The organism is Streptomyces sp. NPDC057010, assembly GCF_042673805.1.
GTDB lineage: Bacteria > Actinomycetota > Actinomycetes > Streptomycetales > Streptomycetaceae > Streptomyces.
The window spans coordinates 1-56,291 of sequence record NZ_JBHUSC010000036.1; the positions used below are offsets into that span (position 1 = coordinate 1).

Below are 56,291 nucleotides of genomic sequence, written 5' to 3' on the forward strand. Positions count from 1 at the left end.
ATCGCGAAGCGACGCGACGAAGGAGCGCCCTTGACAGGCCGGGCCGGCGCGGAAGGACGATGAGACTGGCGGGAAACCCCCAAACCTTCTCTGGTGCCGGTTACTTGGGCCCCGACCATTCCGAAGCCGCCGGCCCGCTCCTCGCTTCCGCCCCCGCCCCCCTTGCCTCGGCCCGCCGCTCCCGCTTTAATGAACGAACAGTCATTTATTAACTGGGAGGTGGGGAACCGTGGCCGGACGGCCCCGCAGCATCGATGATGCCGTGATCCTTCAGGCCGCCGTGCGCGTCATGGGGCGGACCGGGCCGGCTCGGCTGACGCTTGCGGCCGTTGCCGGGGAGGTGGGGCTGGTGGCCGGGACGCTCGTGCAGCGGTTCGGGTCCAAGCGGGGGATGCTGGTCGCGCTCGCCGAGCGCAGTGCGCAGGAGGCCGGGGAGCAGCGCGTACGGGTGCGGGCCGAGCACGCCTCGCCGCTCGCCGCGCTCGCGGCGCTGACCGGCGGGGCCTGGAGTGGCGTGGCGAGCGCGGAGGAGTTCGCGAATCACCTGGCGTTCCTGTGTGCCGACCTCGCGGACCCCGAGCTGCACCGCCTGGCCCTCGCCGCCCAGCAGGCCGAAGAGGCCGCCGTACGCGCCCTGCTGGAGGAGGCGGTGGCCGCCGGGGAGCTGCTTCCGGGGACCGATACCGCGCTGCTGGCCCGGTCGGTCCAGGCGGCCACGACCGGAGCCGGTGTGTTGTGGGCCGTGGACCGGGAGGGGACCCTCGCCGGGCGTCGGCTCCTCGCGCTCGATACCGCCCTGAGGCCACATCTGCATTCGCACCCCCATCCCCATCCCCATCCCCATCCCCATCCCCATCTGCACCCCGACGACGAAGAGGTAACACCGTGAGCGAGCTCAGCTTCCGCACCGCCACCACCATCGGCGTCAGCCTCGACGGGTTCATCGCCCGCCCCGACGGCGACATCGAGTGGCTGACCGGGTACAGCGCGGAGGAGGTCGGGGACACCGGCTACCAGGACTTCATCGCCGGGATCGACACCCTCGCCATGGGCCGCAACACGTACGAGAAGGTGCTGACCTTCGGGTTCTGGCCATACGAGGGCAAGCGCGTGGCCGTCCTGAGCACCACGCTGGACACCGACGACGAGCGGATCACCGTCTACCGCTCCCTCGACGAGCTGCTGGCCGGGCTGGCCGACGCCGGGGCGAAGAGCGTGTACGTGGACGGCGGGCAGATGGTGCAGGCCTTCCTGCGGGAAGGTCTGCTGGACGAGCTGACGGTCACCACCGCGCCCGTGCTCATCGGGACCGGCATCCGGCTCTTCGGCGAGCTCGGCGGCAGGGACGTCAGGCTCACCCTCCAGTCGGCCAAGGCGCTCGGCGCCGGGTTCACGCAGGCCACGTACACCACCCTCTGATCCGTCCCGCCGGCCGGCGGCCCCGCCCCCAAGGTGACGAGCGCAACACCACCCCGCGGCCCCGAACCCGTACTCACCCATTCCGCAGGTGGCGGCCGCGGCCCGCCCCCGTTTCCAAGGGCATAGCGTGCCGCCACCCTCCCATCGCGCGAAACGGGACATATCGCTCCCGCGTCGCGCGTAGGAATACCTCGGCGGGCGGGCGCCCGGGCCCGTAAGCTCCCGTCATGCAGGTGATCCAGTCAACGAAACTCGCCAATGTCTGCTACGAGATCCGCGGCCCCGTCCTCGAAGAGGCGATGCGGCTCGAAGCAGCAGGTCATCGCATCCTCAAGCTCAACACCGGCAACCCCGCGGCCTTCGGCTTCGAGTGCCCGCCGGAGATCCTTGAGGACATGCTCCGCAACCTGGGCACGGCCCACGGGTACGGGGACGCGAAGGGGCTGCTCTCCGCGCGCCGCGCGGTCATGCAGCACTACCAGACCAAGGGCATCGACCTGGACGTCGAGGACATCTACCTCGGCAACGGCGTCTCCGAGCTGATCCAGATGTCGATGCAGGCGCTGCTCGACGACGGCGACGAGGTGCTGGTTCCGGCGCCGGACTACCCGCTGTGGACCGCCTCCGTGTCGCTCGCCGGCGGTACCGCCGTGCACTACCGGTGCGACGAGCAGTCCGACTGGATGCCGGACCTCGCCGACATCGAGCGCAAGATCACCGACCGCACCCGCGCGATCGTGATCATCAACCCGAACAACCCGACCGGCGCCGTCTACGACGACGAGATGCTGCGCGGCCTGACGGACATCGCCCGGCGGCACAACCTGGTCGTCTGCTCGGACGAGATCTACGACCGGATCCTCTACGACGGCGCCACGCACACGAACACCGCCGCCATCGCGCCGGACCTGCTCACCCTCACCTTCAACGGGCTGTCGAAGAACTACCGCGTCGCCGGGTACCGGGCGGGCTGGATGGCCGTCTGCGGGCCCAAGAAGAACGCCTCGTCGTACATCGAGGGCCTGACGATCCTGGCCAACATGCGGCTGTGCGCCAACGTGCCCTCGCAGCACGCGATCGCCACCGCGCTCGGCGGCCGCCAGTCGATCACCGACCTCGTGCTTCCGGGCGGGCGGCTGCTGGAGCAGCGCGACACGGCGTACGAGCTGCTGACGCAGATCCCCGGCATCACCTGCGTGAAGCCGAAGGGTGCGCTGTACCTGTTCCCGAAGCTCGACCCTTCGGTCTACAAGATCAAGGACGACCGGCAGATGGTCCTCGACCTGCTGCGCGCCGAGAAGATCATGGTCGTGCACGGTACGGGCTTCAACTGGCCCGAGCCGGATCACTTCCGGATCGTGACGCTGCCGAACGCGAAGGATCTGGGCGATGCGGTGACGCGGATCGGGAACTTCCTGGACGGGTACAGCCAGCCGTGACCGTTTGGTGAGACACATCCCTCGCCGATCAGGATCGAATTCAACTTTAGAACGGATCCAATGTAGGATGGTCTCCTGACCACGCAGGAGGCCACCTCATGTACGAGCCGATCCGCCCCAAGTCGGTCGTCCACCGCATGGGTGGCAGCCCGACCGAGCCCGACTATCCGCACCGCAGCCGCGGCGAGGCGCTGGACATCCAGCTCGCCGGACACCTGACGGCCCTGCTCGCCGTGACCGACGAGCTCGGGCTGGTCGGGCTCGGGTTCGAGGAGGGCGCCACCGAGATCGCCGCGCAGGTCGCGCGGCTTCGGGGGGCCCAGCCCGGCCGGGTGCCGCAGCAGGACCCCGCGCCGACCGGGGACAGTGCCGCTGCCCTGCACCGGCGGGCGCATGACCTTGCCGCGCGTGCGCTGCTCGTTGCCGCGTCGCGGGCCGATACCACCGTTGCGATCCTTGCCGCTGAGCGGATGGATGCGCATGCCGCTGCGCTGGCGTCCCTGGATGCCTCGCGGGACCTGGCGGGCGCCCACTGACGGCCCCGGTCCGGGGCCGCGGAGGCTCCGGACCGGGTGCCATGCCCCTGCGGGGGGCTTGGCGGTGCCTCTCGGGGGTGCCGCCCGTTCCCGTCTGCGGCGCCGCTGCCGGGGCTCCGCCCCGGACCCCGCGCCTCATAAACGCCGGCGGGGCTGAATCGGCCCGCCTGAGTGCGCACGCGCGGCTACAAGATCGGGGCTCCGCCCCGGGCCCCGCGCCTCAAACGCCGGCGGGGCTGGATTTGGCCCGCCTGAGTGCCCACGCGCGGGTACAGCCCCCGCCTCAAACGCCGGCGGGGCTGGATCCAGGCCGGGCTACGGCGTGCGGGTGAAGGTTGCCGCCGCGATTCCGCACCAGGGGGGTGTGGACGGGGGCCAGACCGGGCCGATGGCTTCGGCGGATTCCATGGCGGCCGGGGCCACGCCCGGGATCTTCAGCAGGGACTGGGCCGTGCGGGAGCCCGGGTCCGGTGGGGGTGCGTCGCGGAATTCCACCGTCACGACGTACTCGCCCGTGCCCTCGGCGCGGCCCGTCGCCTCCACCGGCGCCACCACCCGCCGGCTCGCCGGATCGATTCGGCACCCGGTGACCCGTACGTACTCCAGCGCCGCCCGCTGCTCCGCAGCGACGGGGCCGCCGCCGCTGGCCCATACGTACAGGCCCAGCGGGGCGAACACCAGCAGCCCGGCCAGTGTCACCAGGCCCACCGCCCAGCCCTGCCATTTCAACGCGCTCGTGCTCACGTTCACGCTCACGACCATGGCACGATCCTCCTCGGGCGCCGCCCCGGCCACCAGCACCGGCGGGCTCACACAGCATTTCGAAGTGGGACCGGCTCGACACCCGACGTTCATTCAACTCACCGCGGAATGTGGGTTTCCGCGAGCACGCTGCACCCGTGAGACGCAACCTAGGAATCGTCCTGGGCCTCCTCCTGATCGGCGGCGCCGTCTTCGTCGCCTTCTTCAAGGGGCAGGAAAACCCGGGAACGCCGGCAACGAAGACCGTGCGTGGCGTCATCGGCTCGGAGAAGTCCGAATTCTTCCGCGACCCCGATGTCGTCAAGGCTCTTGCCGCCAAGGGCTACACCGTGAAGACGGAGACCTCAGGCTCCTGGGCGATGGATCAACTCGCCCTGAAGGACTACGACTTCGCCTTCCCCAGCAGCAGTGAACCCGCCAAGGAGGTGGAAGCAGCCGCCGGGATCAAGGGGGCCCAGGAAACCAAGCCGTTCTTCTCCCCGCTCGTCGTCATCGCCCGCTCCAACGCCGCCGGGGTCCTCGCAGGCAACGGCCTCGTGAAGATGGGCGGGAAGAACTCCGGGACCCTGCTCATGGGCCCCTTCCTCAAGGCCGCCGCCGAGGACCGGACCTGGCAGCAGCTGCCCGGCTCCGCCGCGCACGCCGAGCTGACCGGCACCGTGTTCATCAAGACCACCGACCCGGCCACCTCCAACTCCGGCGCGCTGTTCCTCGCCGCCACCTCCAACGTCGCCAACGGCAACAGCGTCGTCGCCGACGACGCCGGGATCGCACGCACCGCGCCCCTGCTGCGCAAGCTGATCTCCGTCCAGGGCGCCCTGGAGCCCAGCACCGACGACCCCTTCCGGGCCTTCATCAGCGGCAGCGGCGAACCGCTGATCCTGGTGTACGAATCGCAGGTCGCCTCCCTGCTGCTCCAGAAGCAGGGAGCGGGGAACATCGACGACATGGTGGTGCTCTACCCGGACACCACCGTCAACACGGCGCACACCTTCGTCCCGCTCGGCGACAAGGCCAAGGATCTCGGCACCCTCCTCGCCACCGACCCGAAGCTGCGCGAGCTGGCCCTGCGCCACGGGTTCCGCCCGCAGGACGGCGTGCCCGAGTTCACCGCCGCGACCGCCCCGCACGCCGCGTACCTCAACCCCGCGCTGACCGGCATCCGCCAGGTCGGCACACCCACCGTCAAGATCCTGATGGCGCTCGCCGCACGCGCCAAGGGCCAGGGGGACACACCGTGACACTCACACCTCCCGAGGACACACCGCTCGTCCTCACCGCTCCCGAGCCCGTCGCCCCCGTACGCCGGGAGCAGGCGGCGGGACTCGTTCCGCTCGAGGACGGCGTACGGGAAGAAATGGCCCGGCGGGCCGGTGAGTACGTCGGCTCGCTCGCCGGGATCGACAGCCGATCCCCCGAGTTCGCCACCCGCATCGGGGAGATCGCCGGGCTCGGCTCGGCCGACATCCGCTCCGCCGCCCAGCAGTCCAACCGGATGCTGGAGCGGGCCGTACGGTCCCTCGGCACGGACGGCGGGGGCGACGCCCAGGCGCGGGTGGGCGGCTCGCTCGTCGAACTGCGGCGGACCGTGGAGGATCTCGATCCGCGGGAATCCGCCGTGAAGGGGTTCGGCAAGCTGCTCTCGAAGCTGCCGGGCGGCAACAGGTTCCGCGACCACGTGGCGAAGTACGCCTCCTCCCAGGCGACGTTGAACCGGATCGTCGGCGCGCTGCGCAGCGGGCAGGACGAGCTGCGCCGCGACAACGCCGCCCTGCACACCGAGCGGGCCCGCCTGTGGGAGACCATGGGCAAGCTCCAGGAGTACGCGGTCCTCACCGAGGCTCTGGACGCCGCCGTCGAGCAGCGGATAGCCGAGGCGCAGTACGCGGATCCGCAGGCCGCCGATGCGATGCGGGCCGACGTGCTGTTCCCGGTGCGGCAGAAGCATCAGGATCTGCTGACGCAGCTGGCCGTCTGTGCGCAGGGGTACCTGGCCATGGACGTGGTCCGCAGGAACAACGACGAGCTGATCAAGGGGGTCGACCGGGCGGCCACGACGACCGTGTCGGCGCTGCGGATCGCCGTGATGCTGGCCGCGGCGCTGGACAACCAGCGGAAGGTGGTCGAGCAGGTCAACGCGCTGCGGGGGACGACGGAGGAGCTGATCCGGGGGAACGCGGCGATGCTGTCCACGCAGAGCGGGGAGATCCAGCGGATCGCGGCCGATCCGGCGGTGGGGACGGAGACCCTGCGGGTGGCGTTCGGGCAGATCTACGAGACGCTGGACGCGATCGACACGTTCAAGGTGCAGGCCACGGAGAGCATGGCGGCGACGGTGGAGTCCCTGACGGGGGAGTTGCAGACGGCCTCGGCGTATCTGGCGCGGACGCGGACTTCCGGGGCGCTTGAGGGGGGTGGCCGGTGAGCGGTGCCCAGCAGGGCCGGCGGCGTTGGCGGCCGCTGCGCGGGGCCCTTCCCCACCCCGCCCCTTCCCGAAACTGGGGCTCTGCCCCACACCCCGCGCCTCAAACGCCGGCGAGGCTGAGAGGGGCCGGCGCGCTCTTGGCCTTTGCCGTGCTCGTCACCGTGACCGCGTGCACCTCCTCCGACAAGCCCGTCGATCCGAAGCCGACCGCGTACGAGGAGGGGACGCTGCGGGTGTTGGCCTCCAGTGAGCTCGCCGATGTGCAGCCGGTGCTGGAGGAGGCGAGGAAGGCCACCGGGGTCAGTGTGCGCCTCACCTGGTCGGGGACCCTCGACGCCGTAGAGCAGGTCGCGTCCGGGAAGGCCGACGGGAAGTACGACGCGATCTGGCTGTCCTCCAACGACTACCTGCGGCTGCGCCCCGAGGCCGCCGGGAAGATCGCCAACGAGACGCCGGTGATGTCCTCGCCCGTGGCTCTCGGCGTCAAGCCGGAGGCGCTGGCCCGGCTCGGGTGGAAGCCCGAGGAGGTGACCTGGTCGGCGGTGCACCAGGCCGTCGCCGCCGGGAAGCTGACGTACGGGATGACCGATCCGGTGCGGTCCAACTCCGGGTTCTCCGCGCTCGTATCGGTGGCCTCCGGGCTGTCGGGGGCGCAGGCCGCGCTGACCGATGCCGATGTGCAGGCCGCCGCACCCCGGCTCAAGGAGTTCTTCGCCGGGCAGAAGCTGACCTCCGGGTCCTCCGGCTGGCTGGCGGCCGCGTACGGCAAGCGCGGGGACGTGGACGCGCTGGTCAACTACGAGTCCGTACTGCTGGCCATGAACCGGGACGCGAAGGCGGGGCTGACGGTGATCCGGCCGAAGGACGGCGTGGTCACCGCCCACTATCCGCTGACCCTGCTGACCTCGTCCCCGGCCGGGGCCCGCGAGTCGGGGCGGGCGCTGACGGAGTACCTGCGCGGCGCCGGGGCGCAGAAGGCGATCACCGAGCGGACGCTGCGCCGGCCGGTGGCCGCCGGGGTGGCGCCGGCCGCCGGACTGGACGGGGAGAAGCGGCGCGAGCTGCCGTTCCCCGGCTCGCGGTCGGTGGCCGACGGGCTGCTGGCCTCGTACGAGAACGAGCTGCGCCGGCCCTCGCGGACGGTGTACGTCCTCGACACCTCGGGGTCGATGGGCGACGAGGGCCGCATCGGGCGGCTGAAGACGGCGCTCACCGAGCTGACGGGCACCGGGAGTTCGGGGACGGGGCAGCGGTTCCGGGACCGCGAGGAGGTGACGCTGCTGCCCTTCGGCGACAAGGTGAAGAAGGTCATGACGCACGTCGTGGAGCCGGGCAATCCGGGGCCGGCCCTGGACGCGGTCCGCGGTGACGTGAAGTCGCTGGAGCCGGCGGGCGGTACGGCCGTCTACGGCAGCCTGGAGGCGGCGTACCAGCACCTGGGGCAGGGCAACGCGGACGCGTTCACCTCGATCGTGCTGATGACGGACGGCCAGAACACGGAGGGGCCGGGCGCCGGGCACTTCGACTCCTTCTACGCGGCGCTGCCCGAGGCGCAGAAGCACACGCCGGTCTTCGCGGTGCTGTTCGGCGACTCGGACCGCAAGGAGCTCACCCACATCACCGAACTGACCGGCGGGCGGCTCTTCGACGCCACCGACGGGAACGGTTCGCTCGACGGGGCCTTCGAGGAGATCCGTGGCTACCAGTAGGGCCGGCCGGGCCGCCGGTGCGGGCCGGGTGCGCGGGTACCTGGAGTCGAAGAAGAACCTCGCCGGGTCCGCCTGCGGCGTGGCCGGCCTGGGTCTGAGCGTCGCCGGGGTGGCCGGCTCGTACTGGCCGGTGGTGGTCGCCGGGCTGTACGGGGCGGGGGCGCTGATCGCCCCGCCGGAGGTGCCGGTGAAGCCCGAGCCGCCGGACCTGCGCGAGGAACTCGGCGTCCTGCGCGAGGACTTCGGGCGGTTGCGGGAGTACCTCGACGAGGTGGAGCTTCCGCCGGCGGCGGGCGGCAGGCTGAGCGAGCTGCTGGCGCTGTACGGTGCGCTGCTCGATCCGGGGTGGGTGGCGGAGGTGCTGGCGGGCGACGCGGAGTCGGTGCACGTGCTGTCGCGGGCGATCCGGCAGGACCTGCCGGACTGCGTGGACGCCTACAACCGGGCCCGGTGGTGGAACCGGCTGACGCCGGGGTCGGAATCGCCCGAGCGGCACCTGGAGCGTCAGCTGGTGGTGCTGTACGACGAGGCGGAGCGGCTGACGGCGGCCCTGCGCGATGCGGACGGCGCCCGCCAGCAGACGCAGACGACGTACCTGGAGGACCGGGGCCGCTCCTGACCCGCGTCGCCCGCACACGAGGACGCGTCCGCACATGAGGACGCGCCCGGCGGAAGGCCCCGCCGGGCGCGTCCTACGTGTACCGGCCCGGGTGTTCGTGCACCCGGGCCGGAGGTTCCCCGACCCGGGTGTTCGTGCACCCGGGTCGGGAAGTTCACATCAGCCCAGGCGCTCGACGAGCGCGTGGTACTGGTCCCACAGCTCCTTGGGAGTGTGGTCGCCGTAGGTGTTCAGGTGCTCGGGGACCAGGGCGGCCTCCTCGCGCCAGACCTCCTTGTCGACGGTGAGGAGGAAGTCGAGGTCGGCGGCCGGCAGGTCCAGGCCGTCGAGGTCGAGGGAGTCCTTGGTCGGCAGGATGCCGATGGGGGTCTCGACGCCCTCGGCGGTGCCGTCGAGGCGGCCGACGATCCACTTCAGGACGCGGCTGTTCTCGCCGAAGCCGGGCCAGACGAACTTGCCCGCGTCGTTCTTGCGGAACCAGTTCACGTAGTAGATCTTCGGGAGCTTCGACTGGTCCTTGTCGGCGGCGACCTTGACCCAGTGGGCCATGTAGTCGCCCATGTTGTAGCCGCAGAACGGCAGCATGGCGAAGGGGTCGCGGCGCAGCTCGCCGACCTTGCCCTCGGCGGCGGCGGTCTTCTCGGAGGCGATGTTCGAGCCGATGAAGACGCCGTGGTTCCAGTCGAAGGACTCGGTGACCAGCGGCACGGCGGAGGCGCGGCGGCCGCCGAAGAGGATCGCGGAGATCGGGACGCCCTTGGGGTCCTCCCACTCGGGGGCGATCGTCGGGCACTGGGAGGCCGGGACGGCGAAGCGGGCGTTGGGGTGGGCGGCCGGGGTCTCCGAGTCCGGAGTCCAGTCGTTGCCCTTCCAGTCGATGAGGTGCCCCGGCGCCTCTTCGGTCATGCCCTCCCACCACACGTCGCCGTCGTCGGTGAGCGCGACGTTGGTGAAGACGGTGTTCGCGTACATCGTCTTCATGGCGTTGGCGTTGGTGTGCTCGCCGGTGCCGGGGGCGACGCCGAAGAAGCCGGCCTCGGGGTTGATCGCGTAGAGGCGGCCGTCCTCGCCGAAGCGCATCCAGGCGATGTCGTCGCCGATGGTCTCGACCTGCCAGCCGGGGATCGTGGGCTCCAGCATGGCGAGGTTGGTCTTGCCGCAGGCGGACGGGAACGCGGCCGCGACGTACTTCGTCTCGCCCTCGCCGGCCGGCGGCGTGAGCTTGAGGATCAGCATGTGCTCGGCGAGCCAGCCCTCGTCGCGGGCCATGACGGAGGCGATGCGCAGGGCGTAGCACTTCTTGCCGAGCAGGGCGTTGCCGCCGTAGCCGGAGCCGAAGGACCAGATCTCGCGGGTCTCGGGGAAGTGCGAGATGTACTTGGTGGTGTTGCAGGGCCACGGGACGTCGGCCTGGCCCTCGGCGAGCGGAGCGCCGAGGGTGTGGACGGCCTTGACGAAGAAGCCGTCGGTGCCGAGCTCGTCGAGGACGGGCTTGCCCATGCGGGTCATGGTGCGCATGGCGACCGCGACGTAGGCGGAGTCGGTGATCTCGACGCCGATCGCGGAGAGCTCGGAGCCGAGGGGGCCCATGCAGAAGGGGACGACGTACATCGTGCGGCCCTTCATGGAGCCGCGGAAGATCCCCTTCTCGCCGGCGAAGATGTCCTTCATCTCCGCGGGGGCCTTCCAGTGGTTCGTGGGGCCCGCGTCCTCTTCCTTCTCGGAGCAGATGAAGGTCCGGTCCTCGACGCGCGCGACGTCGGACGGGTCGGAGGCGGCGTAGTACGAGTTCGGGCGCTTGGTCTCGTCGAGCTTCTTGAACGTGCCCTTGGCGACGAGCTCCTCGCACAGGCGCTCGTACTCGGCCTCGGAGCCGTCGCACCAGACGATGCGGTCGGGCTGGGTGAGGGCAGCGATCTCGTCCACCCAGGAGATCAGCTCTGCGTGGTCGGTGGGGCTTGTCGGACCGGAAGAGGTGGGAGCCGCGTTGTCGCGCGCCACGATTGCTCCTTGTTGAGGGGTTTGTTTGGTGTGTGCCCCGTGGGGGCTGCGACCCGGACGCTTCGCGCTCCGCTCATCCGGTGTCGACCGCACTCATCTGATCATCCGGTGCGTGTGCGCATATGTCCAGAGGGCCTCTCACGTGAGCATCGCCACGTCCGTCAATCTTCCGTAAAGAGGACTAACCGAAACCTACGGACCCGTAGGTAGCATGTGGACCATGACTTCTGACCCCGCCGCCGCGCCGGCCGAGCCGGAGGCCAAGCCGCTGATGCGCGGCTGGCTGCACACCGGGATGTTCCCCGCCGTGGTGATCGCGGGTCTGGTGTTGATGGCCCTGACCGACTCGGCCCGGGCGCGCGCGGCCTGCGGGGTCTACATCCTCACGGCCTGCCTGCTCTTCGGGGTCAGCGCGGTCTACCACCGCGGCACCTGGGGCCCGCGCGGCGAGGCCATCCTGCGCCGCCTCGACCACGCCAACATCTTCCTGATCATCGCGGGCACCTACACCCCGCTGACGGTCCTGCTGCTCCCGCCCTCGACCGGGCGGACCCTGCTGTGGGCGGTGTGGCTCGCGGCCGCCGCCGGCATCGCCTTCCGCGTCTTCTGGGTCGGCGCACCGCGCTGGCTCTACACCCCCTGCTACATAGCCATGGGCTGGGCGGCGGTCTTCTTCCTGCCCGACTTCATGCGCACCGGCGGCATCGCCGTCCTGGTCCTGGTGATCGTCGGCGGTCTCCTCTACAGCGTGGGAGGGGTCATCTACGGGATGAAGCGGCCCAACCCCTCACCGCGGTTCTTCGGGTTCCACGAGGTCTTCCACTCGCTGACCCTCGCGGCGTTCGTCGCGCACTACGTCGGCATCTCGCTGGCCGCCTACGCGCACTGAGCGCGCGGCCGGCCCGGTCAGCGCAGCCGGTCCCGGGCGAGGGCGGTCAGCACGGCCCGGGTCTTGGTCTCCCCGGACTGCGGCGGGGTCAGGCCGCGCTCCCGCAGCGCCTCTGCGAGCAGGTCCTGGACCGGGGCCGCCTCCGCGAGGTCCGCGCGCACCGAGACCTCCAGGAACCGCAGTTCGCCGGCGGTGGTCCACTCCTCGATCGCCACGGATCCGGGCACTTCGTCCCAGTCGTCCTGCTTCCACCTGACGGCGTGCACCGGGCCGAGCGCCACCAGCCCGTCGAGGTCGTCGACCCCCGCGCCGGCGGCCTCCAGCAGGTCCAGCTGCGGCTCGATCAGCAGGCCGTCGAGCGCGCCGCGTTCGGCGTCGAGCGCGGCCCCGAACTTCCGCTCGGCCTCCAGCGAGGCCGCCAGCACGGGGGTGAACGAGGGCCCGGCCCTGTCCTCCTCGATCCTGAACTCCCAGTCCTCCTCCTCGCGCTCGCGCTGCCAGCGCGGTGGAACCATGGGGCACGGCCGCAGTTTGACGGTCAGGTCCGCCTTCCGTTTGGACCCGGGCGCCTCCCGGTCGCGGCGCAGGCGCAGGATGAGCCCCTCCTCCAGCAGGGGCAGCAGGATCCCGGCGCCGGCCGACTTCCTCGGCCTGTCCCAGAAGTGGATGACGCGGGAGCGCCCCTCCTCACGGTCGAGCTCCAGGGCGTCGAACGCCGCCCCGGCCTCCGCACCGGCAAAGCTGATCTTGATTTCCGCGGCCGTGGCCCTCGGGGACTGCGTCATGATCCCGTTATCGCACGGCGGGCCGGGGCCCGCATTCGCCCTGCTGGGCCGAACGGCCCAGCAGGTGCCCCGCCGCCGGCCGCGGCGGGGCACCTGCCCGGTGCCGGCCGGCTAGCAGGCGTAGCCGTCCCGGTCGGGGTCCAGGCGCAGCGGGTCGCTGCCGTTGACCTTCATGCGTTTCGGGTACTGGTGGGCGGCCAGCCAGTCGCAGCGGGCCTTCGTCGTCTCCTTCACCTCCGCCGGGAAGCGGGTCGGCACGCACAGGTTGACCTTGCCGTAGTGGCGGTCGCAGCCCGCGACGGCGGGCGCGACCGGGACCGAGTCCCGCGGGGCGGGGTTCGCCTTGGCGGGGCCGAGCCTGTCCGCGAAGGCGTGCTCGTGCGCCGAGGGCTGCTCCCCGGCGGCGGCGGCCAGGGCCGGGGCGCCGCCCAGGTGCACCCACTGCGCGACCGAGGGGATGCCGTTCGCGTCGACCGCGAAGAGCATGTACCAGCCGGGCGGCGCCAGGTTCGGGTTGCTGGTGACGTTGAGGTCGACGGTGGTGCCGTTGACGACCGTCATCGGCAGGTCCACGAACCGCTGGTTCGGGTCCGAGGAGTGGGTGACCGCCGCCGGACGGATCAGCTCCGCCTTGGCCACCGGCCGGTTGACGGTGATCCGCTGCGTGTCCCCGTACACCCACTGCGCGTCGATCACCGAGGTGATCTGCGGGCGCGCGCCCTTGAAGAGGTAGGGCGGGGTGTAGATCGACACGTTGTGGTTGTAGGTGCCGTTGCCCGGGTTGTCGCCGACCGACATGACGCGGCCGTCGGGCATCAGGAACGACGCCGAGTGGTACGTGCGCGGGATCGGGTCGGCGGCCAGGCCCGCCTGGTAGGTGTTGGTCGCCGGGTCGAAGAACGAGGCCTCGTAGACCGGGTCGGCCCGGTCGTGCAGCCCGCCGCCCGTCTCCAGCACCTTCCCGTCGGGCAGCAGCACGGCCGACACGTACATCTTGCCCTCGGCGCCGGTCTGCGGCCGCTTGCCCGTGCCGGTGTCGACCAGGCCCTGCGGGAGGTCCGGGCCGGCCGTGTAGGCGGGGCTCGGCTTCTTCAGGTCGATGATGTCGGTGATCCGGTTCGCGGCCGGGTTGGTCTCGTTGTTGCCGCCGCCGATCGTCAGCACCCGCTGGTCCTGCGCCGGGGGCAGCAGCACGCTCGCCGACTCGTCGCGCTCGTCCTTCTTCCGCAGGCCGGGCACGTCCGTGATGGTGTTGGCGCCGTAGTCGTAGACCGAGGAGCCGGAGCCGGCGGTGTTGTTGCCGAAGGTGTGGCTGCCCGAGTAGAAGAGCCGCCCGTCCTGCATGAGGATCATCGACGGGTACAGGCCCCAGTAGGACCAGGTCTGGTTGACCTCGTTCATCGGCAGCCACTTGTTCTGCGCCGCCGAGAACTTCTCCGCGGTGACGTTGCCCGTGGAGTCCTCCTTCAGACCGCCGAAGGAGATCACGTCACCGTTGCCGAGGATCGTCGCCGACGGGTACCAGTGCCCGCCGTTCATGTCGTTGGTCTTCGTGTACTGCTCGGTCGCCGGGTCGAAGACGTAACTGTCCTTCAGCCCCTGGTAGCCGATCTTGCCGTCGGCGGACGGATAGCCCTTGTTGCCGCTCATCACCAGCACCCGGCCGTCCGCCAGCTGCACGTGGCCCGAGCAGAACATGTCCACGGGCGTGGGGACCGTCTTGAAGGAGCCGTTCGCCGGGTCGTAGACGGCCGAGGTGAAGGTGCCCGCGTTGAACTGGGCGATGTCGTTGCCCGAACCCGCGATCAGCAGCACCTTGCCGTTCTTCAGGACCACGGCGTGCATCGAACGCACCGGGTTCTTGGCGGGGATCACCTCCCACTTGCCCTTGGCGCACTCCTCGGCCGTGCCCGAGCAGGTGGGCTGCGGCGGGAGCGCCCCCACCTCCTCCAGCGCGTAGTCGTCGGTGGTCAGCGTGCCCACCCCGTACACCGAGAGCCCCCACGCGATCTTGTCGGTGTTGGGCGGGACGGCCGGCGTACGGACGGCCGTGCGCGCCCAGCCGGCGCTGACCGGCGGATTCTGCAGGTCGGTCCAGTACTGCCAGGTCCCGGTCGAGGCCTCACGGCGGAACACCGTCACCGAGACGTCCGGGGTGTTCGACTTGTACCAGGCGGACAGGTCGTACTGCCTGCCCGGCGTGACGGTCGGGGCGCAGGCGCTGTTCTCGGTGACCAGCGCCTTGCGGTCACCGTCCACGCGGCGGGTCAGCGAGACCTTCACCGCCTTGGTGCCGCTGTGCGCGTCGGAGACGGTCGCGAAGGTGAAGTCGTTGTCGCCCCAGCCCGATTTGGACCAGCAGGACGGCATGTCGGCGCCGGGCGCACCGGCCGTCTCGAAACCGGGATTGGTGAGCAGATTGGGCGCTCCGGCCGTGGCCTGCTGCGGTGCGGTGAGCAGCAGGCCCGCGGTCATCGCCCCGACGGCCAGCAGGGCGGCCCGCCGCCCGGCCCTCCGCCGGATCTTCAGTCGCATCGAAAGGTTCCCTTCTGTGCGGCTCAACTCTTCGTGTGGCGCCCGGCGTCGTGCACCTCGCGCCCCTTGCTCCCCTTGCGTGGCAGGTAGACGAGCGCCTCGGTGGCCGCGAACCGCAGGACGAAGGTGGTGACCAGCGCCAGCGCGGTGGCGGGCAGCACCGCCATCCCGAACCGGGCGACGAACAGCGCGATCAGCGGGATCCGCAGCAGCAGATCGGCATTGACGAGCAGCGCGAACCGCCCGACCCGGTCCGCCCAGTGCCGGTGCCGGCGCCGGTCGCGGAACAGCAGCGTCTCGATGAGGAGGAAGTTCCACAGCACCCCGGCCTGGTTCGCGACGATCTCCGCCGGGAGGTAGTGCATCCCGGCGTGCGTCAGCAGCCACAGCGCGGCCAGGTTCGGCACGAAACCGGAGAGCCCGATCAGCCCGAAGCCGATCATCCGGGCCAGCGGGGCCGCGGAGCGCAGCGCGGCCAGGTGGGCCAGGAAGCGCATGCCCTCGCGGGCGGTGGACTTGGACTCGCCCGAGTAGCGGTCCTGGAAGACGAACGGGACCTCGGCGACCTTGCCCGGGCGGCAGCGCACCGCCAGCTCCAGCAGGATCTTGTAGCCGAGGGGCCTGAGGGCCTGCGAGGTGACGGCCGAGCGGCGCATGGCGAAGAAGCCGCTCATCGGGTCGCTGATCCCGCGCAGGGCGCGGGGGAAGAGCCCCTTGGTCAGCCAGGTCGCGCCGCGCGAGACGGCGATCCGGTAGCTCCCGGCGAGCCCGGCCCGGCTGCCGCCGCTGATGTAGCGGGAGGCGACGACGAGGTCGGCGCCGGTGCGCTCGCCCTCGCCGACGAGCTCGGGCACCAGGTGGGGCGGGTGCTGGAGGTCGGCGTCCATGACGACGATCCAGTCGGTGTCCGCCCGCCTGATGCCCTCGACGACCGCGCCGCCGAGGCCGCCCTCGGCGACCTCCCGGTGCAGGACCGCCACCGGAAAGGGGTACTCGCCGGCCGCCTTCTCGATGACGGCCGGGGTGTCGTCCGTGGAGTCGTCGACGAACAGCACCGCGCAGGGCAGGTGTTCGGGTTCGGGGAGGGCGTCACCGAGCCTGCGCAACAACTCGCCGATGTTGCCCGCCTCGTTGAAGGTCGGGACGATGAGGGTGACGCTGCCGGTCACCGACTGCGGAGCGGCCAGTTCCGTATCGATCGGGGCAGGAAGGGACCACAGGTCCTCGCTCATGGCGGCTCAGCTCCCACTCTCGCGGTCGGTCCGGCGTATCTCGATGCGGTCCTCGCCCGAGCCGAAGACGGCGACCGCCGTCGAATGCTCCAGTGCGGCCTTCACGTTCGGCAGGTCCACCGCGTCGCGGCGCACGGTGGGCGAGGACACCACGTAGTCGATGTCCCGCCAGCCGCCCGGCAGGGTCTTGGTCACGGCGGGGTCGAGATCGGCCTTGTAGAACCAGATGGCGCCGAGCCCGGGCTCGAAGCCGCGGTGGACGGCGTCCAGCCACAGCGCGTCGTCGAGCAGGACGCGGGTCTTCGCCGGCTCGGCGACCTCGCTGCCGAGCCAGGCCGCGGCCTGCCGGTACGGGGCGTTCGCGTCGGCCGTGAGCGCGGTGCGGTTGCCCTCGTACCAGCGCGGCAGCACGTACAGCGCGGCGGACGCGGCCAGTACGCAGACCAGGACCCGGCGCGCCCACACCACCGGCCGGCGCTCCCCGGGCGAACGGCGGCGGCGCAGCACCGCGTGCGTGATGCTGGCCGCGCCGCCCGCGAGGACCAGCGCCAGGAACGGCAGCGCCTGGATCACGTACATCGCCGGAAGGTAGCCGGAGGGCCGCATCGCGACGAGGCCCAGGATCACGGCGGCCAGCGCCGGCCCGGCGAGCGCCCGGGCGGTGACCGACCACCGCAGGGTCAGCAGCAGCAGGACGGCACCGGCCAGCCCGCCCAGGGGCAGGACGGTGTCGTAGTACAGCCAGGACCGGAAGACCCCGTTCGAGCCGGAGCCGGGGGTGAGGATGAAGCCGGAGCCCGGGCGGCTCATCTGGTAGGTGATGCCGTCGACGAGCGAGACGTGGCCGGCGCCGGGCAGCAGCTCGCTGTTGAGCAGCGCGAACAGCGGGTACGACAGCCCGATCAGCGCGCAGGCGGTGATGGCTCCGGTGACGGCGAACTTGCGGGTGTCGCGGTGGCTGTGGCGCCACATGGTCACCAGCAGCGCCGGGAGCACCACCAGCATCGTCTCCTTGGTCAGGACGGCGGTGGCGGCCGCCAGTCCCGAGCCGAAGTGGTGCCACAAGTGGCGGCTGGGCGACGCGGCGAGGCAGAACGCCAGCAGCATCCACACCACGGCGAGGTTGTCGAGGAAGATCTCCCGCTGGAGCACGACGGAGAGCGGCGACAGCCCGAAGAGGGCCATCGCGAGCCCGGCCGCCCAGCGCGGCAGCCACAGCCGGCGCGCGAGGACGTAGATCAGGACCGAGCCGGCGGCGGAGACCGCCAGCATCGAGAACCGCATCGACGCGACGGTCATCGAGTCGGGCACGAAGAGGGACGGCAGGTAGGTCAGGCCCGCGATCTGGATCCAGCCGAGGGGCGGGTGGTCGTACCAGTACGTGTAGTGGGCCAGGCCGTCGCCCTGCTGGACCGCCCACGCCTGGGCGAGGTAGGTGCCCTCGTCGTCGCTGAGGGTGGGGAAATCGGTGATGTTCCAGCCCTGGACGAAGACGATGACCAGCAGCAGGGCGCCGCAGAGCAGCAGGTCGGGGCGGGAGCTGCGGAACCGGACCAGCGGCCTGGCGGGCGCGGGCGGGCGGACACCGAGTCCGCCGGAGCCTTCGCCCGGCAGGCGCCGGACGGGCAGGCGCTGCGCGTCGGTGGCGGTCGCCGTGGCGGTGGCCGTGGCGGTCGCGGACTGGGGATCAGTGGCCGTGGGCAGGGTGGCGGTCACTGGTGGCTGTCCTCTCGGATCGCGGAGGCGGAGGAGGCGGCGGAAGCAGAGGAGGCGGCGGAGGTGGCGGCCGTCGCGGCGGGGACGGGGGCCGTGGTGGTGGCCGTCGTCAGGTGGGCGCCCGTGTGGCTCGTCAGCTCCCACTCGTTGCGGCCGCGCTGCTCGCGCCAGACCGCGCGGATCGCGGCGCCGGCGAGCATGACCTGGTAGAAGGGGCCGCCGACCACTAGCTTGACGTAGTGCACGAAGCGCACGCGCAGCCCGTACTGGCGGCCGAAGTCGTGCAGGCCGACGATCTCGAAGACGAAGGTCACCATCGCCGTGATCATGGGCAGGAAGGTGATGATCGCGATGCCGACCGGGACGTCGACGAAGACCGCGACGGCGAAGTTGAGCGGGATGATCACCCCGGAGGCGGCCTGCATGAACGGGGTCATCAGGGTGTAGCGGGCCAGCCAGCGCTGCCCGCGGCCGGGCAGCTGCCGCCAGTCCTTCTTCCGGTACACCTGGAGGAAGCCCTGGTTCCAGCGGGTCCGCTGCTTGAGCAGGCTCATCAGCGAGCCCGGCGTCTCCTCGCGCGTGACCATGTCGGAGTCGTAGGCGACGACCACCTTCTTGCCGACCGACGACAGCCGCACCCCCAGGTCGCAGTCCTCGGCGAGGCAGTTCTGGTCCCAGCCCCCCGCCTCGCGCAGCACCTCGGTGCGCACGAAGACGGTGTTGCCGCCGAGCGGGATGAAGCCCTTCTCGGCGTGCAGGTGCAGCCGGGAGCGGAACCAGAAGAAGTACTCCAGGCAGTTGCGCAGGCTGTACCAGCTGGAGTGGAAGTTGATGAGCTGGACCCCGCCCTGGACCACGTCGGCGCCGGTGGACCGGAAGGCGTGGTCGACGTGGGCGAGGAGCTCCGGGTGGACCTGGTCCTCGGCGTCGAAGACCCCGACGATGTCCCCCCGGCAGTGCGGCAGGGCGGTGTTGAGGGCCTTCGGCTTGTTCTTGGTCTCGTGGTGGTCGACGACGACGCGTACGAGGCCGGGCGCCCGTTCGGCGGCCCGCGCGGCCGCGCGCTCGGCGACGGCGGCGGTCTCCGGGTCGTCGTGCCCGACGATCACGATGATCTCGTAGTCGTGGTGGCTCGATTCCAGCAGCCGGTCGATCGTGTGCTCCAGCACCGCCTGTTCGTGGCGGGCCGGCAACAACAGGGAAAAGGCCAGCCGGCCGCCCCCGTCGGGGCGGTCGAACCGGGTCGACGCGAGCGTCTCCGGCGTCCGCCACGCGTGCATCTGCCACCAGAGCGTGAACGCGGCGATCCCGAACAGCGCAAGCGAAATTATGGAAATGAACACAGAGGTGTACAAACCGTCCCCCCACAGACTGCCGCAACCCCAGGCGGCGAACCGTGAAACCCCCCGGAGGCACGCGGCGGGCCCCCCGGCCCGCCGCCCTCCGCTTCCCCCCTCGCGCACCCCCCAGCGCGCTGTGTCGATGTCGATGTGTCGATGTGTCGATGTGTCGATGCGTCGATGCGTCGATGCGTCTCGAACGACACGAGACTAGGCAGCGGAAATGAAAGTCAGGAGCCGTCCGGATGAAAACCCTGTTACTGAACAAGCGTACGGACAACCGGAATTGACGGTACTCCGGTCGGTTCAGGGACGAACCGTACCCAACTGCTCCGCCAGCTCGACCGGATCTGTCGTAGGCCGCGCGCAGACGAAATGTCGACACACATACGCCGTCGGAAGGTCGTGCACGAGTGTGCGCTCGGCCAAAAGGGGGAACTCCCCTCCACTCCCGTCCGCCGCACGCGGCATCCCCGTGGCCACGACAGCCCCGGGAGCCGTCCCCAGCAACGCCGTCCGGTGCAGCAGCGCCCGGGCCGGATCCTCCGGATGACCGACCACCGCGACCTCGCGCGGACCGTCCAGGAGCGCCTCCGCGACCGCCAGCCCGTGCCCGATGAAGCGCGGCGCACGCGGCCCGAGGGCCTCCACCACCCCGAGCGCCCGCTCGGCCGCCGTACGGTGCACCTCCGATCCGGTGTGCGCGGCGTACGAGAGCAGCGCGCCGGCGGCGGCGGTCCAGCCCGAGGGGGCGGCGGTGTCGGTGGGGTCCTGGGGCCGCCTGATCAGCTTCTCGGCATCGTGCGCGGTGTCGTAGAGGGACCCGTCCTCGGCGGTGAACCGGTCCAGCACGAGATCGACCAGGAACCCGGCGAACTCCAGCCACACCCCCTCCCCGGTGACGGAGGCGAGAACGAGGAACCCCTCGGCCACGTCCCCGTAGTCCTCCAGCACACCGGCGTTCACGCCCACATGGCCGTCCTTGCTGGTCCGCGCGAGCCGGGCCCGCCCGTCCATGTGCACCCGGACGAGCAGATCGGCGGCCTCGGTGGCCCGCTCGACGAGATCCGGCCGCTCGAAGAAGGCCCCGCACTCGGCGAGGGCCGCGATGGCCAGCCCGTTCCACGCGGCGACCACCTTGTCGTCCCGCCCGGGCGCGGGCCGCTCCTCCCGCGCGGCGAGCAGCCGCCACCGGATCGACGCGAGCCGCCCGGCGTCCGCCGCCGGCCCGTCCTGGGGCAGCTGGAGCACGGACGTGCCGTGCTCGAAGGTCCCCTCCTCGGTCACCCCGAAGTACGCGACGGCCAGCTCGGCATCGTCCTCCCCCAGCACCTCCCGCAACTGGGCCGGGGTCCACGCGTAGTACGCCCCCTCGACATGCTCGCCGGTCAGCGGATCCTCACTGTCGGCATCGAGCGCGGAGGCGAAACCGCCCTGCTCGGTCCGCAGCTCCCGCACCATGAAGTCGGCGGTCTCCAGCGCGACGCGCCGGGCCAGGTCTGACCCGGTGGTCCGCCACAGGTGCGCGTACACCCGGCACAGCAGCGCGTTGTCGTACAGCATCTTCTCGAAGTGCGGCACGACCCACTCCCGGTCCACGGAGTACCGCGCGAACCCGCCGCCGAGCTGGTCGTAGATACCGCCCCGCGCCATGGCCTCGCACGTATCGGCGGCCATCTGCAACGCCCCCTCGGAACCGGTCCGGGCGTGGTGCCGCAGCAGGAACTCCAGCACCATGGACGGCGGGAACTTCGGCGCCCCGCCGAACCCGCCCCGCGCGGCGTCGTACTCCCGCGTCAGCCCCAGCAGCGCCTGCGCCAGCTCCTCGGGCCCGGGCGTGCCGGCCTTCCCGTAGTCCAACTGCCGCCCGGCCAGGTCCCGTACGATCCGCTGCGCCACCTCGGCGACCTCCTCGGGCCGCCCCACCCACGCCATGCGCACCCCTTCGAGCACCTGCATGAAGGAGGGCATCCCGTGCCGCGGCTCGGGCGGGAAGTAGGTCCCGAAGTAGAACGGCTCGGCATCGGCCGTCAGGAAGACGGTCATCGGCCACCCACCCTGCCCGGTGGCGGCCTGCACGGCCTCCATGTAGACGGCGTCGACGTCGGGGCGCTCCTCGCGGTCCACCTTGATGTTGACGAAGTGTTCGTTCATGTACGCGGCGGACAGCTCGTCCTCGAAGGATTCGTTGGCCATGACATGACACCAATGGCAAGAGCTATAGCCAACGCTTAGCAGAACGGGTACGCCGCGCTCCCGCGCCTCCGCGAAGGCCTCCGGGGACCAGGGCCACCAGTCGACGGGGTTGTCGGCGTGCTGGAGGAGGTAGGGGGAGGTCTCGTTCGCGAGGTGGTTCGGCATGGGGCCATCCTGCCGCACGAGATCGGATCAGCGCCGAAGGAGTGGGGACAGGTCGCGGGTGTGGGCGGAGGGCGGGGTCACGCTCGGGTGCACACGTGGGTGGTGGTGCTGCCGGTCGGCTCTGTGTGGCGGATGCGGAGGGTGTTCTTGGCGTACTCGACGGACAGCTTCTGGCCGTCGTTCGTGTTCGCGTGGCCCGGGGGCTTCCAGGGGAGGGTGAGGGGGGTGGTCTCGTCGACGGTGGCGGGGACGGTGAGCGCCTCGCCGCCGGTGAGGCGGTTGACGCCCTTGGGGGCGTCGTAGACGTCGAGGCGCAGGTGGCCGCCGCGCAGCAGGAAGCCGCCGTTCCAGGTGCCGCCGCCGTCCGCCCACTCGATGGACCAGCCGCCGTTGCCGCCGCCGTCCGCGTTGACCTGGGCCTTGCCCCGTGCCGTGTGTCCGCCGGGCGTGGTCGATTCGATGGTCCAGGCGCCCCTGATGAAGGCGTCGAAGGCTCGGCCCGCCACGGTGGGGGGTGCGGAGGTGGCCGGTGCGGGGGTGCTCGGTGTCGCCGGGGCGGGGTCCGCCGGCTTGGTCGTGCCCTTGCCCGTGCAGGCCGCGAGCATCGACGCTCCGACGCCGATGGCCAGGTAGCGCAGCGCGTTGCGCCGGCCGATCAGTCGTGCGGCCGTGCGTATCTCTCGTACCGGTGTCACCGGTTCCCCGTTCGTGGTCGTGGTTCAGCGCATCATGACCGTATGGTCGCCAACTCCCTCTGAACTAGCTCAGATTCTCTCGCGCTCGCGGGCGTCCCGACGGACACTTGTGGCTCGTTGCCGGAGCTCTCTGAGGGGGATTGCCGATGCGGGACAGCCATCGCAGTGAGGCCGAGCGGCTGTTGGGGCGGGCCGTCGAGGAGGAGGCCCGGCGGGCGGCGGCGGGGGTGCCGGCCGACAAGGCGGTGCTGCTGGCGCGGGCCAGGGAGGCTCTGGATTCGCTCGCGGCGAGTGCCGCTCCGGAGTACGAGGCGTACGTACGGGCCCTGGACGAGGCGGCGGCCGGGGAGCAGTCGCTGGGTGAGGCCTTCCAGCGGGGGAATTCCTCGACCGCCTTACTGGTGGCTGCGGTTGCGGCGGCTGCGGCCGTCGGGGCGGATCTGGCGCTCGGTGTGGCGGCCGGTACGGCACTGACCGCGGGGGCGGTGGCGGGCGTCGCGGGGGCGGTGGCGACCGTGGCGAAGGTGACGGCCCTGCACCTGCCGGCGGCGAACCGGCGGGCCGGGGAGCGGGGCCGGCCGGGCGGGCCGGAGCAGTTGAGGCTGCAGTGGCTGTCGGCGCTGGAGGTGCGCGGCATACGGCCGTTCCTGGAGCAGCAGCGTGCGGTGGCCGCGGCGGCGCGGGCGCCGCGGATCGCGGCCCGGACCGCGCCGCCGCTGCGCGGGGCGGACCGCAGTGCGGAGGCCCGGCGGCGCAGCGTGCTGGAGCAGTCGTTCGGCCAGCTCCCGGATCCGGCGGGCCCGTTCGCGGGCCGGAAGGCGGAGCTGACCCGGATCGCGCAGTGGGTGCAGGCGGCGCGGGCCAGCACGGAGACGCGCCCGGTGGTCGTGGTGCTGCACGGTGAGCCGGGGGTGGGCCGTACGGCGCTGGCGCTGCGGGCGGCGCACGGGCTGCGGGACCAGTTCCGGGGCGCGTGCGTGGTGGATCTGCGGGGCGGGGACCTGGGGGGTGCGCCGCTGTCGACGCGGGAGGCGCTGCTGCACCTGCTGAACCGGTTGGGCGCGCCGCGCGAGCAGTTGCTGTTCCGCGAGGGGTCGTCGGCGGAGCAGCAGGTGCGGCGGCTCGGCGAGCTGTACCACCAGCACCTGCAGGGGCTGCCGGTGACGGTGGTCCTGGATGACGCGGTGGCTGCGGCGCAGGTGCGGATGCTGGTGCCAGAGCGTTCCGAGAGCCTGGTGCTGGTGACGGCGCGGGAGCCGCTGGAGCTGCCGGCGGATCTGGCGGCGTGGGTGTACCAGCTGCCGGTGGAGCGGTTGGCGGAGGCGGAGGCGACGGAGCTGGTCCGCGCGGCGGCCGCGGCGGAGCCGGGCGATGCCGAAGGCGCCTCCGCGGCCGCCGTATCGGCGGCCGTGGAGTCGGGTGGCGGGCTGCCCCTCGCGCTGCGGATGCTGGCTCCGCCGGCGCGTGAGGGCCGGGTGCCCGCCGCCGGGGAGGGGCATCCGGTGGAGCGGGCCCTGCGGGCCGCCGATGCGCGGCTGTCCGCGCCGGCCCGTCGGCTGTTGCTGCGGTTGCCCCTGGCCGGGCGGGCCTCCCTCGGCGGTGCGGCGGCGGCCGCGCTGGCCGACGTACCGGAGCAGGCGGCGCTGCGCGCGCTGGAGGAGCTGTGGGAGGCCGGGCTGATCGAGCGGGTGCGCGGGCAGCGGTTCCGCATGCACGACGCGGTGCGCGCGTACGCCGCGGCACGGCTGGCGGCGATGGAGGACCGGGCGGAGGCGGTCGCGGCGCACGAGCGGCTGATCCGGAACTACGCGCAGCTCGCGGACTCGGTGATCCGGATGGTCGACGGGAAGATGTCGACGCGGGCGAACCAGTTCGGGGGGCACGGTTTCACCTCGCTGGACGCGGCGCTGCGCTGGCTGGACGACGAGTCGAGCTTCATCACGGCGGCGCTGCGGCATTCGGAGGGGGTGGACCAGCAGGCGGTGCTCGACCTGCTGGGGGCGCTGTGCGACTTCTGCCTGCTGCGCGGGGACCTGTACCGGCTCGGTGAGATCGACGAGCTGACGCAGGCCGTGGCGGCGGGCCGGCAGGGCGAGCAGGGCCGGCTGGTGCGGTCGGTGCAGTGGCGTACGGGTATCGCGGCGCGGCAGCTGGGCGAGCTGGACAAGGCCCGCACCACGCTGACCTCGGTGGTGGACCAGTACATGGAGGCCCGGCAGGAGGCGGGGGCGGCGATGGCGCTGGTGTCGCTCGGCATCACCCTGCACCACCAGGGCAGCCTGCCGGAGGCGGCGGCCCGCATCCGCGAGGCGCTGGTGCTGCAGGAGCCGGCGGAGCTGGCGGGCGACCGGGCGTGGGGTCTGCACGCGCTGGCCGCGGTGGAGCGGGACCTGGCGCACCTGGCGGAGGCGATCCGGCTGCTGGAGCTGTCGCTGGCCCTGCACCGGGAGAGCGAGAGCGTGCACGGCGAGGCGTGGGCGCACTTCCAGCTGGGCCAGGTGTACCTGCGGGTCGGTGACGTGCCGCGGGCGGAGGCGGAGCTGCGCCTGGCCCTGGACCTGTACGGGCGCACGCGCGACGACCGCGGTGAGGCGTGGGCGCTGACGCAGCTGGGCCGGGCCAGGGTGGTGGACGGGGATCCGGGGCCTGCGCTGGAGCGGCTGCGGGAGGCCCTGGCCCGGCACCGGGAGGCGGAGGACGCGCGCGGTGAGGCGTGGACGCTGTACTACCTGGGGCAGGCGCTGGAGGAGGGCGGCGAGCGCGATCAGGCGGTGCGGGAGCTGGAGCGGGCGCGCACGATGTTCTCGCGGATGCGGGACGTGTACGGGCTGGCGCACGCCCGGCACCATTCGGGGCGGGTGACGCGGGACCAGCGGGCGGCGCAGACGGGGAACCTGAAGAACTCCGGGTTCGCGCGGCAGCTGCTGGTGGACGCGCGGGCGGACTTCCGGCGGATCGGGCTGGCGCACGGTGAGGCGTGGACGTGCCTGGAGCTGGCGGTGGTGGACGCGGGCAACGGCCGGGTCGCGCAGGCGCTGGGGCTGTGCGAGGAGGCGGTGCGGCTGTTCATCTCGTACGGGGACCGGCGCGGGGAGGACTGGGCGCGGTTCCTGCGGTGCACGATGCTGCCGTACGCCGTGCCGGGCGCGCCGGAGGAGGCGCGGGCGGAGCTGGCGCGGCTGGCGCAGGCGCCGCATCCGGCGCGGGACGGGCGGCTGGAGGACGGCCTGGAGACGTACGGGGTGGTGCTGGGCCGGGGTGTGGATCCGGCGGAGGGCTGGCAGGCGTGGCGGCTGGGCCTGGTGCCGAACCTGCACTCGCGGGAGATCATGGGCGTGCCCTTGCCTCCGGCCGACCCGGCGTAGCTCCCGGGACCCGGGGCTCCGCCCCGTACCCCGCGCCTCAATCGCCGGCGGGGCTTGATTTGCCTCCGGCGGCGCCTCAAACGCCGGCGAGGCTGGATTGTGGCTGCTGCCGCCCGCCAGGCGCGGGCTGGAGTGTGACTGCTGCCGCCCGCCAGGCGCGGGCTGGAGTGTGGCTGCTGCCGCCCGCCAGGCGCGGGCTGGATGGTGGCTGCTGCCGCCCGCCAGGCGCGGCTGGATTTGGGCTGGTGCCGCCCGCCAGGCGCGGCTGGATTGTCCGCAGGGCACATTCAGCCCCGCCGGCGTTTGAGGCGCCGCCGGAGGCAGATCCAGCCCCGCCGGCGTTTGAGGCGCCGCCGGAGGCAGATCCAGCCTCGCCGGCGTTTGAGGCGCGGGGTCTGGGGCGGAGCCCCAGGAGTGGGGCCGCGCCGCAAGGGCGGCGCGGGTCTACGGGGCCCGGGTGGCTTCCGCGGCGGCGGAGCCCGGCTCGGGGGCCTCCTCGAAGTCGACGCGGCCCATGTGGCGGCTCATGGACTTCATCAGGCCCCACACCCCGAGGGCGAGGGCGGCGAAGACGATGAAGCCGAGGATTCCGGGGGTCACCTTGTTCTTGTCGAAGGTGTCTCCGGCCAGCGGGAGGAGCTGGGCGATTGCTGCCTGCGTAGCGCTCATAGCTACGCATTCTCCCGGATGCCCGCGAAGAGGTCGGACTCGGGGAGGGAAGTGTCGACGAGCGACTTGGCGAGCTCGTACTCCTCGGTGGGCCAGACCTCCTTCTGGATCTCCATCGGGACGCGGAACCAGCCGCCGTCGGGGTCGATCTGCGTGGCGTGCGCGATGAGCGCCTTGTCGCGGATCTCGAAGAAGTCCGAGCAGGGGACGTGGGTGGTCAGGGTCCGCTCCTTGCGCTCGAACTCCTTCCACCGCTCCAGCCACTCGCCGTAGGGGGATTCCATGCCGCGCTCCAGCAGCGCCTCGTGGAGGGCGATGGTGCGCGGCTTGTTGAAGCCCTGGTTGTAGTAGAGCTTCTGCGGCTGGTAGGCGGGGCCGTATTCGGCCTCCGGGAACTTGTCGGTGTCGGCCGCGCCGTCGAAGGCCACCATCGAGATCTTGTGGGTCATGATGTGGTCGGGGTGCGGGTAGCCGCCGTTCTCGTCGTAGGTGGTGATGACCTGCGGCTTGAAGGCGCGGATCTTCTTCACCAGCTCGCCGGCGGCCTCCTCGACGTCCGCGAGGGCGAAGCAGCCGTCGGGGAGCGGGGGCAGCGGGTCGCCCTCCGGCAGGCCGGAGTCGACGTATCCGAGCCACTCCTGCTCGATGCCGAGGATCTGGCGGGCTTCGTCCATCTCCTTGGCGCGGACCTCGTGGATGTTGTCCTCGATGTACTTGTCGCCCTGGAGCTTGGGGTTCAGGACCGAGCCGCGCTCGCCGCCGGTGCAGGTCACGACCAGCACGGGGACCCCTTCGGAGACGTACTTGGCCATGGTGGCCGCGCCCTTGCTGGACTCGTCGTCGGGGTGGGCGTGGACGGCCATCAGTCGAAGCTGCTCGGTCAAGACGGGATCCTCTGCGTTTCGGCGTGACGGTCGACCTCTATATTGACCGAATCGGGGGACGGAAAATTCCGGGGGCGGGTCGTACGGATCCGGCCCCGCCCTCTCGGAAGGAACGATCGATGAGCGCGGTACGCGAGGGCCTGCCCGAGGGCCGTTACGGCCGGTCGGCGGACGAGCGCGCGGACCGGAAGCTCAAGGTCATCGGGTCGGTGCTCGGGGTCGTGCTGCTCGGTGTGGTCGGCTGGATCGGCTGGGACTACGTCGCCGGGCAGAGCGTCAGCGCCGAGGTGATCAAGTTCCAGGTGGTCTCGGACAACGAGGTGAAGGTGCACCTGGAGGTCCGCAAGGAGTCCTCGGTCACCGGGGTGTGCACGTTGAGCTCGCAGGACAAGGAGCACAACGAGGTGGGCCGGGCCGACTACACCTTCGCGCAGTCCGAGAGCCGGGTGGACGAGATGGTCTCGCTCAGGACGACCGGCCGGGCCACGATGATCGAGCTGGTGGGCTGCCAGCCGTCGTCCCGCTGAGGGTCACGGAGAGTAACGAGCCGGGTCCTCGTGACCCGTGATGACACACTTCATACAGATGACGTCCTCCCCCTTTTCCTGCCGAATTGTTAGGCTCGTGGTTTCGCCCGCCGCTGGCGGCTTGTAGTCCCCTGTACCGACGAGGAGCACCCGTGACCCAGACGAGCGAAAGCGTCACCTGGCTGACCCAGGCGGCGTACGACCAGCTGAAGGCAGAGCTGGACTACCTCTCTGGTCCCGCACGCACGGAGATCGCCACGAAGATCGCAGCCGCCCGTGAGGAGGGCGACCTGCGGGAGAACGGCGGTTACCACGCGGCCAAGGAGGAGCAGGGCAAGCAGGAGCTGCGCGTGCGCCAGCTGACGCAGCTCCTGGAGAACGCCAAGGTCGGGACGGCGCCCGCGTCCGACGGCGTGGTGGCCCCCGGCACTCTCGTCAAGATCGCCTTCGACGGCGACGAGGACGACACCATGGAGTTCCTGCTGGCCTCCCGCGAGTACGCCTCCTCGGACTTCGAGACGTACTCCCCCCAGTCCCCGCTCGGCACCGGTGTGCTGGGCAAGGCGATCGGCGAGGACGCCGAGTACGAGCTGCCGAACGGCAAGAAGGCGTCGGTCAAGATCCTCGACGTCAAGCCCTTCACCGGCTGATCACCCCTGATCACCGCTTTTCTCGCGTACGACGCGTACGACGATGCCCGGCCGGGTTTCTCCGGCCGGGCATCGTCGTGTGTACGGGCTGTGCGTACGGGCCTACGCGGTCGCCGAGCGGTACTTGCGGACCGCGAGGGTCCGGAAGACCGTGATGATCAGCAGTGACCACAGGACGGACGCCAGCACCGGGTGCTGCATCGGCCAGGCCGCCGGCGCCTCGTAGCCGGGCGGCAGGTTGCCGAAGAGCTGGCGGGCCGCCTGGACGGTGGCGCTGAAGGGGTTCCACTCCGCGATGTGCCGCAGGAAGGTCGGCATGTTGTCGGAGGGGACGAAGGCGTTCGAGATGAACGTCAGCGGGAAGAGCCAGATCAGCCCGCCCGAGGTGGCCGCCTCCGGGGTGCGCACCGACAGGCCGATCAGGGCGCCGATCCAGGAGAAGGCGTAGCCGAGCAGGAGCAGCAGGCCGAAGCCGGCGAGCACCTTGCCGAGGTTCTCGTGGGTGCGCCAGCCGACGATGAGCGCGACGACGGCCAGGACGACCACGGTGAGCGCGGTCTGGACGAGGTCGGCGAGCGTGCGGCCGGTCAGGACGGCGCCGCGGGCCATGGGCAGCGAGCGGAAGCGGTCGATCAGGCCCTTGTGCATGTCGTCCGCGATGCCCGCGCCGGCGCCCGCGGTGGCGAAGGTGACGGTCTGGGCGAAAATGCCGGCCATCAGGAACTCGCGGTAGGCGGCGGGTGAGGTGTTACCGCCGACGCTGATGGAGCCGCCGAAGACGTAGCTGAACAGGACGACGAACATCACCGGCTGGATCACGCCGAAGATGATCATCTCGGGGATGCGGGACATCCGGATCAGGTTCCGCTTGGCGATCACCAGGGAGTCGCTGACGCCCTGGACGATGCCGCCGCGGGGGCGCGGCGCGGCCAGTTCCGGGGTCGCGGAGGGGGTGGTCGTGGTGGTCACTTCGCCGTCTCCTTCCGCGCCGCCTTGCGGCCCTTGGCGTCCTGCGGGGCGGATTCGCCGTTCTCCTCCGCCTCCAGCTCGGCCGCGTGGCCGGTCAGGGAGATGAACACGTCGTCGAGGGTGGGGCGGCGCAGCCCGATGTCGTCGATCTCGATGCCCCGGCCGTCCAGTTCGCGGATGACCTCGGCGAGCAGCTTGGCGCCGCCCGACACGGGCACGGTGAGCTTGCGGGTGTGCTCCTCGTAGGTGGTCTCGCCCTTGCCGAAGCCGGCGAGCACCTCGCGTGCGGTGGGGATGTGCTCCCGCTCGTGGACGACGACCTCGACGCGTTCGCCGCCCGTGCGGGCCTTGAGCTGGTCGGAGGTGCCGCGGGCGATGACCTTGCCGTGGTCGACCACGCAGATGTCGTGCGCGAGGTGGTCGGCCTCCTCCAGGTACTGGGTGGTGAGGAGGAGGGTGGTGCCGCCGGCGACCAGTTCCTGGATGATCCCCCACAGCTGCTGGCGGTTGCGGGGGTCGAGTCCGGTGGTGGGCTCGTCCATGAACATCACGGGCGGGCTGACGACGAGGGCGGCCGCGAGGTCCAGGCGCCGGCGCATGCCGCCGGAGTAGGTCTTGGCGGTGCGGTCGGCGGCGTCGGAGAGGTTGAAGCGCTCCAGGAGCTCCTCGGCCCGGGCCTTCGCCGCCTTGGCCTTCATCTGGTAGAGCTGGCCGACCATTTGAAGGTTCTCGCGGCCGGTCAGGTACTCGTCGACGGCGGCGAACTGGCCGGACAGGCCTATCGCGCGCCGGACCTCGTTGGGGTGCTTGAGGACGTCGATGCCGGCGACGACGGCCTTGCCGCTGTCGGGGCGGAGAAGGGTGGTCAGGACGCGCACGGTCGTGGTCTTGCCCGCGCCGTTGGGGCCGAGCAGGCCCAGGACGGTGCCTTCGGGGACATCGAGGTCCACGCCGTCCAGAGCCCGTACATCGCCGAAGGCCTTGACCAGACCTTCGGCGTAGATGGCGCCTGGCATATGGATTCTCCCAGTGTTTTCGGGTGTTTCCTACGCAAATCGTATGGGCGCCGGGCGTGACCCGCCCGGCCGAACGGGGGCGCACCTGCGCTCCCCCTCCACCCGGGCGCACGCTATCGCGTTATATCGCGTACCGCTACGGGAACGCGGTGACGGCTTCCACTTCTTCGGCTAGCTCATCACCCGGTACCCCGCGTTGTGCAGCGACCGCGCGACTTCCTTGCAGTGCTCCGGGCCCTTCGTCTCCAGGTGCAGCTCCACCTCCACCTCGGTGAGCCCGAGCCGCGGGTCGGTCCGGACATGGCTCACGTCCAACACGTTCGCATCCACCACTGACAACACCCCCAGGAGCCCGGCCAGGGCCCCCGGACGGTCGGCCACGCGCAGCCGCAGCGAGAGGTACCGGCCCGCCGCCGCCATGCCGTGGCGCAGGATCCGCTGGAGCAGCAGCGGATCGACGTTCCCGCCGGACAGGACGGCCACGACCGGGCCCCCGCCGTACAGGTCGGGCTCGCTCAGCAGGGCGGCGACCGTACTGCACCCGGCCGGCTCGACCACCAGCTTGGCCCGCTCCAGGCAGAGCAGCAGGGCGCTGGAGAGCGCGTCCTCCGAGACCGTACGCACGTCGTCGAGCAGTTCGCCAATGATTTTGAACGGGACGTCGCCGGGGCGGCCGACCTTGATGCCGTCCGCCATCGTGTTCGGGTTGTCGATCGACACCGGGTGCCCCACGAGCAGCGAGGGCGGGTAGGCGGCCGCGCCCGCCGCCTGGACGCCGATGATCCGCACGTCCGGGCGCAGCGCCTTCACGGCGACCGCGATGCCCGCCGCGAGACCGCCGCCGCCGATGCCGACGAGGATGGTCCGCACCTCCGGGCACTGCTCCAGGATCTCCAGGCCCACGGTGCCCTGGCCCGCGATGATGTCGCGGTGGTCGAAGGGGTGGATGAACACCGCCCCGGTGCGGTCCGCGTAGTCCTGAGCGGCGGCGAGGGTCTCGTCGACGACCTGCCCGTGCAGGCGCACCTCGGCGCCGTACTCCTGGGTCGCCGCCACCTTCGGCAGCGGCGCCCCGACGGGCATGAACACCGTGGAGCGGACCCCGAGGAGGGAGGAGGCCAGGGCCACGCCCTGCGCGTGGTTGCCCGCACTGGCCGCCACGACGCCGGCGGCCCGCTGCTCGGGGCGCAGGCCGGCGATGCGCACGTACGCGCCGCGCAGCTTGAAGGAGCCGGTCCGCTGGAGGTTCTCGCACTTGAGGTGCACCGGGGAGCCGGTGAGCGAGGACAGGTGCCGGCTGCCCTCCATCGCGGTGACCCGGGCGACGCCGGACAGCATCTTCTGGGCCCCCCTGATGTCGTCGAGGATCACCTGCGGAACGGGCTGCGGCACGCGGTAGCTCATGCCGCCAGTCTCGCAGCCGCCCCGCGGCGCGGCGCGCGGCAGGAGCCGCGGACCCCCGCCCGTACCGGGGTGAAATCCGGCCATCCCGGACGGCGCTTGAGGCGCGTTCCGCGGCCGCCGTATCAGTTGTCAAACGGGGCGTACGAGCCGCCGCACGGCCGCGTACTCTGTCCCCCATCCTTGTCGGACCCACGCGAAGAGAGCCCACGGCCATGCCTTCCACCCCGGCCAATTCCGACCTGCCCGCGGCGGCCGAAGCGCCCGCCGGAGGCGGTCTCCTCGACGCGCTCCAGCACCAGGTGGCCGTCTTCGCCCGCCGAGCCGAGCAGACCCGCCTGGGCGGTGTGGGCCAGGCCCGCAACTCGATGGACCGCGCCGCGTACCTGCTCCTGAACCGGCTCGACCTGGAGGGCCCGATGGGCGTCAAGGCCCTCGCCGGCGGCATGGGCATCGACTCCTCCACCGTGACCCGGCAGGTCGCGCCGCTGGTCGACACCGGCCTGGTCAAGCGGACCTCGCACCCGGAGGACGGGCGGGCCGTGGTGCTGGCGCTGTCCCCGCGCGGGCTGGCCCGGCTGGAGGAGGTCCGGTCCTCGCGGCGGGAGCTGATGGCCCGGGTGACGGAGGGCTGGAGCGAGACGGAGCGCGAATCCTTCACCTCGCTGCTGACCCGCTTCAACCTGTCGCTGTCGGAGCTGATGGCGGCCGTGGCCGAGGCCGGCCCGGCGTCCTGAGCCCGCCCTTCGGCGGGGAGCCGAGCCGGGCCCGTCACGCCCCTTGACCTGGCCCGTCCCGCTGGCCGCACTATGTGGGCTATGGGAGCGCTCGACCACGGGGGCCAACAGGCGGCCCCCTACGCGGAGTTCGAGACCTTCGTCGCGGGCGCGGCGGGGCGGCTCCTGTACGTCGCGGTGCTGCTGACCGGTGAACCGCAGTCCGCACGGCGGCTGTTGGCCGGCGCCCTGGCCCGTACGTACGCCAACTGGCGGCGGCTGCGCGGGGACGACCCGTACGACTTCACCCGCCAGGAACTGTGCACCGCGTTCGCCCGCACCGGCCGGCGCCACCACGGGGGCGGAGGCGTACTGGCCCGGCTGAGCCCGCAGGAACGCCTCGTCCTGGTCCTGCGGATCTACGAAGGGGTCGCCGAGGAGGTCACGGCGGCGCAACTGGGGCTGCCGGTGGAGCGGGTACGGGTCCTGTGCAATCGGGCCGTGGCGGTGCTGCGGGCGCGGGAGGCGGCGTGAGCGGCTTCCCGGACCGGAAGGAAGCGCAGGTCAGGGAGCTGCTGGAGGGCCCCTACCCGGCGGTCCCGGCCGGCCTCGCCGCGGGCGCGGCGGCCCGCGGCGCCCGCCTCCTGCGCCGCCGCCGGGCGCTGCGCCGCTTCGGCTGGGCCGTCCTGTTCGCGGCGGCCGTCGCCTTCACGGTCTGGGCCGCCCGCACCCACCCCTGGACCACCCCGCCCAGCGGCATCTCACCCCCGCTGGAGGGCTGGTAGCCGACGGGGCCGTACAGCCCGCACGAGTGGGCAGGTGCGGCCGCAAGATCGGGGCTCCGCCCCGGACCCCGCGCCTCAAACGCCGGCGGGGCTGGATTTCGGCTGATGCCGCCCGCCTGGCGTGGGCTGGTTGCCCGCAGGGCGATTTCAGCCCCTCCGGCGTTTGAGGAGCGGGGTCCGGGGCGGAGCCCCGGCAGCGACGGCGCGCAGGCGCACGTACCGCCGCCGGGGCCGGGCCGGGCCTAGCCCAGGGCCTGGGTCAGGTCCGCCAGGAGGTCATCCGCGTTCTCGATGCCCACCGACAGGCGGACCAGGTCCGCGGGGACCTCCAGCGCCGAGCCCGCCACCGACGCGTGCGTCATGCGGCCCGGGTGCTCGATCAGCGACTCGACGCCGCCCAGGGACTCGCCCAGCGTGAACAGCTTCGCGCGGTTGCAGACCTCGACCGCCGCCGCCTCTCCGCCCTCCACCTGGAAGGACACCATGCCGCCGAAGTTGCGCATCTGCTTGGCGGCGACCTCGTGCCCCGGGTGGTCCGGCAGCCCCGGGTAGAGCACCTTGTGCACCTTGGGGTGGCGCGTCAGCATGTCCGCGATCTTCGTCGCGTTCTCGAAGTGCCGGTCCATGCGCACCGCGAGCGTCTTGATGCCCCGCAGCACGATCCACGAGTCGAACGGCCCGGCCACCGCACCCATCGCGTTTTGGTGGTAGGCCAGTTCCTCGCCCAGCGCCGCGTCCGCGGTGACCAGCGCACCGCCGACGACGTCCGAGTGCCCGCCCATGTACTTCGTCAGCGAGTGCACGACGACGTCCGCGCCCAGCGCGAGGGGCTGCTGCAGGTAGGGCGAGGCGAAGGTGTTGTCCACGATCAGCTTGGCCCCGGCCGTGCGCGCGATGTCGGCGACGACGGCGATGTCGGTGATGCCGAGCAGCGGGTTGGAGGGGGTCTCGACCCAGATGACCTTGGTCTTCGGGGTGAGGGCGGCCCGTACGGACGCCGGATCCGAGGTGTCGGCCACCGACCACTCCACGCCCCAGCGGGAGACGACCTTCGCGAAGAGACGGAACGTGCCGCCGTACGCGTCGTTCGGGATGACCACGTGGTCGCCCGGGGACAGCAGCGTACGCAGCAGGCAGTCCTCCGCGGCGAGCCCGGACGCGAAGGCGAGGCCGCGCCGGCCGCCCTCCAGCGCCGCGAGGTTCTCCTCCAGCGCGGTACGGGTCGGGTTGGCGCTGCGGCTGTACTCGTAGCCGCCGCGCAGTCCGCCCACGCCGTCCTGCTTGTACGTGGACACCTGGTAGATCGGGGGTACGACCGCGCCGGTCAGCGGGTCCGCCGTGTTGCCCGCGTGGATCGCGCGGGTCTCGAAGCTCTGGTGCTCGTGGCTGTCGTCGCTCATGGTCAGAGCCTATGCCCCGCCCGGGCCCAGCTCCCCTATTGGCCTGCCATTGGCCTGCGGCCCCCCGAGTCTGGTTCGCTTGGCGGTATGGAGATTATCTGGGTCCTGATGGGGTTCGCCCTGCTCGCCGCCATGACCTTTTCGTTCGTACGGGCCCGGCGCGGGGGTTCCGTCCGTCTGGTCGCGCCCGGCAGCCCCGACGCCGCCGACCCCGCGAACTACGGGTTCGACCGCCAGGAGGACCTCGACATCCGCATCCCGGGGCCCGACCCGGACCTGATGGACGCCCTCGACAACGTCCGGCGCACCGGCCAGTGGCAGGCGGCCTCGCAGCTGCTCGCCGGAACCCCGAAGGAGGGCGAGCAGCGCTGGCAGCGCGTGCAGGCCTTCGGCGGGGCGGCCGCGCTGGAACTCGTACGGCAGCCGGGGGCCGGCGCGCAGTGGCTGAAGGCCTGGCGGCTGGAGGCGGAGAAGGACGCGGGCGGCGCGCAGGTGCACGCGGAGCTGCTGGTGCAGCAGGCGTGGCGGGCCTCGGGCGGCGTCGGCTCCGACGACCACCGGATCATCCTGGAGGAGGCGCGGGAGGCATGCCGCAAGGCGGCGCTGCTGGCGCCGGGCGACCCGGTCCCGTACATCACGGAGCTGGCGGTCGCGCGCGGCCTGGCTTACCCGGAGCCGGAGTTCGACGAGCTGTGGGCGAAGGTCATCGACCGGGCGCCGCAGCACATGGGCGCGCACCTGGCGGCGCTGCACTACTGGTGCGAGAAGTGGCACGGCTCGCGGGAGAAGGCCGACGCCTTCTCGCACGCGGCGGCGGCCCGCGCCCCGCAGGGCTCGCTGCTGGCGGCGCTGCCGCTGTTCGCCCTGTACGAGAACCTGCCCGACGTGGTCCTGACCGGCGGCTTCTACCAGGGCACGGTCGTGACGCGGGCCGTGGAGGGCGCCCTGTACGCGGTGCACACGGCACGGCAGGACGACCCGATGCTGGCGCACGTACGGCACCTGCTGCTGCTGTTCCTGGTCAACATGGAGCGCTGGGCGGAGGCGATGGAGCAGGTGCGGCACGTGGACGGCTACGTGGGCGCCCTGCCGTGGTCGGCATCGGAGGACCCGGCCGCGCAGTACGCGGTCTACCGGGCGCTGGCGGTGGCCGGCTACGAGGCGAACGGCGGCTCACCGGCCACGCTCCCGCACTGAACGGACCGAACACCCCCCACACCAGGGCTTCTCCCTGACGCATAAGGTTGCCGTAAGTGACCCGCGAGTCACTTCGGCACCGTTTTCATCCCGTGGGGGGATCTGTCCATATGGGCGCTTCACTGCGTGCTGCCCGCGCGCTCGTCCTGCTCGCAGGCTTCTATCTGCTCGGCGTCGTCCTGCTCGCCGTCCTGGCCGGCATCGACTACGCCGCCTACGCGGCCGGCCTGCACGCCACCACCGCCAAGATCGTCATCGGCTCCGTCGTCCTCGCGATCCCGATCGTGCGCGGCCTGTTCATGCTGCGCATCCCCAGGAGCGAACCGCCGGCCGGCATCACGGTCACGGTCACCGAGGCCCAGGAGCCCGCGCTGTGGGAGGCCGTGCACGACGTCGCCCGGCAGGTCGGCACCCGCGCGCCCGACGAGATCGTGCTGACCGAGGACGTGAACGCGGGCGTCAGCGAGGAGTCCTCGCTGCTGGGCCTGCGGCCCGGCACCCGCCGCCTCTACCTCGGCCTGCCGCTGATGACGGGCCTGGACGAGATGCAGCTGCGCGCCGTACTCGCCCACGAGATGGGCCACTACGCCAACTTCGACACCCGCCTCACCCCGCTGATCGCCCGCGGCCGGACCCAACTCATCCGCACCGTCGCCCACTTCCACGAACGCTCCGACGCCAAGCAGGCCAAGGAGCGCGAGCGGCAGGAGAGGCACGCCGCCAAGCGCAGGGCCAAGGGCAAGAGGGCCACCATGGTCGACACCCCGGGCCTGGGCGCGACGTACCGCGGCATGGCCAGGATCTACACGGCCTACGGCAACTTCTACATGCGCGCCACCCTCACCACCTCCCGCCGCCAGGAGCTCGCCGCCGACCTGGCCTCGGTCCGCGTCGCCGGACGCGACGCCGCCGCGTCCGCGCTGCGCGAACTGCGCGCCCTCGGCTCGGCCCACGAGTTCTACATGAGCTCCTACGCCACCCTCGGCGCCGGCGCCGGCCTGCTGCCCCGCCCCGGCCAGGTCTTCGGCGGGCTGCGCCGGCTCCTCGACGCCCGCCCGGACGAGCTGGAGGCGCTGCGCCGGGAGCTGTCGACCGAGCCGGCCTCCCCGTACGACTCCCACCCCGCGCTCGCCGAACGCGTGGCCCGCATCGAAGCCCTGCCCGACGACGGCCGCGGCCGTGAAGGCGCCCGCCCCTCCCTGGAGCTGCTGGCCGACGCGGACGCGGCGCTGGCCGCACTGGAGCAGGCGGTCCTGACCCCGGAGGCCCTCGCGTTCAAGCGGCTGGACTGGGAGGACCTGGTCCACGAGTCGATGACCGTGTACGTCGGCCAGGGCGCGCAGGACATCCGCGAGGCCCTCACCGCCGAGGGCGCGGGCCCGGAGCTCGCCGCCCTGCTGGACGCGATCGACGCCGACCCGGCGGTGCGCTGGCGGATCGCCGACCGCTTCCCGAAGTCGGAGGAGGCGGCCGCGGCGACCGGTCGCGCGGCCCGCGAGTTCGCCCGCCCGGCGCTGCGGCGAGCCGTGAACCAGCTGGTCACCGTCGAGCTGACGGCCCGCGGCGCGGCCCGCTGGGAGCTGTCCTGGTCGGAACAGGCCACCCTGCGCTACCCGGCCGACGGCTTCGAGGACCTCCTCGGCCTGGCCCTGGACGCGACCGTGGCGGACCAGCCCGACACCGAACCCCTGCGAAAGCTGGTGCTTGCCCCGTGATCGGCCTCGTCATCCTCGGCGTCCTGCTGCTCGGCGGCGCCTTCAAGGTCCTGCGCGGCGTGTACTTCATCCGCAAGGCGAAGCGGCTGGAGGCGGAGATCGGCGAGCTGACCTCCCGCACGGAGGGCATCGAGGCGGAGACCGAGGCCCGGGAGGAGGCCGAGAGGGCGGCGCGGGTCGTCGCCCTGGGCTTCGTGCCGGAGGACGGTCTCGACACGGAGAACGCGGCGCCGGTGCCGCCGGAGCGCACCGCGGTCCTGGAGGCCGTCCGGTCGGGCGACTGGGAGGCCGCCGCCGCGTACGTGGAGGCGGCGGGGCAGGACTGGCAGGAGCGCATGGAGCGGGTCCGTCCGCTGGCCGAGGCGGCGGCCGAGGACGACGCGTGGCTGCTGGCCTGGCGGGCTGCCCGGCCGGGTGACGCGACGGCGGCGCTGGTCCATGCCGACACCGGGGTGCAGGTCGCCTGGAACGTGCGCGGCGCGAAGCGGGCGGCGCACACGACGCAGGAGCAGTTCCGGCTCTTCCACGAGCTGCTGGCCAGGGCGCAGGCCGACGCGCACGAGGCCCAGCGGCTGGCCGGCCCGGCGGACCCGACGCCGTACATGGTGGAGCAGCCCATCGCGTTCGGCCTGGGCTACTCGCACGAGCGCTACCGCGAGCTGTGGGAGCAGATCACGAGCCGCGCCCCGAGGGTGCTGTGGGCGCACCACACCGCCCTGCAGTACTGGTGCCGCAAGTGGCGCGGCTCCCACGAGCTGGCCCACGCCTTCGCCCGGGCGTCGGCGGCCGAGGGCGAGCCGGGCGAGCTGCTGTCGCTGCTGCCGCTGATCGCCCACTTCGAGCAGCAGACGGACGAGGACGACCTGACGGTCGACACGTACTTCAAGGAGCCGGAGGTCATGGCGGCGGTGGACGCGGCGCTGGCGGACCTGGCGGCGGCCGGCAACGACCACCCGCAGGCGCCGCTGATGCGGCACATGCTCGCCTTCCTGCTGTTCTGGCAGGACCGGGACGCCGAGGCGGTCGAGCAGTTCCGGCACATCGACGGGTACATCGGGGCGATGCCGTGGTCGTACGTCGGCAAGCCGAAGCAGCGCTACCTGTACGCCCGGGACTTCGCGGTGGACCTGGTCGCGCGGCGCGACTGAGCGCGCAGGCGTCCGGCCGGGCCGGGAATCCGGGCCCGGCCGGAGCCGTTGAAGAAGTACCCAAGGAGGCGAACCCATGTTCTCGTACCGCCGCACGCCCGAGCTCCCCACCCGCGAGGAGGCCCTGACGGGCCGCGCGGAGCCGCTGTTCTCCGTCCCCGAGCGCCACACCGTCCTCGGCAACCCGCTCTCGGGGCCGTACCCCGCGCACCTGGAGGTCGCGGACTTCGGGCTGGGCTGCTTCTGGGGCGCCGAACGCAAGTTCTGGCAGACCCCGGGGGTGTGGACCACCCTGGCCGGCTACCAGGGCGGCTTCACCGAGAACCCGACCTACGAGGAGGTCTGCTCGGGCCTGACCGGCCACACGGAGGTCGTCCGCGTGGTCTTCGACCCGGCCCGGGTCTCCTACGCGACCCTCCTCAAGCTGTTCTGGGAGTCCCACGACCCCACCCAGGGCTTCCGCCAGGGCAACGACGTCGGCACCCAGTACCGCTCGGCGGTCTACACCCACTCCCCCGCCCACCAGGCCACGGCCGAGGCCTCCCGCACGGCCTACCAGCAGGTCCTGACCTCCTCGGGCCACGGCGAGATCACCACGGCCGTCCTCCCGGCAACGGACCGCCCCTTCTGGCCCGCGGAGGCGTATCACCAGCAGTACCTCGACAAGAACCCGGGCGGCTACTGCGGCATCGGCGGCACGGGCGTCTCCTGCCCGATCGGCGTCGCCGAGGCGCCCGGGGAGTGAACGACGCCGCTATCCCCGACCCGGCGCACGAGCGGCTGACCCGGCTCTGGCAGGCCCACCTGCCTGCCGGGCCGGTGCTGCCGTGGGAGCTGAAAACGGTCTACGGGGACCGCTGGGTGCGCTTCCACAGCCTGCCGGGGTCGAAGCGCTACGCGGAGGATGAGGCCGAGTACGCGGTCCTCATCGACCGGTACAACACGGTCCTCGACGAACTCTTCGCGGGCGGCGAGGCGTACGTGGTGACCACCGACTGGGCCGACCCGTCCGAGCCGACGGACTGGTCGGCCCGCCGCGCCGCCCTCCATCCGGAGGGCACGCTGTGGACCACCCTGGTCGACGCCGACGACCCGGATCCGGCCTTCCACACCTGCTGGTACTTCTACGCCGACCGCCGCCGCTGGCAACGCGGCTGCCTCGACCCGCTCCTGCGCGCCGTCGCGGACGACACCCTGCCCGGCATCTTCGTGACGGACCCCGGCTTCACCCGCATCCACCACCCGTACGACGGCGGCGCGGACGTCATCCTCCCCACCTCCGAGGAACGGGACCGCCTGCGCGACCAGCACTCCGCCTGGCTGTCCGCGCACCCGACGGGGTACTGATCAGGACGGGTCGTAGCCGTAGACCCGCTTCGCGTCCAGATGGAGCTCGTACGGGCCCCAACAGTCTGCGGCGAGCGTGGCCACTCGGGCGCCACAGGGACAGGCACGGTTGAGTCCGCTGTCTCCGGACGGTCCGCAGCATCCGACGCTGCTTTCCCAGTTCGGCAGCGGCTGGAGAGCGGGCGCGTCCTCGGGGTGGATCACGATGTTGTTGCACGGCCCGGCAGAGATCATTGCCACCCCTTCGTCACTCCGCCAGGGTCCACGCGGCTGCGCAGGCCCGCCCTCTTCCTGGTCCGGATGCGGCACGTATGGAGCACCCCACGGTTCGGTCTCGGTCGCGTAGTGCCCCTGCGGCATCGTGGCCGGGGCCAGCCGACTCTCCTTGTCCCGTCCTTCGTCATCAGGCGCCGAGGGAACGGCAGGCAGCGGCGTCAGGTCTGCCGTAAGGCCGCCGCCGCACTTGGCACACAGGAAGAGGGTCATGCTGCCGTTGTATCCGCCGTGTACGTCCCGACGCATCCTCGATTCCGCCCGAGAGGACCGCTTTCCTGTTCTGGAAAGGATCAGCGCTTGACCCCACCGCAACCGGCTCGGGAGCATCGAACACGACAGGCGTACGCCGACAAGTGGGGGCGAGGATGCTGCGGAAGCTGTCCGGTGACCCGGAGTGCAGGAACGGAACGTGCCCGACGCTGTGGGGCACCGAAGATGCCAAGGACTACGTGGTCCAGGGCTACGTCATCACCGACCCCGAGCGGCTGGCTCAGCTCGACCTGCCCGAGGGCGAGACCGCCGTCGTGGTCCCGGCCGCGGTGCTGGAGGAGTACTTCCGTGCTCAACGGTGAGGAGTTCGGCCGTCTCTTCGAGACCTTCGAGCGGACTGCCTTCCGCCTGGAGACGCTCTCCGTCTACAGCGTGGACGAGGAACGCGAGGAGTTCGAACGCTTCCTGTCCGGCGGGGACATGGGCCCTGACTGGGACGACAACCCATGGGTGCGGTCCATGACCGACAAGGGCAAGCAGGTCTCGCGCATCCATGTGCTCAGGTCTCCGTTGACCGACTACCTGCGCTACGAACTGGCCGCCTACCCGGGCAACATCACGGCCGGCGAGACCATCGGCATCATCGACCAGGCCGACCAGGAGGTTGCCGACCTGCCCGATCACGACTTCTGGTTGTTCGATGACCAGGACGTGTACCGGATGCACTACACGTCCGAAGGTGCGTTCATCGGCGCCGAACTGCTTCCCGCCCACCGCCTTGCCGAGTATCGGGCCTACCGAGACCGCGCCCTGGCCGAAGCGGTGCCGTTCGCGGACTACTGGGAGCGGCACCGCTGACCGCCGACTCGATCGGGAAAGCCCTGCGGGCGCTGCGCGATGCATCCGGACTCACGGGTGACGCCGTGGCCCGCAGGGCTTCCATGTCTGCCGGAAAGCTCTCGAAGATCGAGACGGGCAAGGTACGACCGACCGTCCAGGATGTGGACCTGGTCCTCACCGCCATAGGCGTGAGCCAGGAGGTCAAGGAAGAGTTCCTGGCAGCCGCCCGCGCTGAAGCCACCGAGGCCACCGCATGGCGCCTGCTGCGCCGTATGGGCCCGTGGAAGCACCAGAAGACCATCCGGGCCATCGAAGCCGGCACCACCACGCTCAGGCTCTTGCAGGGCCAGCTCGTCCCCGGACTCCTCCAGACGCCCGAGTACGCCTCTGCCGTCTTCTCCCTGCCGCCGGCCATGCCGGAAGAGAGCAGGGCCAAGACCGTGGCGGCTCGCCTCGAACGGCAATCCGTCCTGTACGAGCCGGGCAGGTCGTTCCGCTTCCTGATCTGCGAGCACGTACTCCGGTGGCGCATCAGCGAGCCCGTGGTCATGGCGCTCCAGCTCGACCGGCTCGTATCCGTGTCCCGTCTGCCCAATGTCTCTCTCGGTGTCGTGCCTTCCGACCGCCGGATGCCTGACTTCCCCATGACTTGCTTCAGCCTCCACGACGACCGGCTCGTCATCGTGGAGACGTTCCACTCCGAGGTCACCACCCGCGACCCGAAGGACGTCCAGCTCTACCTCGAAACCTTCGAACGGTTCGCCGCGGTGGCGGTCTACGGCGACGTCATGAGAACCCTGGTCGAGGGCATCCGGGACGGATTCTTGCCCCAACAGGAAAGACCTTAGAACGGGCTGCTCAGCGGGTGAAGCATCAGCGGTGCCGACACCCCCCGAGGGAGGGAATCCCAGTGAGCAGCCCCAGCACCACGATGGACCCGCCTGTTCAACTGTCCCTCCCCCGCACACCGCCTGCACCTGCGCCGGGTTGCGGTGTCTGCGCTGCCCTTGCGAAGCAGCGCACAGCGGCGTACGGCGCCGGGGACCTGTCCGCTGTCTCGGACTGCAACGTCGAGCTGGCCGCGCACCCCAAGAAGCACTCTGGGGGGGCGGTAGTGGACATGCAGACCTGGAGAGACGGACGTACAGCGGCTCTGAGCGCCTCCGATGTCATGCGCGAGGTGCTCGCCTCCCTGGGCCTGCCGGAGAGCGCCTACGCGGCGATACGCCCACAGGTGACTCCCCGAGGCGAGCCGCTCGTGCACCTGGGCTCGATCCCCGCTGCTCACGTCGAGCAGATCGCAGAGGCGCTGCGAGGCAGCCGGGCACACCCCGAGCGGGACAGCGGTGCCCTTCCCATCTGAATCAAGGAGGACCAGATGACCGACCTGTACGGACTCGACATCTCCGGAGCCCGCTTCAGCAAGGCATGCGGAGGCAACACCCACCCGGACGGCGAGGCGTGCGTGACCCTCGCGAAGATCGGGCCGGACGCGTGGGCGATGGGCGACAGCAAGCGCCCGGACGCCGAGCCGCTGCGCTTCTCCACGGCCGAGCTGGACGCGGCGGGCATCGACCCCACCCGCTTCGACCTCTCCGCCTGAGCCACGGCACCACCTGAACTGACGGCCCTGCCCTCACGCCGACGGGCGGGGCCGTCGTCATCTCTCGGAACGGAGCAGCGGTGCACCACCACGGTTACGCATGGGTGGGGGAGAAGAAGACGTTCGACAGGGAGAGCGTCCGCAGACCGCCCGGCCAGGCTCCGGCGGCGACCAGTGAGCAAGAGGTGCACGACCGGTATCGGGAAGCCGTGGCAGCCTTCCCGACTACCGACCTCCCTCCGATCCAGACGGCGCACTGGCTGATGAAACCGCCCTCGATGATCCGGGGGACATGGGAGGAGCCCAAGGAGGCCGGCGAGTGGCTGGGCCTTCAGCTCGCAGAGTTCGCACCCCGGTTCGCCTCTGAGCAGGATCGGGAAGTGACCAGGCTGGTTCTCCTGGTGAAGAGTGCGGTCGAGCGGCTGACGTGGGGAGGAGACGTATCCCTCGGCCACTACCTGAAGAGCACTGTCTTCCACTCCGTCGCTCTTGTGACGTGCTCGCCGAACCGCTCTGCTCCGGACCTGGCCTGTCCCCGCCCGTAGGCCAGTGCATGACAGCGGCCCCGGCGTATGCACGTGGCACCAGCAGTACCTCGACAAGAACCCGGGCGGCTACTGCGGCATCGGCGGCACGGGCGTCTCCTGCCCGATCGGCGTGGCCGCGGCGGAGTGACCCTCTGCCGCGGCCGGCCCTGCTAGACGACCGTCACGTACGGCCGGGCCCAGGAGGTGTGGTCGAAGGAGGAGCGGGCGTTGGCGTCCTCGACCACGAGGTGGAGGAGGCGGACGCCGGTCACGTCCAGGTCGATGGCGACGGGGCCGCCCGCGCCCGTCAGGGTGGGCGTGGTGAGCAGGGTGCGGCCGTCGCCGCGGACGATGGCCCGGGTGGCGCCGACCGAGGACTGCTTCGTCGAGAAGTCGTCGATGCCGACGAGGGCGGTGAAGCGGGCCGCGCGGCCGCCCAGGTGGTAGACGATCTCCGACGGGGCGTGCACGCCGAGGCCCTTCGGGTACGTGACGCCGCCGAAGGCGATCGGTGTGCCGTCGCCCGCGGCCTGCTTGCCGTTGGAGCGGTCGATCTCCACCGGCCCCCAGCCGTTGGTGGCCGAGACCCACGGCAGGTCGCTGAGGTGGCTGTCGCGGGTGGGCGGGGCGGGGAGCGGGGTGAACCGCGCCGACGCGGTGAAGCGGAAGGCGGAGGTCGTGGCGGCGGCCGTCAGGAGGGCGGCCGGCGCCGTGTCGGGCGTCGTGATCGCCCAGACCGTGGTCAGGGCCGCGCCGGGGGCCAGTGAGGCGGCAGTCGTCGGGCCCGTCGGGCTGGCCGTCCAGCCCGCCGGGACGGGGAGGGTGACGCGGGCGTCCGGCCAGGGGCGGTTGGTGCCGTTCGAGAGGGTCGTGGTGACCGTGCCGGCCGTGGGGTCCGCGGTCGCCGTGACACCCCACGGGCTGCGGACGTAGGTGTCCGCCCAGGAGGCGCGGAGCAGGGCCGTCAGCGAGGACACCACCGCCGGGTTCTTCGCCGCCACGTCGTTCTTCTCGGAGGGGTCCGCCGTCAGGTCGTAGAGCTCGAACTGCCACTGCGCGTCCGGCACCGTGCGGTCCCGCGCCGGGGCGAACCGTACGGCCTTCCACCGGTCCTTGCGGATCGCCTCCGCGACCCGCTTCGCCCGGCCCCCGTCCACCGCGTTGGCCCGGGTGGTGACGCCCTGCTCGTCCCGGTACCAGTACAGGTGGTCGTGGATCGGGGCGACGGCTGCCGCGCCCGCCAGGACCGGGGCCGCCGAGAGGCCGTCGAGGTCCGACGGGGCGGGGGCGCCGGCCAGGTCGGCGAGGGTGGGCAGGACGTCGTAGAGCGGGGTCGGGCGGGCGCTGGTGGTGCCGGGGGCGATGCGGCCCGGGGACCATGCGATGAGCGGGACGCGGACGCCGCCCTCGTACAGGTTGCGCTTGTAGCCGCGCAGCGGGCCGTTGGCGTCGAAGAGGTCGGGGTCGACGCCGCCCTCCTCGTGCGGGCCGTTGTCCGAGGCCACCAGCACCACGGTGCGCTCCGCGATCCCCCGCGCCTTCAGCCGGTCCACCACCGCGCCGACCTGCGCGTCGAGGAGGCTGATCTGCGCCGCGTGCGCCTTGTTGGCCTGCGTCCACGACCGCGAGGCGTACGCGCCGACGTCGGGGATGTCGCTGGGCGCGTGCGGGAGGTTCGGGGCCAGTACGAGGAGGAAGGGGTCCGGGCCGGAGGCGTGCGCGTCGATGAAGCCGAGGGCGCGTTCGGCGATCACGGTGGGGGCGAAGGTGCCCGCCGGGACCGGCTCCTTGGCGTTGTCGTGCCAGAGGTACGCCGGGTAGTACTCGTGGGCGTGGGTGTGGTCGATGTACCCGTAGAACTCCTCGAAGCCCCGCGCGGCCGGGTGGCTCGGCTGGTCCGCGGCCTCCGGTCCGAAGCCCCACTTGCCGAACAGGCCCGTACGGTAGCCCCGCGCGCGGAGCACCTCCGCGAAGGTGGTGTCCCCGGGGCCGAGGCCGCCCTGGCCGCCGCTGGAGGGGTTGGCGCGGACGGCGGCGTGGCCGGTGTGCAGGCCGGTGAGCAGGGCGGCCCGGGAGGGCGCGCAGACGGCGGCGGCGGAGTAGGCGTCGGTGAACCGCAGGCCCTCGGCGGCGAGTTGGTCGATGCGCGGGGTGGTGATGAGCTTCTGGCCGTACGCGCCGAGGTCGCCGTAGCCCAGGTCGTCGGCCAGGATCACCACGAGGTGGGGCGGGGCCGCCGCGTCCTCGGCGGCCGACGCGGCTGCGGCTCCGGGCAGTTGGGGGAGGGCGGCGAGGCCCACGGCGGCCGCGGATCCGGCGAGGAAGTGACGGCGGCTGGGCATCGCGAACTCCTGGGCTGCGTAGGGACGGTGAGAAGATCATCCGCACCTTCCCCGTACCCGGTCCATGCACGCGGCGTGAAGAACGCGTGACACGGTCAGATCGTCGAGGCGTCGATCACGAAGCGGTAGCGGACGTCGCCCGCCTGCACCCGCTCGTACGCCTCGTTGACCTGGTCCGCGCGGATCAGCTCGATCTCGGCGCCCAGCCCGTGCCCGGCGCAGAAGTCGAGCATCTCCTGGGTCTCGGCGATGCCGCCGATCATGGACCCGGCGAGGGTCTTGTTGCCGCCGATCACCGAGAACAGGTTCAGCGACACCGGCTCCTCCGGGGCGCCGACGTTCACGAGTGCGCCGCCGACCCGCAGCAGGGACAGGTAGCGGTCCAGGCCGAGCGGGGCCGAGACGGTGGACAGGATCAGGTCGAAGCGGCCGGCCAGCTCCTCGAAGGTGGCCTCGTCGCTCGTCGCGTAGTAGTGGGAGGCGCCCAGCCGCAGGCCGTCCTCCTTCTTGCGCAGCGACTGCGAGAGGACCGTGACCTCGGCGCCGAGCGCGGCCGCGATCTTCACGCCCATGTGGCCGAGGCCGCCCAGGCCGACGACGGCGACCTTCTTGCCCGGGCCCGCCTGCCAGTGCCGGAGCGGGGAGTACAGGGTGATGCCGGCGCACAGCAGCGGCGCGGCGGCCTCCAGGGAGAGGCCGTCGGGGATGCGGACGGCGTAGTTCTCGTCGACGACGAGGTGGGTGGAGTAGCCGCCGTACGTGGGCTCGCCGTTCCTGTCGAGGGCGTTGTACGTGCCGACGGGGCCCCCGGCGCAGTGCTGCTCCTGGCCGGCGAGGCAGTACTCGCACTTCCGGCAGGAATCGACGAGGCAGCCGACGCCGATCCGGTCGCCGGCGGTGAACTTCGTGACTCCGGGGCCGACTTCGGTGACGACACCGGCGATCTCGTGGCCGGGGACCATCGGGAAGATGCCCTCGCCCCAGCCGTTGCCGACCTGGTGGATGTCGGAGTGGCAGATGCCGGCGTACTTGATGTCGATGAGGACGTCGTGCTCGCCGACGGGGCGGCGCGGGACGGTGACGCGCTCCAGCGGGGCCTTGGGGGCGGGGGCGGCGTAGGCGGCGACCTGGGTGACGGACATGGGTGCTGCTCCTCGGCGGTGACGCGGGTTTCGCAAGGAAGGGGGGTGGTGTCCGCCGCGGCCGTCTCGGCGCCGCGGTGACGGTGTCCAGGCTGCCCGTCCGCGCGGCGCCCACCCAGCCACCTGTCCTGCCTAGGACTGGTGAACCTACCCCTGGCGGGGTCAGGAACGCGCCCACACGGCGGTCGCTGCCCCGGCGATACTGGCGATATGGACCTGGTTGATCACGGAGCATGCCTCGGCGAGTTCCTCCGCTCCCGCCGCGCGCGCCTGCGCCCCGAGGACGTGGGCCTGCCGGACCACGGACGCCACCGGCGCGTCCCCGGGCTGCGCCGCGAGGAACTGGCGCAGCTGGCCGGGGTGTCGGTCGCGTACTACACGCGCCTGGAGCAGGGCGCGGGGCACAACGTCTCGGCTGAGGTCCTCGACGCGATCGCGCGGGCGCTGCGGCTGAGCGCGACGGAGCACGCGCACATGACGCACCTGGCCCGCCCGGTCCCCCGCAGGCGCCGCCAGAGCCCCCGCCCCCAGCAGGTCCGGCCGGAGCTGCGGACGCTGCTGGACGCGATGGAGGGCGTACCGGCGTACCTCGTGGGGCGGCGTCAGGACGTCATCGGCTGGAACCGGCTCGCGGCCGCGGTGTTCGGGGACTTCGGGACGCTGCCGGCGCAGGAGCGGAACCTGGTGCGGCTGGTGTTCCTGGACCCGGCGACGGCGGAGCTGTACGCGGAGTGGGAGTGCCGGGCCTGCGAGGTGGTGAGCAACCTGCGCATGTACGCGGGCCGGCACCCGGAGGACGAGCAGCTGTCGGCGCTGGTCGGGGAGCTGTCGGTGAAGAACGAGGAGTTCCGGCGGCTGTGGGCGGCGCACACGGTGGCGGACAAGACGCACGGGGTGAAGAAGCTGCGCCACCCCCTGGTGGGCGCGCTCGACCTGCACTTCGAGACGCTGACCCTCCCGGGCGACCCGGAGCAGTGCCTGGTCGCCTTCCACCCGGCGCCGGGTTCCCCGTCGGAGGACGCCCTGCGCCTGCTGTCGTCGTGGACGAGGCCGGAAGCCGCGCCCGCCCCTATACACACCCCCCAGAGCCAGAACTAGAACTGGAGCTTCAACTGGAAGACGGCCGCGCCGCGTTCCAGCCGGTAGCCCAGGGCCTCGTTCACCGCCCGCATGGGGGTGTTCTCGTCGGCCACCGTCGTGCCGATCTGTCGCAGGGCCGGGAACCGGCGGGCCGCCTCCGCCTCCATGCGGAGCTTCACCGCCCGGCCGAGGCCGTGGCCGCGGTGGGCGGGGACGACGACCGTGTCGTACTGGATGGCGCGCGGCCCGGCCGGGTCCGGCAGGACGAGTTCCGTGTACGCGGCCACCTCCCCAGCGGGGGTGACGGCGGCGACCGTGGTCATCTCGCCGCCCCGGTCCAGGACCAGTTGCTGCGCCGCGTGCAGCCGCTGCGCGGTCCAGGACTGGATCCGCTCGTCCATGTCCCCGCTCGGCGCGTCCTCCATCGCCCCGTGGGCCACGGCGGCCGCGGGCGCCCACGCGTCGGGCACCAGGCCGTGCCAGGTCAGGAGCTCGTAGCCGGGCGTGTCCGGGGCCTGGTCTCGGGACGCCCCGGCTCCGCCGATCTCCCGCACGTACCAGGCCATGGGCAGCACGTTCTCGAAGCCGAGGGCCTCGGCGAAGGCCTGCCCCGGTCCGCCGAGGTCCGCCACCGTGGCCACCGACGTGCGGCCTTGGGCGAGCAGTTCCTCGCGGACCCGCTGCCACAGGGCCGTGCCGACACCCCGCCGGCGCGCGTCGGGGCGTACGGCGAGGACGTCCAGGTACGCGGTGTGGGTGTTGCCCTCGTCCGTGAACAGGAGGAGCGCCGCGACGCCCTCGTCGGCCGCCCACTGCACGCTCCGGCCCCGCGCGGGCGGCACGCCCAGCCGCCCGGCGACCTCCGCCCGGGTGGGAGCGGGCACGTCCGGCAGGTCGGCGCTCTGCGCGGCGGCGAGGACCGCCACCCAGGCGTCCAGTTCGGTGTCGGTCGGGGGCACGGACAGGGTGCGGATCGTCATGCCCCGGACCCTAGGCGACCTGCCGGGCGGGCGCTCACGGGTTTTCGGTCACTGTGCCGAAGGCGGGACCCCTGAGGGGCCCCGCCTTCCGTGCGGGTTGCGGCCTGGAGCGCCGCGGGCGTCAGGCCGCGCCGGCCTTCCATTCCGCCCAGGCCATGTTCCAGCCGTTGAGGCCGTTGTCCGGCGTGATGGTCTTGTCCGGGGAGTTGACGACGGTGACCACGTCGCCGATGAGCGAGTTGTCGTAGAACCAGGCGGCGGGCTGGTTCGGATCGTTCGCACCCTTGGCGTCGTTCAGGCCGACACAGCCGTGGCTGGTGTTGACGCTGCCGAAGATCGAGTCCGCGCCCCAGTAGTTGCCGTGGATGAACGTGCCGGAGGTCGACAGGCGCATCGCGTGCGGCACGTCCTTGATGTCGTACTCGCCCTTGCCCTCTTCGTTCTTGAAGCCGACGGTGGAGCCGTCCATCCGCGTCTCCTTGAACTTCTCGGAGATCACCATCTGGCCGTTGTAGGTCGGGTTCTCCGGGGAGCCCGCCGAGATCGGGATGGTCTTGAGGACCGCGCCGTCCCGGGTGACCGTCATCTTCTTCGACTTCGCGTCGACCGTGGAGACCTGGCTGCGGCCGATCTTGAAGGTGACGGTCTTGTTCTGGACGCCCTGGACGCCGGGAGCGCCCTGGACGCCCTCCAGTGCCAGCTTCAGCGTGACGGTGGAGTTCGCCTGCCAGTACTGCTCGGGGCGGAAGTCCAGCCGCTGCGCGCCGAACCAGTGGCCGACGACCTCCTGGCCGCTGCTGGAGGTGACCGAGATGGCGGCCTGGACGGCCTTCTTGTCCTGGATCGGCTTGTTGAAGGTGATGGAGACCGGCATGCCGACGCCGACGGTCTGGCCGTCGTCCGGGATGAACGAGCCGACGAAGCTGTTCTCCGGGGATACCGTGGTGAAGGAGGTGTTCTCGTGCGCCTCGCGGCCGTCGGCGTCCTTCGCCGTCGCCGAGAGGGCGTACTTGGTGGAGCGCTTCAGCGCCGCGTCGGGCTTCCAGCTCTTGCCGTCGGCGGCGATCTTGCCGGCCACGGCGGTGCCCTCGGAGGTCTTCAGCTCGACGTTCGTGAGCGTGCCGTCGCTGACGGCGACGTTCGCGGCGTCGTTGAGGCCGACGTTGGTGGCGCCGTCCTTCGGCGTGATCGTTATTCGGGCTTTGGAGGCGTCCTTGGCCGCGGCCGCATCGACCTCGGCCTGGGACTTGCTGCTCTCGGCCGCCTTCGGCTTGTCGTCGCCACCGCACCCCGCGAGCATCAGCACCCCGCCGAGCACGGCGGACACGGCCGCCAGGGACCTTCTCCGCCGCTTGCTGTCCGTCCTCACACGCCACTCCATCGTTGCCGGAAACCCCGGGGCTGCCGTCCCGGGACTGGCCGGGCAGGGGGGATGACCCCCTGCCTCGCCATGACAACGCGATAACGACGCGGATCGGTTCCACATTCCGTTGGGATGTGGGCCACCACACGGTCAGGCGTTGTCGGTCTTCTCGTCGAAGTCTCCATCTTCCTCGTCCAGGTCCCACTCCATGGACTCGGGGTCGTATTCGACGGGCTCGCTGCTCCAGGAGGCCTGTGCCAGCTCCACTCCGGGGATCTCGGCGACCAGGTCGGTGGGGTCGACCAGGTAGGCCAGGGCCTCCGATTCGTCTTCGCGGACGGCGGACTCGGCGTGGCCGCGCTCCTCGTCCGGCATGAACTCGTCGGCCTCGATGTGTGCGAGGGCGGCTCCGGTCAGTGCTTCCGGATCCGGAACCTCCAGTACCAAATCCACCCGAAGGCGGACGAATCGTGATGTGTCAGAAGGGTTCATACGACGGAGAGTAAGCCCGCGGAACCCCCGGCTTTCCCACGACCCGCCCCTTTCCGTAGCATCACCGCACACGGCCAATTCGCTGCTGCCACAAGGGGGATCGCACCGTGTCCGCACGCCGTCCGCTGCTCACCGCTCTCGGGGCGACCACCCTCCTCGGCGCCCTCTGGTTCGTACCCTCGGCGAACGCCACCGCGCCCGGCGCCGCCGAAGGCCCCTCCGGCGTGCCCGCGGCCGCGAACAGCGCGGGCGCCGGTGCCCAGGAGGGCTCCCGGCCGGTTCCGCTCTCGCTCGCCGACACCGGCTCGGTCGACACCACCCCGTACCTCCTGGGCGGTACGGTCTGCCTCGGCATCGGGGCCGGCTTCGTCACGTACTCGGTACGCCGCTCCCGCACCGCGTAGGGCCCCGGCGCAACGCGAAGGGCCGCCCCGGTCGGGACGGCCCTGTGCGGTGGATCCGCGCGGGGGTCAGGCCAGCGGGCCCGTCACACCCTCCACCGCGGCGACGAGAGCACCCGTACGGATGAACTCGTCGGCGGCGGCCAGGTCAGGGGCGAGGAAACGATCCGGCCCGGGACCCTCGACACCCGCCGCGCGGGCGGCGGCGATCGCGGCCAGGCTGGCCGGGGCCGCGGTGAGCCCGTGGCGCAGCTCGATGGCGCGGGTGGCCGCGTACAGCTCGATCGCGATGATCCGGGTCAGGTTGTCGACGGCCGTACGGAGCTTGCGCGCGGCCGACCACCCCATCGAGACGTGGTCCTCCTGCATGGCGGAGGAGGGGATCGAGTCGGCGGAGGCCGGCACCGCGAGCCGCTTCATCTCGCTGACCAGGGCGGCCTGCGTGTACTGGGCGATCATCAGACCGGAGTCCACGCCGGCGTCGTCCGCGAGGAACGGCGGCAGGCCGTGCGAGCGGTTCTTGTCGAGGAGGCGGTCCGTGCGGCGCTCGGCGATGGAGCCGAGGTCGGCGGCGGCGATGGCCAGGAAGTCCAGGACGTACGCGACCGGGGCGCCGTGGAAGTTGCCGTTGGACTCCACGCGGCCGTCGGGCAGGACCACCGGGTTGTCCACGGCGGCGGCCAGCTCGCGGGAGGCCACCAGGGCGGCGTGCGCCATGGTGTCGCGGCCGGCGCCGGCCACCTGCGGGGCGCAGCGCACGGAGTAGGCGTCCTGCACGCGCGGGGCGGACTCCTCCTGGAAGTGCCCGGTGAGCCCCGAGCCCTTGAGCACGGCGGCCATGTTGGCGGCGGAGGCGCCCTGGCCGGGGTGCGGGCGGATGGCGTGCAGCTCGGGCTGGAGGACCTTCTCGGTACCGAGCAGCGCCTCCAGGGTGAGCGCGGCGGTGATGTCGGCGGAGGTGTAGAGCTTGCCGAGGTCGGCGAGGGCCATGACGAGCATGCCGAGCATCCCGTCGGTGCCGTTGAGGAGGGCGAGGCCCTCCTTCTCGCGGAGCTCGACGGGCTCGATGCCGTGCTCGGCGAGCAGCTCGCCGGCGGGGCGGACGACCCCGTCCGGGCCCTCGGCGTCCCCTTCGCCCATGAGCGCGAGCGCGCAGTGGGAGAGCGGGGCGAGGTCGCCGGAGCAGCCGAGGGATCCGTACTCGTGGACGACGGGGGTGATCCCGGCGTTGAGCACGTCGGCCATGGTCTGCGCGACGGAGGGGCGCACGCCGGTGTGGCCGGAGGCCACGGTCTTGAGCCGCAGGAACATCAGCGCGCGGACCACCTCGCGCTCGACGCGCGGGCCCATGCCGGCGGCGTGCGAGCGGACGATGTTGCGCTGGAGCTGGGCGCGCAGCTCGGGGCTGATGTGCCGGGAGGCGAGGGCGCCGAAGCCGGTGGACACCCCGTAGACGGGTTCGGGCTTGGCGGCGAGCGCGTCGACGATCTCGCGTGCGCGGCCGAGCGCGGCGAGCGCCTCGGCGGACAGCTCGACCCGCGCGTTGCCGCGGGCGACGGCGATGACGTCCTCGGCGGTGGTCCCGGACGTCCCCACCACGACAGTGTGCATATCCATATTCAGCACCCTACGGATTGAATCGCTTCATGTCACCCCTTCACGGCACCCGGCTGCACGGGGCTCGGCGCGCTCGGCGCGCTCGGCGCGCTCGCAGATCCAGCCCCGCCAGCGCTTGAGGCGCGGGGTCCGGGGCGGAGCCCCGAATCTTTGGGGCGCACCCGGCCGGGGAGGTGGACCACGTCGTGCCCCGCCGGGGCGGGGGCGCGGGGCGGAGCCCCGGGGTCACTGGCGGCCACGGAAGCGGCGCCGCTCGCCGGAGGCGGCCTCGGCGGCGGCGTCGGCCATCCGCACCACAGCGGTGTCGCGCCCGGCGACAACCGGCTTGGGGGAGCGCGCCGCCTTCGCCTTGTACTGCGCCGCATCCGCCAGCCGGAACAACCGCCGCGAGGACTTCACCAGCCCGATCGGATCCCCGGTCGAGGCCACCCCGCAGGCCACCCCCTCCCCCAGCTCCAGCTCCGCGGCCCGCGTACACAGCTCCTCGGTGACCCGTACGACCTCGTCCGCCGTCGGCCCGACCCCGACCAGGCAGAACTCGTCGCCGCCCAGCCGCGCGACCAGCGCCCCCGGCAGCATCGCCCCGCACAGGCTCAGCACCGACCCGAAGCGCTCCAGCAGCCGGTCGCCCATCGCGTGGCCGAGGGTGTCGTTGACCGTCTTCAGGCCGTTCAGGTCGCAGACGACCAGGCTGACCACGGCCCCCGTCCGCCGGTGCTCCTCCAGGGCCTCGTCGAGCCGCATGTCGACGGCCCGGCGGTTCGCGAGCCCGGTAAGGGGGTCGGTGAAGGCGAGCCGCCGGGCCTCCTCCAGCCGCTCGTTCTGGGCGAGCCCGGCCGCGACCACGGCGGCGAGGACGGTCGCGAACTCGGCGTCGTCCTCGTCGAAGTCGGGCAGCCCTTCGTCGCGGGCGACGTACAGCTCGCCCCAGGCCCGCCCGCTCAGCACGATCGGTGCGACCACGCAGGTCCCCCGCCCGCGCCGCCGCAGCGCATCGCCGCGCCGGCCGGGCCGGTCGCCGACGGCGTTCTCGACCCAGGCGTGCGGGCCGCCGCCGCCCGCCCAGCGCTCGTGCAGGAACTCGGTGATCTCGGGGAAGTCGTGCACCGGGTAGGACTCGTCCTCGGGGAACTCCAGTTCCCCGGGGCGCCGCTCCCCCTCGTTCACGAGCACCCGCAGGCGACCCCGCTCCCGTTCCCACGCGGAGATCGCGGCGAACGACCCGTCCAGCGCCACCCGCGCCCCCCGCGCGGCGGCCCGCACACTGTCCCGCGGCGCGTTGGCCGCGGCCATCGCCTGCGCCAGACCCACCACGGCTCGCAGTCGTCCGTCGACTCCCATCACCCCAGGTTAGGGAGTTTTGTGTGATTTGGTGACAATTGGCGCGACTTTGGGTGGCGGGGGATGACTGGGGGTGATGGCGGGCGGCAGATCCCGAGCCGGGGGCAGCCCTACCCGCACCAAACAGCGGCGAGAGCCATGCTCATGCCATCGCTGTCATAATCGGACGTTGTGTGGACAACGCTTGCGCCGCTCATCGGCGTCCTGCTCGGCGGGCTCATGTCGATGCTGGCCCAGCGCTCGGCAGGACGCGCCGTGGAACGCGGCGAGGCGCGCCGCAGTGTTCGTGAACTTGCCGAGGCGCGCCGCAACGAGCGGCTCACTCACCTCATCGAATTTCTGTCTGCGGTGCAGGAAGCCGAACGAGTCGCGGTGGATCGGCATCACCACAACCTGGCTGACGAGCAGTGGCAGGCCCGGGCAAGGCAGGTCCTTGACAGGGTGTGGGTGGTGCAGAAGACGATCCACGTGCTGTGCACGTCTGAGGTCAGCGAAGCGGCACATAGCCTCGCGTGGGCAGTACAAGAGGTGATCAGGAAGGGCCCCGAAGACCCGGGAGAGCCACAGGACGAGAAAGTCTGGGCGCACATCCGTCCGAGCCGACAGGCATTCCTTGATCTCGTGCGCGACCAGCTGAGTTGAAACCCTTCGCCGGCTTCTCGCGGGACGCGAAGCCCGCGCTACCTGCGCGGTTCGGTCCTGCCGGCGTTTGGGCGCCGCTGGGCGTTCGAAGCGCGCGCCGCCGGGGGCGGGTGTGTGCCGGGGCGCCCCCGCAGGGCGCCGAACGCTGTCCCGCTGCCACGGTCCGGCCCCTGGTCACGTTCGGCGCCCGAGGAGGTGCCCCGGCGCGCGCCCGGCCCCGGCGGACCACAGCCGTCCCCGCAGGCCGGGGGCCGGCGGGGGTTACTGGCCCGGCCAGTTGGGCTTGCGCTTTTCGTTGAAGGCCGACACGCCCTCCGCGCGGTCCCCGGAGAAGGCCACCGTGCGCCAGGCCGCGTCCTCGATCTCCAGGCCCGCCGCCAGGTCCATGCCGTGCCCCAGCCGCAGCGCCCGCTTGGCCGCCCGCAGCCCCACCGGGGAGTTCGCCGCCATCCGGGCCGCCAGGGCGAGGGCCTCGGCCGTGTCCTGGCCGGCCGGAACCACCGAGTCCACCAGCCCCAGGGACAGCGCCTCCGGCGCCTCCACGCGGCGGGCCGTGAAGATCAGCTCGGCCGCCCGGGCCGCGCCCACCCTCCGCGGCAGCAGCTGCGTGCCCCCGCCGCCCGGGATCACGCCCACCGACACCTCGGGCAGGCCGACCACGGCCGTCTCGTCGGCGACGATCACATCGCAGGCCAGGGCCAGCTCGAAGCCGCCGCCCAGGGCGAAACCGTGCACGGCGGCGATCGTCGGCATCGGCAGCTCCAGCACGCCCCCGTACGCGCCCCGCGTGGTCGGCCGCTGCCGCACCAGCTCCGCGTCCGACAGCGAGTTCCGCTCCTTGAGGTCCGCACCGACGCAGAACGCCCGCTCCGCGGTGGAGGAGAGCACGACCACCCGTACGGAAGGATCGGCCGCCAGCGCCGCGCACGCGCCGCCGATGGCGCGCGCCATGTCCGTGGACACCGCGTTCATCGCCTTCGGGCGGTCCAGGACCAGCTCCACGACCCCGTCGTCGCCGTGCCGCCGCAGCGAAACGTACTCCGACTCGAACGCCGATACGGCCGCGGACAGGGTCTCGGACATGGGCAGGGCCTCCCGGTTAACGAACGTTACCCGGGGATCTTAGGCTTCCGGCGCGTCAGCGACCAGGGTTCCACCACTCCCAGCCCGCGCACCGGCCGCT

At 71.9% G+C, this 56,291-nt stretch carries 54 protein-coding genes and 1 pseudogene (1 of these 55 running past the window's edge); 30 read left to right on the forward strand and 25 right to left on the reverse strand.

Annotated elements, in window-relative coordinates; all coding sequences use genetic code 11:
- The first annotated feature begins 229 nt into the window (after positions 1-229).
- The 4 genes from ACFTXQ_RS25590 (at position 230) to ACFTXQ_RS25605 (ending at position 3,394) form a co-directional block, all read left to right on the forward strand.
- Complete coding sequence (locus tag ACFTXQ_RS25590) at positions 230-889, forward strand: TetR/AcrR family transcriptional regulator (RefSeq protein ID WP_382644575.1); 660 nt, start codon at positions 230-232, stop codon at positions 887-889.
- Positions 886-1,419, forward strand: a complete 534-nt coding sequence (locus tag ACFTXQ_RS25595; protein WP_382644577.1) for a dihydrofolate reductase family protein — start codon at positions 886-888, stop codon at positions 1,417-1,419. Before ACFTXQ_RS25590 ends, ACFTXQ_RS25595 begins: the two co-directional genes overlap by 4 nt.
- A gap of 227 nt (positions 1,420-1,646) precedes the next feature.
- Positions 1,647-2,858 carry a pyridoxal phosphate-dependent aminotransferase gene (locus ACFTXQ_RS25600; protein WP_382644578.1) on the forward strand — a complete coding sequence of 404 codons (1,212 nt, stop codon included), beginning with the start codon at positions 1,647-1,649 and terminating at the stop codon, positions 2,856-2,858.
- A gap of 98 nt (positions 2,859-2,956) precedes the next feature.
- Positions 2,957-3,394 carry a hypothetical protein gene (locus ACFTXQ_RS25605; RefSeq protein ID WP_382644580.1) on the forward strand — a complete coding sequence of 146 codons (438 nt, stop codon included), beginning with the start codon at positions 2,957-2,959 and terminating at the stop codon, positions 3,392-3,394.
- A gap of 315 nt (positions 3,395-3,709) precedes the next feature.
- Here the strand turns inward: ACFTXQ_RS25605 and ACFTXQ_RS25610 are convergent, their stop codons facing one another.
- Positions 3,710-4,156, reverse strand: coding sequence for a hypothetical protein (locus ACFTXQ_RS25610; protein WP_382644582.1), 447 nt, complete (start codon positions 4,154-4,156; stop codon positions 3,710-3,712).
- Positions 4,157-4,293: 137 nt separating this feature from the next.
- On the opposite strand from ACFTXQ_RS25610, the gene ACFTXQ_RS25615 reads away from it, so the two are divergent.
- From ACFTXQ_RS25615 to ACFTXQ_RS25630, 4 genes are all read left to right on the forward strand, one after another.
- The gene (locus tag ACFTXQ_RS25615) at positions 4,294-5,397 is read left to right on the forward strand and encodes a hypothetical protein (RefSeq protein WP_382644584.1); all 1,104 of its coding nucleotides are present in this window, start codon (positions 4,294-4,296) and stop codon (positions 5,395-5,397) included.
- A complete protein-coding gene (locus tag ACFTXQ_RS25620; protein WP_382644586.1) occupies positions 5,394-6,581 on the forward strand; it encodes a toxic anion resistance protein in 1,188 nt (395 codons plus the stop codon). Before ACFTXQ_RS25615 ends, ACFTXQ_RS25620 begins: the two co-directional genes overlap by 4 nt.
- Positions 6,582-6,718: 137 nt before the next feature.
- Entirely contained in the window at positions 6,719-8,290 is a 1,572-nt protein-coding gene (locus tag ACFTXQ_RS25625; RefSeq protein WP_382644587.1) for a substrate-binding domain-containing protein, read from the forward strand.
- Entirely contained in the window at positions 8,277-8,909 is a 633-nt protein-coding gene (locus ACFTXQ_RS25630; protein WP_382644589.1) for a hypothetical protein, read from the forward strand. Before ACFTXQ_RS25625 ends, ACFTXQ_RS25630 begins: the two co-directional genes overlap by 14 nt.
- A gap of 159 nt (positions 8,910-9,068) precedes the next feature.
- Here ACFTXQ_RS25630 and ACFTXQ_RS25635 read toward each other — a convergent pair whose 3' ends face one another.
- On the reverse strand, positions 9,069-10,910 hold the full coding sequence (locus tag ACFTXQ_RS25635) for a phosphoenolpyruvate carboxykinase (GTP) (protein WP_382644591.1): 1,842 nt from the start codon (positions 10,908-10,910) through the stop codon (positions 9,069-9,071).
- Positions 10,911-11,121: 211 nt separating this feature from the next.
- Between ACFTXQ_RS25635 and ACFTXQ_RS25640 the strand changes: the two genes are divergently transcribed.
- Positions 11,122-11,799 (forward strand): hemolysin III family protein, encoded by a 678-nt coding sequence (locus tag ACFTXQ_RS25640; RefSeq protein WP_382644593.1) that lies wholly within the window; start codon positions 11,122-11,124, stop codon positions 11,797-11,799.
- A gap of 17 nt (positions 11,800-11,816) precedes the next feature.
- Here the strand turns inward: ACFTXQ_RS25640 and ACFTXQ_RS25645 are convergent, their stop codons facing one another.
- From ACFTXQ_RS25645 to ACFTXQ_RS25675, 7 genes are all read right to left on the reverse strand, one after another.
- A complete protein-coding gene (locus ACFTXQ_RS25645; protein ID WP_382644595.1) occupies positions 11,817-12,584 on the reverse strand; it encodes a hypothetical protein in 768 nt (255 codons plus the stop codon).
- Between the two features lie 111 nt (positions 12,585-12,695).
- Positions 12,696-15,119 (reverse strand): galactose oxidase-like domain-containing protein, encoded by a 2,424-nt coding sequence (locus ACFTXQ_RS25650; protein WP_382644597.1) that lies wholly within the window; start codon positions 15,117-15,119, stop codon positions 12,696-12,698.
- Between the two features lie 23 nt (positions 15,120-15,142).
- Complete coding sequence (locus ACFTXQ_RS25655; RefSeq protein WP_382644599.1) at positions 15,143-16,351, reverse strand: glycosyltransferase; 1,209 nt, start codon at positions 16,349-16,351, stop codon at positions 15,143-15,145.
- Positions 16,352-16,357: 6 nt separating this feature from the next.
- Positions 16,358-18,067: an ArnT family glycosyltransferase gene (locus tag ACFTXQ_RS25660; RefSeq protein ID WP_382644601.1), complete on the reverse strand. Its 1,710-nt coding sequence runs from the start codon at positions 18,065-18,067 to the stop codon at positions 16,358-16,360.
- Positions 18,064-19,422: a glycosyltransferase gene (locus ACFTXQ_RS25665; RefSeq protein ID WP_382644603.1), complete on the reverse strand. Its 1,359-nt coding sequence runs from the start codon at positions 19,420-19,422 to the stop codon at positions 18,064-18,066. Before ACFTXQ_RS25665 ends, ACFTXQ_RS25660 begins: the two co-directional genes overlap by 4 nt.
- 291 nt (positions 19,423-19,713) lie before the next feature.
- Positions 19,714-21,768 carry a thioredoxin domain-containing protein gene (locus tag ACFTXQ_RS25670; protein ID WP_382644605.1) on the reverse strand — a complete coding sequence of 685 codons (2,055 nt, stop codon included), beginning with the start codon at positions 21,766-21,768 and terminating at the stop codon, positions 19,714-19,716.
- Positions 21,769-21,845: 77 nt separating this feature from the next.
- Positions 21,846-22,463 (reverse strand): hypothetical protein, encoded by a 618-nt coding sequence (locus ACFTXQ_RS25675; RefSeq protein WP_382644607.1) that lies wholly within the window; start codon positions 22,461-22,463, stop codon positions 21,846-21,848.
- 146 nt (positions 22,464-22,609) lie between these two features.
- On the opposite strand from ACFTXQ_RS25675, the gene ACFTXQ_RS25680 reads away from it, so the two are divergent.
- Positions 22,610-25,828 (forward strand): tetratricopeptide repeat protein, encoded by a 3,219-nt coding sequence (locus ACFTXQ_RS25680; RefSeq protein ID WP_382644609.1) that lies wholly within the window; start codon positions 22,610-22,612, stop codon positions 25,826-25,828.
- A 444-nt stretch (positions 25,829-26,272) separates the two neighbouring features.
- Here ACFTXQ_RS25680 and ACFTXQ_RS25685 read toward each other — a convergent pair whose 3' ends face one another.
- Positions 26,273-26,497, reverse strand: a complete 225-nt coding sequence (locus ACFTXQ_RS25685; protein WP_382644611.1) for a hypothetical protein — start codon at positions 26,495-26,497, stop codon at positions 26,273-26,275.
- Positions 26,498-26,499: 2 nt separating this feature from the next.
- Complete coding sequence (gene mca / locus ACFTXQ_RS25690; protein WP_382644613.1) at positions 26,500-27,381, reverse strand: mycothiol conjugate amidase Mca; 882 nt, start codon at positions 27,379-27,381, stop codon at positions 26,500-26,502.
- Between the two features lie 119 nt (positions 27,382-27,500).
- On the opposite strand from mca, the gene ACFTXQ_RS25695 reads away from it, so the two are divergent.
- Together ACFTXQ_RS25695 and greA are read left to right on the forward strand one after the other, a co-directional pair.
- Positions 27,501-27,908 (forward strand): DUF4307 domain-containing protein, encoded by a 408-nt coding sequence (locus ACFTXQ_RS25695; RefSeq protein ID WP_382644615.1) that lies wholly within the window; start codon positions 27,501-27,503, stop codon positions 27,906-27,908.
- Positions 27,909-28,060: 152 nt separating this feature from the next.
- A complete protein-coding gene (gene greA, locus ACFTXQ_RS25700; RefSeq protein WP_382644616.1) occupies positions 28,061-28,558 on the forward strand; it encodes a transcription elongation factor GreA in 498 nt (165 codons plus the stop codon).
- A gap of 102 nt (positions 28,559-28,660) precedes the next feature.
- On the opposite strand, the gene ACFTXQ_RS25705 is transcribed toward greA, so the two are convergent.
- The 3 genes from ACFTXQ_RS25705 to ilvA form a co-directional block, all read right to left on the reverse strand.
- Positions 28,661-29,527 (reverse strand): ABC transporter permease, encoded by an 867-nt coding sequence (locus ACFTXQ_RS25705; protein ID WP_382644618.1) that lies wholly within the window; start codon positions 29,525-29,527, stop codon positions 28,661-28,663.
- A complete protein-coding gene (locus ACFTXQ_RS25710) occupies positions 29,524-30,543 on the reverse strand; it encodes an ATP-binding cassette domain-containing protein (RefSeq protein WP_382644619.1) in 1,020 nt (339 codons plus the stop codon). Before ACFTXQ_RS25710 ends, ACFTXQ_RS25705 begins: the two co-directional genes overlap by 4 nt.
- Before the next feature lie 171 nt (positions 30,544-30,714).
- The gene (gene ilvA, locus ACFTXQ_RS25715) at positions 30,715-31,947 is read right to left on the reverse strand and encodes a threonine ammonia-lyase (RefSeq protein ID WP_382644621.1); all 1,233 of its coding nucleotides are present in this window, start codon (positions 31,945-31,947) and stop codon (positions 30,715-30,717) included.
- Between the two features lie 212 nt (positions 31,948-32,159).
- Here ilvA and ACFTXQ_RS25720 point away from each other — a divergent pair, with 212 nt between their 5' ends.
- The 3 genes from ACFTXQ_RS25720 (at position 32,160) to ACFTXQ_RS25730 (ending at position 33,445) form a co-directional block, all read left to right on the forward strand.
- Positions 32,160-32,681, forward strand: a complete 522-nt coding sequence (locus ACFTXQ_RS25720; RefSeq protein ID WP_382644623.1) for a MarR family winged helix-turn-helix transcriptional regulator — start codon at positions 32,160-32,162, stop codon at positions 32,679-32,681.
- 81 nt (positions 32,682-32,762) lie between these two features.
- Positions 32,763-33,194 carry a sigma factor-like helix-turn-helix DNA-binding protein gene (locus tag ACFTXQ_RS25725; RefSeq protein WP_382644625.1) on the forward strand — a complete coding sequence of 144 codons (432 nt, stop codon included), beginning with the start codon at positions 32,763-32,765 and terminating at the stop codon, positions 33,192-33,194.
- Entirely contained in the window at positions 33,191-33,445 is a 255-nt protein-coding gene (locus tag ACFTXQ_RS25730) for a hypothetical protein (protein WP_382644627.1), read from the forward strand. Before ACFTXQ_RS25725 ends, ACFTXQ_RS25730 begins: the two co-directional genes overlap by 4 nt.
- A 242-nt stretch (positions 33,446-33,687) precedes the next feature.
- Here the strand turns inward: ACFTXQ_RS25730 and ACFTXQ_RS25735 are convergent, their stop codons facing one another.
- The gene (locus ACFTXQ_RS25735; protein WP_382644629.1) at positions 33,688-34,845 is read right to left on the reverse strand and encodes a cystathionine gamma-synthase; all 1,158 of its coding nucleotides are present in this window, start codon (positions 34,843-34,845) and stop codon (positions 33,688-33,690) included.
- Between the two features lie 87 nt (positions 34,846-34,932).
- Here ACFTXQ_RS25735 and ACFTXQ_RS25740 point away from each other — a divergent pair, with 87 nt between their 5' ends.
- The 5 genes from ACFTXQ_RS25740 to ACFTXQ_RS25760 all read left to right on the forward strand — a co-directional run bounded on the left by ACFTXQ_RS25740 (position 34,933) and on the right by ACFTXQ_RS25760 (position 40,252).
- Entirely contained in the window at positions 34,933-36,042 is a 1,110-nt protein-coding gene (locus tag ACFTXQ_RS25740) for a hypothetical protein (protein ID WP_382644631.1), read from the forward strand.
- Positions 36,043-36,152: 110 nt separating this feature from the next.
- Positions 36,153-37,757, forward strand: coding sequence for a M48 family metalloprotease (locus ACFTXQ_RS25745; RefSeq protein WP_382644633.1), 1,605 nt, complete (start codon positions 36,153-36,155; stop codon positions 37,755-37,757).
- Positions 37,754-38,905: a hypothetical protein gene (locus tag ACFTXQ_RS25750; RefSeq protein WP_382644634.1), complete on the forward strand. Its 1,152-nt coding sequence runs from the start codon at positions 37,754-37,756 to the stop codon at positions 38,903-38,905. The genes ACFTXQ_RS25745 and ACFTXQ_RS25750 overlap by 4 nt, the downstream gene beginning before the upstream one ends.
- A gap of 76 nt (positions 38,906-38,981) precedes the next feature.
- A complete protein-coding gene (gene msrA / locus ACFTXQ_RS25755) occupies positions 38,982-39,650 on the forward strand; it encodes a peptide-methionine (S)-S-oxide reductase MsrA (protein ID WP_382644636.1) in 669 nt (222 codons plus the stop codon).
- Positions 39,647-40,252: a hypothetical protein gene (locus tag ACFTXQ_RS25760; protein ID WP_382644638.1), complete on the forward strand. Its 606-nt coding sequence runs from the start codon at positions 39,647-39,649 to the stop codon at positions 40,250-40,252. Before msrA ends, ACFTXQ_RS25760 begins: the two co-directional genes overlap by 4 nt.
- Here the strand turns inward: ACFTXQ_RS25760 and ACFTXQ_RS25765 are convergent, their stop codons facing one another.
- A complete protein-coding gene (locus tag ACFTXQ_RS25765) occupies positions 40,253-40,738 on the reverse strand; it encodes a hypothetical protein (RefSeq protein ID WP_382644639.1) in 486 nt (161 codons plus the stop codon).
- Positions 40,739-40,893: 155 nt separating this feature from the next.
- Here ACFTXQ_RS25765 and ACFTXQ_RS25770 point away from each other — a divergent pair, with 155 nt between their 5' ends.
- The 7 genes and pseudogenes from ACFTXQ_RS25770 to ACFTXQ_RS25800 form a co-directional block, all read left to right on the forward strand.
- Entirely contained in the window at positions 40,894-41,100 is a 207-nt protein-coding gene (locus ACFTXQ_RS25770; protein WP_060178883.1) for a hypothetical protein, read from the forward strand.
- Positions 41,087-41,596, forward strand: a complete 510-nt coding sequence (locus tag ACFTXQ_RS25775; protein WP_382644641.1) for a DUF6879 family protein — start codon at positions 41,087-41,089, stop codon at positions 41,594-41,596. The genes ACFTXQ_RS25770 and ACFTXQ_RS25775 overlap by 14 nt, the downstream gene beginning before the upstream one ends.
- Positions 41,597-41,619: 23 nt before the next feature.
- The gene (locus ACFTXQ_RS25780) at positions 41,620-42,426 is read left to right on the forward strand and encodes a helix-turn-helix domain-containing protein (RefSeq protein ID WP_382644696.1); all 807 of its coding nucleotides are present in this window, start codon (positions 41,620-41,622) and stop codon (positions 42,424-42,426) included.
- A 272-nt stretch (positions 42,427-42,698) separates the two neighbouring features.
- Positions 42,699-42,941, forward strand: a complete 243-nt coding sequence (locus tag ACFTXQ_RS25785) for a hypothetical protein (protein ID WP_382644642.1) — start codon at positions 42,699-42,701, stop codon at positions 42,939-42,941.
- 15 nt (positions 42,942-42,956) lie between these two features.
- Complete coding sequence (locus tag ACFTXQ_RS25790) at positions 42,957-43,181, forward strand: DUF397 domain-containing protein (protein WP_382644644.1); 225 nt, start codon at positions 42,957-42,959, stop codon at positions 43,179-43,181.
- Positions 43,182-43,261: 80 nt separating this feature from the next.
- Positions 43,262-43,726, forward strand: a complete 465-nt coding sequence (locus ACFTXQ_RS25795) for a hypothetical protein (RefSeq protein WP_382644646.1) — start codon at positions 43,262-43,264, stop codon at positions 43,724-43,726.
- Between the two features lie 34 nt (positions 43,727-43,760).
- A pseudogene (locus ACFTXQ_RS25800) lies at positions 43,761-43,856 on the forward strand (peptide-methionine (S)-S-oxide reductase); the annotation flags it as partial.
- 22 nt (positions 43,857-43,878) lie between these two features.
- Here ACFTXQ_RS25800 and ACFTXQ_RS25805 read toward each other — a convergent pair.
- A complete protein-coding gene (locus ACFTXQ_RS25805) occupies positions 43,879-46,050 on the reverse strand; it encodes a sulfatase-like hydrolase/transferase (RefSeq protein WP_382644648.1) in 2,172 nt (723 codons plus the stop codon).
- Positions 46,051-46,145: 95 nt separating this feature from the next.
- Entirely contained in the window at positions 46,146-47,192 is a 1,047-nt protein-coding gene (locus ACFTXQ_RS25810; RefSeq protein ID WP_382644650.1) for an NAD(P)-dependent alcohol dehydrogenase, read from the reverse strand.
- A 210-nt stretch (positions 47,193-47,402) separates the two neighbouring features.
- On the opposite strand from ACFTXQ_RS25810, the gene ACFTXQ_RS25815 reads away from it, so the two are divergent.
- A complete protein-coding gene (locus ACFTXQ_RS25815) occupies positions 47,403-48,290 on the forward strand; it encodes a helix-turn-helix domain-containing protein (protein ID WP_382644652.1) in 888 nt (295 codons plus the stop codon).
- Here the strand turns inward: ACFTXQ_RS25815 and ACFTXQ_RS25820 are convergent.
- The 3 genes from ACFTXQ_RS25820 to ACFTXQ_RS25830 form a co-directional block, all read right to left on the reverse strand.
- On the reverse strand, positions 48,287-49,252 hold the full coding sequence (locus ACFTXQ_RS25820; protein ID WP_382644654.1) for a GNAT family N-acetyltransferase: 966 nt from the start codon (positions 49,250-49,252) through the stop codon (positions 48,287-48,289). The genes ACFTXQ_RS25815 and ACFTXQ_RS25820 overlap by 4 nt on opposite strands.
- A gap of 121 nt (positions 49,253-49,373) precedes the next feature.
- Positions 49,374-50,633, reverse strand: coding sequence for an Ig-like domain-containing protein (locus ACFTXQ_RS25825; protein ID WP_382644656.1), 1,260 nt, complete (start codon positions 50,631-50,633; stop codon positions 49,374-49,376).
- Positions 50,634-50,765: 132 nt separating this feature from the next.
- Positions 50,766-51,068, reverse strand: a complete 303-nt coding sequence (locus tag ACFTXQ_RS25830) for a hypothetical protein (RefSeq protein ID WP_382644658.1) — start codon at positions 51,066-51,068, stop codon at positions 50,766-50,768.
- A gap of 146 nt (positions 51,069-51,214) precedes the next feature.
- On the opposite strand from ACFTXQ_RS25830, the gene ACFTXQ_RS25835 reads away from it, so the two are divergent.
- Positions 51,215-51,511: a hypothetical protein gene (locus ACFTXQ_RS25835; RefSeq protein WP_382644659.1), complete on the forward strand. Its 297-nt coding sequence runs from the start codon at positions 51,215-51,217 to the stop codon at positions 51,509-51,511.
- Positions 51,512-51,577: 66 nt separating this feature from the next.
- Here the strand turns inward: ACFTXQ_RS25835 and hutH are convergent, their stop codons facing one another.
- Entirely contained in the window at positions 51,578-53,119 is a 1,542-nt protein-coding gene (gene hutH, locus ACFTXQ_RS25840) for a histidine ammonia-lyase (protein ID WP_382644698.1), read from the reverse strand.
- A gap of 231 nt (positions 53,120-53,350) precedes the next feature.
- Positions 53,351-54,466: a diguanylate cyclase domain-containing protein gene (locus ACFTXQ_RS25845; RefSeq protein ID WP_382644661.1), complete on the reverse strand. Its 1,116-nt coding sequence runs from the start codon at positions 54,464-54,466 to the stop codon at positions 53,351-53,353.
- A 171-nt stretch (positions 54,467-54,637) separates the two neighbouring features.
- On the opposite strand from ACFTXQ_RS25845, the gene ACFTXQ_RS25850 reads away from it, so the two are divergent.
- On the forward strand, positions 54,638-55,108 hold the full coding sequence (locus ACFTXQ_RS25850) for a hypothetical protein (RefSeq protein WP_382644663.1): 471 nt from the start codon (positions 54,638-54,640) through the stop codon (positions 55,106-55,108).
- A 261-nt stretch (positions 55,109-55,369) separates the two neighbouring features.
- Here ACFTXQ_RS25850 and ACFTXQ_RS25855 read toward each other — a convergent pair whose 3' ends face one another.
- Complete coding sequence (locus tag ACFTXQ_RS25855; RefSeq protein WP_382644664.1) at positions 55,370-56,191, reverse strand: enoyl-CoA hydratase/isomerase family protein; 822 nt, start codon at positions 56,189-56,191, stop codon at positions 55,370-55,372.
- 26 nt (positions 56,192-56,217) lie between these two features.
- A protein-coding gene (locus ACFTXQ_RS25860; RefSeq protein ID WP_382644666.1) for an adenylate/guanylate cyclase domain-containing protein crosses the window boundary here: on the reverse strand, positions 56,218-56,291 show its 3' end. The gene runs 1,081 nt beyond the window's last position; 74 of the gene's 1,155 nt are visible here — the last part of the coding sequence; its start codon lies off the right edge, out of view; the stop codon is at positions 56,218-56,220.

Coding starts and splice junctions, on each gene's coding strand:
- ACFTXQ_RS25650 (WP_382644597.1), bottom strand. CDS start 15,119: ATGCGACTGAAGATCCGGCGGAGGGCCGGGCGGCGGGCCGCCCTGCTG.
- ACFTXQ_RS25805 (WP_382644648.1), bottom strand. CDS start 46,050: ATGCCCAGCCGCCGTCACTTCCTCGCCGGATCCGCGGCCGCCGTGGGC.
- ACFTXQ_RS25645 (WP_382644595.1), bottom strand. CDS start 12,584: ATGACGCAGTCCCCGAGGGCCACGGCCGCGGAAATCAAGATCAGCTTT.
- ilvA (WP_382644621.1), bottom strand. CDS start 31,947: ATGAGCTACCGCGTGCCGCAGCCCGTTCCGCAGGTGATCCTCGACGAC.
- ACFTXQ_RS25825 (WP_382644656.1), bottom strand. CDS start 50,633: ATGGAGTGGCGTGTGAGGACGGACAGCAAGCGGCGGAGAAGGTCCCTG.
- ACFTXQ_RS25695 (WP_382644615.1), top strand. CDS start 27,501: ATGAGCGCGGTACGCGAGGGCCTGCCCGAGGGCCGTTACGGCCGGTCG.
- ACFTXQ_RS25655 (WP_382644599.1), bottom strand. CDS start 16,351: ATGAGCGAGGACCTGTGGTCCCTTCCTGCCCCGATCGATACGGAACTG.
- ACFTXQ_RS25815 (WP_382644652.1), top strand. CDS start 47,403: ATGGACCTGGTTGATCACGGAGCATGCCTCGGCGAGTTCCTCCGCTCC.
- ACFTXQ_RS25735 (WP_382644629.1), bottom strand. CDS start 34,845: ATGAGCGACGACAGCCACGAGCACCAGAGCTTCGAGACCCGCGCGATC.
- ACFTXQ_RS25710 (WP_382644619.1), bottom strand. CDS start 30,543: ATGCCAGGCGCCATCTACGCCGAAGGTCTGGTCAAGGCCTTCGGCGAT.
- ACFTXQ_RS25610 (WP_382644582.1), bottom strand. CDS start 4,156: ATGGTCGTGAGCGTGAACGTGAGCACGAGCGCGTTGAAATGGCAGGGC.
- ACFTXQ_RS25680 (WP_382644609.1), top strand. CDS start 22,610: ATGCGGGACAGCCATCGCAGTGAGGCCGAGCGGCTGTTGGGGCGGGCC.
- ACFTXQ_RS25685 (WP_382644611.1), bottom strand. CDS start 26,497: ATGAGCGCTACGCAGGCAGCAATCGCCCAGCTCCTCCCGCTGGCCGGA.
- ACFTXQ_RS25725 (WP_382644625.1), top strand. CDS start 32,763: ATGGGAGCGCTCGACCACGGGGGCCAACAGGCGGCCCCCTACGCGGAG.
- ACFTXQ_RS25845 (WP_382644661.1), bottom strand. CDS start 54,466: ATGGGAGTCGACGGACGACTGCGAGCCGTGGTGGGTCTGGCGCAGGCG.
- ACFTXQ_RS25785 (WP_382644642.1), top strand. CDS start 42,699: ATGCAGACCTGGAGAGACGGACGTACAGCGGCTCTGAGCGCCTCCGAT.
- ACFTXQ_RS25720 (WP_382644623.1), top strand. CDS start 32,160: ATGCCTTCCACCCCGGCCAATTCCGACCTGCCCGCGGCGGCCGAAGCG.
- ACFTXQ_RS25745 (WP_382644633.1), top strand. CDS start 36,153: ATGGGCGCTTCACTGCGTGCTGCCCGCGCGCTCGTCCTGCTCGCAGGC.
- ACFTXQ_RS25765 (WP_382644639.1), bottom strand. CDS start 40,738: ATGACCCTCTTCCTGTGTGCCAAGTGCGGCGGCGGCCTTACGGCAGAC.
- ACFTXQ_RS25605 (WP_382644580.1), top strand. CDS start 2,957: ATGTACGAGCCGATCCGCCCCAAGTCGGTCGTCCACCGCATGGGTGGC.
- ACFTXQ_RS25640 (WP_382644593.1), top strand. CDS start 11,122: ATGTGGACCATGACTTCTGACCCCGCCGCCGCGCCGGCCGAGCCGGAG.
- ACFTXQ_RS25670 (WP_382644605.1), bottom strand. CDS start 21,768: ATGCCGAACCACCTCGCGAACGAGACCTCCCCCTACCTCCTCCAGCAC.
- ACFTXQ_RS25855 (WP_382644664.1), bottom strand. CDS start 56,191: ATGTCCGAGACCCTGTCCGCGGCCGTATCGGCGTTCGAGTCGGAGTAC.
- ACFTXQ_RS25740 (WP_382644631.1), top strand. CDS start 34,933: ATGGAGATTATCTGGGTCCTGATGGGGTTCGCCCTGCTCGCCGCCATG.
- ACFTXQ_RS25790 (WP_382644644.1), top strand. CDS start 42,957: ATGACCGACCTGTACGGACTCGACATCTCCGGAGCCCGCTTCAGCAAG.
- ACFTXQ_RS25810 (WP_382644650.1), bottom strand. CDS start 47,192: ATGTCCGTCACCCAGGTCGCCGCCTACGCCGCCCCCGCCCCCAAGGCC.
- ACFTXQ_RS25770 (WP_060178883.1), top strand. CDS start 40,894: ATGCTGCGGAAGCTGTCCGGTGACCCGGAGTGCAGGAACGGAACGTGC.
- ACFTXQ_RS25600 (WP_382644578.1), top strand. CDS start 1,647: ATGCAGGTGATCCAGTCAACGAAACTCGCCAATGTCTGCTACGAGATC.
- ACFTXQ_RS25820 (WP_382644654.1), bottom strand. CDS start 49,252: ATGACGATCCGCACCCTGTCCGTGCCCCCGACCGACACCGAACTGGAC.
- msrA (WP_382644636.1), top strand. CDS start 38,982: ATGTTCTCGTACCGCCGCACGCCCGAGCTCCCCACCCGCGAGGAGGCC.
- hutH (WP_382644698.1), bottom strand. CDS start 53,119: ATGCACACTGTCGTGGTGGGGACGTCCGGGACCACCGCCGAGGACGTC.